We start from the raw sequence: 55,416 nt of genomic DNA on the forward strand, positions 1-55,416 counted from the left end.
CGTTTAAGTTTTTCGGCAATCGCATTCAGAATCATGAAACCGCGCTCCAACAAATCGGAGCGCCGTTTCACCATCCAAATCTCAAATCCGCGTTAACAGAAAACTTTGCGACACGCCCATTTTTATCGAAACAAGGGTCGTTTATCTTGATATCCGGCGGACAGACCATCACAGACACAGGGTGTCTTCCGAGCCGACCTGTCTTGGTCACGCGCTCGCCAGGCTCCGACCTGCAAGAACCATCAGGGTGCCACGCCGCAACTTCTTTATAAAAGGACGCCAGGCAAACGGTTAACGCGTTCAGTGCTCTGTAGCGATCTGGCTCGCGCCAGATTATGGTGACACGATCACCCAGAGTTTGCGCACCGTTTCGATTGTTCGCCACGTTCCGGTGAAGCCGGGACGCAGGATGAACGTATCGCCAGCAACCAGGCGGCGCGGTACCTTGTCGTCTTCGACAAGCTCGATGACGCCTGACAAGATGGTGCAATATTCCCAAGTCTCGCCCTTGATCGAGCGGGTCGCGCCGGGCGTCGCCTCCCAAATGCCGGAACGAATTCGACCGTTTCCCACATTGTCCTTTTCCCAGGTCTTGTAGGACGGGTTGCCCTCGACGAGGCGTTCGGGAAGGGCTTGGCTTTCCCGAGCGATACCGGGATTCTTCAGATCGAAGACGATCATGTTCGACATTTCATTGGTCTCCGATTGTATCACGAAAGCGCGTCCGCGATCGATTTTCCGCAGGCCTGCGTGCTGGCGGATCCGCCAAGATCGCGGGTGCGCAGCGCGGGTTGCTTCAGCACCGTCTCAACCGCCGTCATGATGCCGGCTGCGGCTTCCGTCTCGCCGAGATATTCGAGCATCATCGCTGCCGACCAGATCTGGCCAATCGGGTTGGCGACGTTTTTGCCGGCGATATCAGGCGCAGAGCCGTGCACAGGCTCGAACAGCGAAGGGTGCTCACCGCCAGGATTGATGTTGCCCGATGGGGCAATGCCAATCGTGCCGGTGCAGGCAGGGCCAAGGTCGGAAAGTATATCCCCGAACAGGTTGGAGCCGACAACGACGTCGAAAATCTGAGGCTTCAGCACGAAATTGGCGGTCAGAATATCGATGTGGAACTTGTTCCAGCCGACATCCGGATAGGCTTTCGCCATCGCTTCGACGCGCTCGTCCCAGTAGGGCATGGTAATTGCGATGCCGTTGGATTTAGTCGCCGAGGTCAGCAGCTTGCGCGGCCGCTTCTGCGCCAGCTCGAAAGCGAATTTCAGGATGCGATCGACGCCCTTACGGGTCATGATCGTTTCCTGCAGCACCATTTCGCGGTCTGTGCCCTCGAACATACGCCCGCCGACCGAGGAATATTCCCCTTCGGTATTCTCCCGCACCACCCAGAAGTCGATGTCGCCCGGCTTGCGGCCAGCGAGCGGGCAGGGCACGCCTTCCATAAGGCGCACGGGCCTAAGGTTGACATATTGGTCGTATTCACGACGTAACTGCAGCAATGAGCCCCAGAGGGAGATGTGGTCGGGTACGATGTCCGGCCAGCCGACGGCGCCGAAGAAGATCGCCGCGGGCCTGCCTATTTCTTCCTTCCAGTTTTCAGGCATCATGCGGCCATGCCGGGCGTAGTAGTCGCAATTGGCGAACTCATGCCATTTCTGCTTGAGCGTGAAGCCGTAGCGGCGGGTCGCCGCCTCCAGCACGCGGATACCTTCGGGCATCACTTCCTTGCCGATGCCGTCGCCGGCGATCACGGCAATATCGTAGGTTCTCTCGGCCAATGGTTTTCTCCCTCTCGGCAATCGCAGACTTATTGCGCGCGTGTTTTCAAGCCGCCCATATGGAAGGCCTTGGTTTCGAGATATTCCTCGATTCCGGTCGGACCGCCTTCGCGGCCAAGGCCGGATTGCTTGATGCCGCCGAACGGGGCGATCTCCATCGACACGCTGCCGGTATTGAGACCAACCATGCCGAACTCCAACGCCTCGCCCACGCGCCACGAACGGTGCAGGTTCTCGGTGAAGAAATAGGCGGCCAATCCGAATGGCGTGGCATTGGCGATGGCGATCGCTTCGGCCTCATCGTGAAACCGGAACAGCGGCGCCACCGGCCCGAATGTTTCCTCGCTGGCGAGGCGCATGGCGGTGGTGGCGCCTTTCAACACCATCGGCGCAACATAGCGGCTACCTTCAGGCAGGGTTTCTCGAGGGGTAATATTTTCGGCTCCGAGTGCCAGGGCATCGGCGACATGGGCGCGAATCTTGGCGACGGCGGCATCGTTGATCATCGGCCCGATATCGGTGCCAGTCGTGGTGCCCGGGCCGATTTGCATGGCGTTGACCCGCGCCGCCAGCCTTTCGGCGAAGGCATCATAAATGCCGTCCTGCACCAGCAGACGGTTGGCGCAGACGCAGGTCTGGCCGCCATTGCGGAATTTCGAGGCGATCGCCGCCTCGACAGCGACATCGAGATCGGCATCGTCGAACACGATAAAAGGGGCGTTGCCACCCAGTTCCAGGCTGAGGCGTTTGACGGTCGGCGCGCTTTGCGCCATCAGCATCGAACCAACGCCTGTGGAACCGGTGAAGGACACCTTTCGCACATCCGGGCTCGCCATCAGCGTGGCGCCGATCGCCTTGGGCAGGCCGGTGACGATGTTGATGACGCCGGCCGGAATGCCGGCTCGCTGCGCCAGCACGCCGAGCGCCAGGGCGGAATAGGGGGTAAATTCCGAAGGCTTGATGATGACGGTGCAGCCGGCCGCCAATGCCGGGCCGCATTTGCGGGTGATCATGGCATTGGGGAAATTCCAGGGGGTGATGATGGCGGCGACACCGACCGGCTCTTTGGTCAGCAGAATACGGCGATCGGCCGACGGAGCTGGCAATGTCATACCGTAGGTGCGGCGCGCTTCCTCGGCGAACCATTTGATAAAGGACGCACCGTAGAGAACCTCGCCACGCGCTTCAGCCAGCGGCTTGCCCTGCTCCGCCGTCATGATTGCCGCCAAATCGTCGGCATGTTCCAGCATCAAAGCGTGCCAGCGTTCCAGAAGGCGGGACCGTTCGGTAGGCGTGGTCTGACGCCATGTCCGCAGGGACTCCGCCGCAGCGGCGATGGCGGCCTGTGTGTCGGTGGCATCGCAATCGGGAATCTGGCCGATGACGTCTCCGCTGGCAGGATTATCGACGGCGACGGTGGCGCCGGACCCTGCCGATAGCCATGCGCCACCGATCAGCGCCTTTTCGACGAACAGGGTGGGATCTTTCAAATTCAGCATATCGTCTTCCTCAATGGTCCAGTCTTCCGTCGACCAAGCGGATGCCGTTTTGCACGCTGCCTCGTCTCTCGGCTGCTCATGTTAAGAAATCGCTTCATTGTCGGCGTAGCCGACAACACCCTTGATTTCGGTGAATTCGTGCAGGCCGAACTTGCCGTATTCGCGGCCGTTGCCCGATTGCTTGTAGCCGCCGAAAGGCGCGGCACCATCCCAAGCGGAGTTGTTGATCCGCACGATGCCGGCGCGCAACTTGCGCGACAGGGCGCGCGCCTCGGCGAGATCGCCTTGGATGTAGGCGGCGAGCCCATAGGGTGTGTCGTTTGCGATGGCAATGGCGTCGTCCTCGCTCTCGTAGCCGAGAATGGCCAGTACAGGCCCGAAGATTTCTTCGCGCGCGATGGTCATGTCGCTGGTGACGCGCGCAAACACGGTCGGGCGGACGTAATAGCCGGCATTCAGATGAGCCGGACGACCCGGGCCGCCGGCAACGAGTTCGGCGCCTTCCACGATTCCCTTGCCGATCAATTCCTGTATCTTTTCGAATTGCGGCTGGTTGACCACCGGGCCGATATCGGTAGCGGGATCGGCAGGCGCGCCGACGGTGATGGCATCGGCAGTCCTGCGGGCGATGCCAATGGCCTCGTCCATCCGTTCCATCGGCACCAGCAAACGGGTAGGGGCATTGCAGGACTGGCCGGAATTGTCGACGCATCGACGCACGCCGGCACTGACGGCAGTCTCCATATCGGCGCTACGGAGCACGATATTGGGGGATTTACCGCCGAGTTCCTGGTGCACCCGCTTGACGGTAGGCGCTGCGGCTTGCGCCACGGAGATCCCGGCCCGGGTGGAGCCGGTGAACGAGACCATGTCAATGTCCGGATGGCTTGCAAGGACAGTGCCGACGGTCGGCCCGTCGCCGTTGACGAGGTTGAAGACGCCCTTGGGGACGCCTGCCTCATGCAGGATCTCTGCGAAGAGAATGGCGTTTAGCGGCGCGATTTCCGACGGTTTCAGCACCATGGTGCAACCGGTGGCAAGGGCGGGGGCAACCTTGCAGGCGATCTGGTTGATCGGCCAGTTCCAGGGCGTGATCATGCCGACGACGCCGACGGGTTCGTGAACGATCTGTGTCGTGCCTTGCATATAGTCGAATTCGAACGCCTCCATCGCCTTGATCGTTTCGGCGAAATGCGAAAGTCCTATGCCGGCCTGTTGGCTGCGGGCCATGCAAACAGGCGCGCCCATTTCCTTTGAGATGATATCGCCGATCTCGTCGTTGCGGCGTTTGAGAATGACGAGGATGCGATTGAGCAGTTCAAGGCGCTCGGTTTTCGAGGTTTCGGAGAAAGAGGCAAAGGCTGATCTGGCGGCGGCAACCGCCCTCTCCGCATCGGCGACGGTTCCCATGGCAATTGTTGCAAAAGGCTGTTCGGTGGCCGGATCGATGACATCCAGCGTCCGTCGGCCGATCGGCTCGACCCATTCGCCATTGATGTAGAATTTCTGTGCATTGTTCATTGCTGTCTCCATCGCCGCTTACTGCCCGTTGCGGATGAAATCGGCGATCCGCTCGGCGATCATGATTGTCGGTATGTTGGTATTGGCGCAGGGAATGGACGGCATCAGCGATGCGTCGCAGACCCGCAGTCCCTCGACGCCATAGACCCGGCCGGACGGCGAGGTGACGGCCATCGGATCGGCGGGTGCGCCCATGCGGCACGTGCCGGAGGGATGCCACGTGCCGCCGACATCCCGACGAACGAATTCGGTCAACGCCGCATCGTCAGCAAGCAGATCATCGAGAGTGGTTCCGAGCGTGACGGCGGAGTGGACCAGTGCGGCGCGCAGCGGCCCAGCAAGATCGAGCATGGCCGACAGCACACCGCGCTGCAACGCATTCCAGGCGCCGGGGACGGCGACTTTTGCAACGCGGGGGGAGTAGCTGGAAGGAAACACCACGCCCCGATAGGAGTTCATATGCGGGTCGCGCAGGGTTTGCGCGCCCATGCGCAGGGCCATCTTCAGCCGTTCCAGATCCCGCACGTCGCTCAGCATCCGGAAATCCACTTCGGGCTCGACACGCGGGTCAGCGGAGGCAAGTTTGAGGAACCCACGCGAGTAGGACTTGTTGACCCAAAAGAACAAGCTGCCCATCCGCAGACCGACCGAATGCCAGCCGGAGCGCGACAGGATGGCAGCGTGCATGTCGCCCTGGGGTGTGCCCGGCAGGTCCGACGAAAAGCGCCAGATTGCCTGTTCATGGTGTTCTGCCCGGTCGCGCACCCGCATGGATGGCGGCAGGTAAGCGGCGACCGCTATAGAAGGGTGCTCCATCAGGTTGCGGCCGATGCCGGAACGCGAAGAAATGACAGGAATGCCGAGTGCCGCCAGATCGGCGCCGGGGCCGATGCCGGAGCGCAGCAGCAAAGCCGGCGAATGGATAGCGCCCGATGCGACGATGACCTCCTGCGCCATGATCGTTTGGGACACGGTGCCGGCGATCTCGGCTCCAATCGCCGTCACGCCGTCGAAGAGAATGCGGGTCGCCGTACTATCGGTGATAACGCGAAGATTTGGACGGCGGCGGACGTCCGGCGTCAGGTAGGCTATCGAGGTCGGCAGGCGTTCGCCGGCATCACTGACGGCAACCGCGCCGCGAAAAGTGCCGTCCTGCCAGGGGCCGTTCTGATCGGGACGGATCGGGTGACCGCGCGCCTCCAACGTCTGCATGACGCGATCGACAAACGGCGATATCTTCTCGCCTGTGATCCGCCGTATCGTCAGCGGCCCGTCGGTTCCGTGAAGCGGACCGCTGAAATCGCGGTCGGTCTCGATCTTGCGGAAATAGGGCAGGCAATCTTCCCAGCTCCAGCCGTCGGCGCCTAACGCTTGCCATTCGGCATAGTCGGAGGGCGCGCCGCGATTGGCCATCAGCGCGTTGATGGCCGAGCCACCGCCGAGGATTTTTGCCTGCTCGTAGCGGCGGGCTGTCCGGGGCGCGCTGTTCGATCCTGAATAGCCCATTAGCGAGGTCAGGGAAGCCCAGATGTTACGTGTGTCGAGATAGGCGCGGCCGGGATAGCGGCTGCGCACCGCGTCGGGAATGTCGCCGGCGGCGATGTTACGGCCGGCCTCGACCAGCACAACAGTCCGGTTCTGATCTTCCGACAGCCGCGCCGCCAGCACGCAGCCTGCAGAGCCGCCGCCGAGGATCAGATGATCGGCGATCATGCCACCTTGCCTTGCTTGCGATCGGCGCTGCGAGCGTTGAGCGCCACCAGCATCACCAGAATGAAGGAAATCGCCGTCAGCAGCGAACTGATTGCGGCGATCGTGGGATCGATCTCGTCGCGCAGTGCAGTGAACATGCGCTTGGTAAGGGTCTGGTATTCGCCGCCAGAAATGAACAGCGATACGACGGTTTCGTCGATGGCCGAGATGAAGGCAAACAGCATGCCGGAAATCACGCTCGGGCGGATCTGCGGCAGGGTGACCACGAAGAAGGTGCGCAGCCGGTTCATGCCAAGGCTGCGTGACACCATCTCTTGCGTCGCATCGAACTTCCTTAGGCCTACCAGAACGGAGATAACCACATAGGGAAGGCCAAGCATCATGTTGGCGAGAATCAGCCCGGTCATGCTGGCGAGGAGACCGACCTGGGCATAGACGAGGAAGACGCCGACGGCGGTGATGACGATCGGCACGACCAGCGGCAGCAGCAACAGCATCTGCAGGCTGCGCACCAGCTGGGAGGATGTCATGTTCAGCGCATAGGCCGCCGCCGTGCCGAGAACAGTTGCCAGGATCGCACTCGAAACCGAAACGATCAGGCTGACCCGCGTGGCCTGCATCCACGCGGCGTTGCCGAGATAGGCCTCATACCAGCGCAGCGACCAGGATGGCGGCGGAAATGTCAGGAAGCGGGCGCTCGAAAACGACATCGGCACGATAATGATGATCGGGATGATCAGCCACGCGAGAACGAGAGCGACGAAGCCGTAAAGAAGAAGGTTGGATGTGCGCATATGTCACCTCGTTCCCATGATGCGTTCAAACGGAATAAGCAAGCTTGCCAGTCGGAAGATCAGGAAGACGCAGAGCATCAGCACTACGCTGATCGATGATGCCGCACCCCATTCGTTGTAAACCTGGATATTGCGGGACACGAGCATCGAAACCATGTAGGTCCGCCCGCCGCCCAGTAGTTCTGGCGTGATGTAGAAGCCGAGGGTGAGCACGAAGACCAGCACCATTCCTGCGATCATTCCTGGCAGCGACAACGGGAGAAAGATGCGGGTAAAGACATGACTTGGCGAGCCGCCAAGGCTGGCGCCGGCCATGGTCAGTTCGGGTGGAATCTTCTTCATCGTGGCGTAGAGCGGCAACACCATGAATGGCAGTAGGATATGGATCGTCGCCATGACCGTACCGAACTCGTTGTTGATGAGCAGCAATGGCGTATCGATCAGGCCGGCATTTTTAAGGGCGGAATTAACGATGCCGGTTCTCTGCAACAAAATGAGCCAGGCATAGGCCCGGACAAGGACGCTGGTCCAGAAGGGCAGCAGCACCATTGCCAGAACAAGCACGCTCCAGCGTTGGGGCAGAGCCGCCGCCACATAGGCGACGGGATAGCCGAGCAGTAGCGTCACCAGGGTCACGACGACTGCGATGCGGAAGGTCTGCAGGAATGTCATCCAGTAGACGGAATCGGTCAGGAACCTTTGGTAGTTGATGACCGTAAACCCGCCATCCTGCCAGATCGATTGCCAGGCGAGCCAGACAAGCGGCACGATCAGCAATGAGACGATGACGAGGAGCGCCGGCGCCAGAAGCAACAGCATCAGCCTCTGCTCCCTGCGATCATGCTGCATCGATGGATTGCTTGTCGATGTGGTCATCAATGACGCTCCTCAATTCACTGGCCTCGGTTGGCCGGTGGTTACTGCTGGATGAAGGACGCCCAGCGCTTCTGTGCTTCCTCGCCAGCTGGCGAGCTCCACCATTCGTCCGACACCAGCACCTGCTTGGCGGCGTTTTCGGGCGAGCTTGGCATTTCTGCTGCGCGTTCCGCCGAGATCTTGCCGGTCTTATAGGCTTCGGGGTTGCCCGGACCGTAATCGATATAGGCAGGGAAGTTTGCCTGGATCTCCGGTGTCATGGCCGCATTGACGAACTTGACCGCCGTTTCGAGATTGGGCGCGCCCTTGAGGATACAGAGCGAGGTATATTGCAGGAAGCCCTGGTTGAAGGTGTAGCTGATCGGAGCGCCTTCCTTGGCGACGGCGGTCACACGACCGTTCCAGGCCATTTCCATATCGACCTCGCCATCGGCGAGAAGCTGCGCCGACTGGGCGCCCGACGTCCACCAGACGGTAACGTAGGGCTTGATTTCTTCGAGCTTCTTGAAGGCGCGGTCGACATCCAGCGGATAGAGCTTGTCGGCCGGGACGCCGTCGGCGAGAAGCGCTGCCTCAAGCGTTGCCAGCGGGTGGTTGCGCAAGGCGCGTGTACCCGGAAACTTCTTGACGTCCCAGAAATCCGCCCAGGTCTGGGGCGGCTTTTCGCCGAACTTGTCCTTGTTATAGGCAAGCACGCTGGAATAGAACTCATAGGCAACGGAATAGGCACTCTTATACTCGGCGGGCATTTTCTCGGCATTGGGGATCTTGGAGAAATCAAGAGGCTCGATCATACCCTGCTGGCCGCCGCGAATGCAGTCTTGCGTCGGCGTATCGATGACATCCCAGATTGGTTTTCCCGTCGCGGTCTGGGTCTTGATGACAGGCCAGGCGTCGGGCGCGCTGTCCTGATTGACGGTGATGCCGAGCAGTTTGGCGACCGGATCGAGAATGGCCTTGGTCTGGGCCTCCTGGTAGGCGCCACCCTGCGAAACGAAAGTTATCTGTTCAGCCGAGGCGATACCGGCGCAAAAAGCGATGGCTGAAGCGGAAAGCACGAGTGTGGAAAATTTCAGTATCATATCCGTTCTCCTCTTGTGGCGGGGCTTCGAACCCCGTTTTGATGGTTGAATGCCGGGTCTTATCGCCCGATTGCATCGAGGAACTGGTACCAGCCGGCGACAAGCCGGACAGCGGGTTCCCGGATGGGATAGAAAGGAACGGGTTTGAGCCGTTCCGAAGTCAGAAGTCCGAGATCGGGGCTTTCGCCGACGACGATTGCCGCTATGTGCTTGCCCATGTTGGAGGCCAGCGCCACGCCGGTACCGTTGTAGCCAACCGCATAGACGATGCGGTCATCCAGCCGGCCGGCATGCGGAATGCTGTCCATCGTCATGGCGACGAGGCCGGACCAGCGATGGGTGACGGCAACGCCCGCAAGCTCGGGAAACTGGCGCACCATCGCTCGATGCAGTACCGCGAAGGCGCTCTCGGAATCGGTCCTGCCGAAGGCGCCGCGACCGCCATAGAGCAGGCGGTCGCCCGCCTTGCGGAACCAGCGCATCATCCGTCGGGTTTCGGTGTAGCTGCGGTCCTGCGCGAGCAGACCGGCGCCCGGCGTGCCGGAAAGCGGCGCCGTGGCGATCATCGCCGAACGGAAGGGGATGATGGCCTTGCGCACCGCTGATGTGGCGGACGTCAGGTCCGAATAGGAGTTGCTGGCAATCACGGCCTGTCCGGCGGTGATTGTTCCGCCCGGTGTTTCAAGGAGGACACCGGGCCCTTCTCGGCGGAGACCCGTCACCGGCGTGTTTTCGAAGATGTCGATGCCCGATTTTTTCAGGCCGGCAGCGATACCGAATACGAAATTGAGCGGATGGATGATGCCGCCATGGGTGTTGAGCATGCCGCCTAGAAAATCTCGCGAGCCGGTCTCCGCCTCCATTTCGGCCGCCGACAAAATGGAGCAGGCGCGATCACCGAGCGCCTGATGCAGCCATTCGACTTCCTTCTTCAGCGAAGTGAGCGAGACTGCATTATGCGCGCAGCGCAACGACCCGGTCGGCTGATAATCGGCCGCGGCAATGCCGTAATCCTCGACAAGCTCTCCGACATGATCGATGGCCTCGATGCCGAGATCATGCATACGTCGGGCCGTGTCGGTGCCGTAACGTGCGGCAATCTCGGAAAAGGCAAGCCGGAACTTGCCCGAGACCACGCCGCCGTTGCGTCCGCTTGCGCCCCAGCCGATGCGGCTTGCTTCAAGTACAACGGCCGACAGGCCGCGGCGAGCAAGGTAGCGTGCCGTCGACAACCCAGTGTAACCGCCGCCGATAATGGCAACGTCGTAGTGACGACCGCCCGACAGCGCATCGAAGACCGGGCGGTCGGCAGCTGTCTCCTGCCAGAGCGAGGCAATGTCAGGAAAGGGAGGATGGGCGGTCATCATTTCTGGGTTCCGTGATCAGGCTGCGCTTGCGGTCTGGATGCCTACGGCCAATTCGGCATCGACCGCGTCAGCAAGCTCCTTTAGCGAAGAAAAATGGAAATCCGGCTTGGTCAGCACCTTGGGTTCTGGCGTGCCGCCAAAGCCCTGCTGGCCTTGGCGCCGTTCGATCCAGCAAGTCGTGTAGCCCAGTTCTTTTGCAACGCCGATATCGTGATGCTGGCTCTGGGCAACATGCAGGATTTCCGACTGTTTGTAGCCGGAGGCCGATTGGCGGCCCTTGTTGAAAGCGAAGAACTGCGGGTTGGGTTTAGCGCATCCGGCCTCATCGCAGGTAACGCTGTCATGGAAGGGATTGCCAAGCGTCGCCGAATAGGCCGAGAAGGCAGTACGGTCTGCATTGGTCATCGCAACCAGCCGGAAGTTCTTGCGCAGACGGGCCAGGGCCTCGACCGAGTCGGAAAACGCCGGCCAGCGCAAAACGGCGAGTTGGAAGGCCTCAGCCGTCGCATCGTCCCGCGTCAGGTCGAGTTCTGTTGCCAGCGACAGGTAAACATCCTTCATGGCGAAGGAGGAACGACCGTAGAACTTGTCGCGGCCGCGCTTGTAAGGTTCGAAGATAGCATCGTCAGAAGCGCTGGCGGCCTTTTCGCCGCCCAGTGCCCGAACGGCATTCAGCACGCCCGTTTCGAAATCGATCAAAGTACCGACGACATCGAAGGTCATGACCTTGAAGTGGGTGAGGTTCATAGTCTTCTTTCCTTGTTGACTGTAAGGTTGGAACGGCAAGTTTTAGGATGCTTCCGGCACCACGATCGTGTCTTCGGGATGCAACGCCACGGTTATGGCTTCGCCGGGCTTTTTAAGTTGCAATCGGCCGGCATGGTTGCTGGCAAGCCTGAGGCTGAGGTCGTCACCGGACGAGAGCTTCAGAAAAACCCGGATGCTTTCGCCCTGATAGAGTGTCTCAGTCACGGTTCCGGTCAGTCGATTGACGCCGGCCACTTCGCTGCCATCGGCGACGACGAGCTTTTCGGAGTGGACCGCAAGATGCAGACGGTTGTTCTGGGGGACGGCGTGCGACGTGCGCAGGACGATATCGCCGAGCCGCACGGTGTGGTCGCTGGCGCGCTCGACCGACAACAGTGTTGCTTCGCCGATGAAACGGGCAACAAAGGAATCGGCGGGGTGGTCGTGAAGTTGCTCCGGCGTATCGACTTGGACAAAGCGGCCTTTGTTCATTATGGCGACGCGGTCGCTCATCGTCAAAGCCTCTCGCTGGTCGTGGGTGACGTAGATGATGGTCGCGCCGAGCTTCCGGTGAAGCCGCTTGAGTTCGATCTGCATGGATTCACGCAGTTGTTTATCGAGCGCCGAAAGCGGCTCGTCCATCAGGATCAGTCCCGGCTCGAAGATCATGGCACGGGCAAGCGCAACACGCTGGCGCTGGCCGCCAGAAAGTTCGTGGATGCGCCGCTGCTCGTATCCGGCGAGCTCGACCATATCCAGGGCTTCGCGCAGCATTTGGGGCCAGCTCGATTTCGGTAGGCGGCGTGCCCGCAGCGGAAATGTGATATTCTCCGCGACGCTCATATGTGGGAACAGCGCGTAGTTCTGAAAGACAATTCCGATATCGCGTTTATGGGGAGGCTCAAATGTAATATCCCGTTCGCCGAGCCATATGGAGCCCGATGTCGGCTGCACGAAACCTCCGAGGATTCCCAAAAAGGTCGTTTTTCCCGAACCCGATGGTCCAAGAATCGAGACGAACTCGCCCGCCGCGACTTCCAGGCTGACATCGTTTAAAGCCTGGAAAGCACCATAGCTCTTGGTCGCCGACCGGATTGAAACGCCAACGCGTTCCGATTTATTTGAGACAAACATTTGATTCCACTGCACAATTTGAGCGCGCCGGTGTTTAGTCGGAGGTGGCTACATTCGTTGCTAAGCGGAAACCTGAACACACGTACCGTACTTGGCCGGCATCCTCACGTTTCCTGTTCCCCGATTTTCATTGAAGGTCTGTCGCCTTCTGTGACACATAGAAGACCAAAGAAAAGCCTAAGGAGCAATTGAAAAAAAGTTCAGATTAATGTTACATAGTGTAATGACAAATTTGCGCCGCATGCTGCCATCCATGAATGGCTTGTTTACCTTCGAGGCCGCAGGACGGTGTGGCAATTTCTCCAAGGCAGCCAGCGAACTCAATGTGACACCCGCTGCCGTGAGCCGGATGATCGCGCGCCTTGAGGAGAATCTCGACACAACGCTATTTGTTCGTCAAGCTGGGGGCGTCGAGTTGACGGAATCCGGAGGATTACTGTTCGATGCTATCGCCCGGGGCTTTTCCGGGATCGAAAATGCGCTGCGGGAGATTGAGGATCGCCGCATCGGTATCCAGACGGTCTCCCTGTCAGTTTCCACCGGTTTCACGACCCATTGGATGATGCCGCGGATGCCGGAGTTCAAAAAGCAATTTCCGACGGTCGATCTGCGCTTCCAATTGGTGATGGGTGCGCTGGCGGGGCCGGTCAACGACGTCGATCTCGGCATGCGCTTCGTGAATGGTTCGGACGAGCGGCACGAGGCTGCTTTTATCATGCCGGAAATCCTCATCCCGATCTGCAGCCCGTCCTATCGGGAAAGTCATGGACAGGATGGCGGCGAAGTCAAGCGAACCCCCGACACCACGATCAATCTCAGCGACGCCCAGCCGAACTGGTCCACCCTCTTTTCTCCGGCAAACGAGGGCGATGCGGTCAATTCGATGATCTTTTCCGACTATGCCATTGTGGTGCAGGCAGCGCTTCTGGGGCAGGGCGTGGCACTCGGCTGGCTGAACGTGGTTGCGCATTGGCTGCGAACCCAGACACTCGTGCCGGCGCGCGAGCATCTGATGACAACAGGCCGCCAATGCCATCTCGTCCGTCTTCGGGACAAGCCGGCGCGCGACATCGTCATACAGGTTCGTGACTGGATGATCGCAGAGCTCAATGACGACATTGTCGCCGTGGACAGGCTCTATCCGGATCTCGGCCTCATGCCGGAGAGTTGGTCTAAGATTTGACTGCGCGTGATGCTTAGAAGGAAAGCAGAGATGCGCTCACCTCCTGAAATCTGATTATTAAAGAACAGCGTCGTTATGCGCTACGGTAAAATCGACCGGCACACGGGTTGAAGGTTCGTTTCCTTTCAAGGCGTGCAATTCGTTGCTCTCGAAAGCCAGAGACCGACAAGCTCTCATCTATTCATGCTGCGCGGGTGATGTCCAGTTAATGATAGCTCAAGGTCTTGGTTGATAATCGCATTCATGATCCAAGCCCCTGTCAGTTACAAACGTTATCGTTTTCCGCCTGCTGTGATTGCCCATGCAGTCTGGTTGTACGTGCGTTTTCCGTTGAGCCTGCGCCTGGTGGAAGAAATGCTGCTGGAACGCGGCATCGTCGTTTCTTATGAAACGATTCGATGCTGGGCGAGAAAGTTCGGCCCGGACTATGCCGGCCGTTTCCGGCGGAAATCGCCGCGCACCAGCGATGTGTGGCATCTCGACGAAGTGGTCGTGACGATTGGCGGGAAGAAGCACTGGCTATGGCGCGCCGTCGATCAGGATGGCTACGTTCTCGACGAGATCGTCCAGAGCCGGCGCAATACCAAGGCGGACAAGCGTCTCCTGATCCGGTTGATGAAGAAGCAGGGATGTCTACCGAAGCGCATCGTTACGGACAAGCTTCGCTCCTGTGGAGCGGCACGACGCCAGGTCATGCCGGTTGTCGAGCACCGATCTCATAAGGGCCTGAACAATCGCGCCGAGAACTCGCATCTGCCTTTGCGAAAGAGAGAGCGGGTCATGCAAGGATTTCGATCGCCAGGCGGATTGCAACGCTTCGTGTCCGTCTTCTCGGCGGTCAGAAATCTCTTCGTTCCGCCTCACTCAAAACGCTCAGCTATCGCCATCCATTTACATCGCCTCAGGGCCATATCGCATTGGAAGGCCGTTGCAGGCGTGGCCATCTGATCCAAGCGCATCTGTCCAAAACAATCTCCGCAGAATTAACCTGACATCACCCGAGCAACTTCTGACATGGCCCATGTACGCACATCTTCATCAGCCGTCGGTTAACTTTACGGTGCCCCTGGAGCCTGCGTCGGGGCGTCGAACCCCAGCGCCGCCTTGCTGTGCAAGACAGCCCATCGCTGTTGTTCTTGACAACAACGATGGGTGATGTTATTAAAAACAACATTGAAGCCGTGCCGATCGAAAAATCCAGAATCGCCGTCAGCGATACGGCGTTTTTTGAAACGGTTCTGTGGCATGTGCCGATACCCGTGCCCGGCAGCAACCACCATTTCAAATATCGTCTGGCGCTGATCGTCAACGGCGAGTGCGTCATGCGCTATGACAATAAGCGCGGCAAAGGCGATCATCCCCATCTCGGTGATATCGAGGAACCGATAGAATTCACAACGCTGGAAGCATTGTTCGATGCGTTTCAGGCGGACATGGAAAGGATACTCGCATGAGGACGCTCGTCATCAGACTAAGCTCGATTGCCGATGCCAAGGCGCGCTTCGTGAATGCGGGGCAGAAGGCATTGGAAGGCGTCATCGTTCCCGCCACGCCGTCGGTGAATTTTCCAAGCTACGACGAAATGCACAGGGTTCTTGCGCCGCCGCGGCTTGCGATCGTGAAGGCGATGGCAGGGCAGGGGCCGCTGGCGATACGGGAAGTCGCCCGACGTGTCGGCCGGGACGTGCAGGCCGTCCATAAGGACGTGACGACGCTTGTCAACGCCGGTGTCCTGGACCGGACTGACGCCGGCGTCGAATTCCCCTATGACCAGCTTCATTTCGAGTTCGATGTGAAGGCGGCCGCCTGATCCGGTCGCCAATCAGGCCATCGGTTTCTGGCCGCACTGGGGTTTCGGTTTGTATGCGTGCGACCGCCTCTTTCTCAGCAGTTTGAGGAAGAGCTTCACCGCCGGCGTTGTCACGTTGTTTGAATGTGGCCAGGTGAGGCCGAGCCTGCGCTTTTCAGGCAGGCCGTGCACTCACGGCTTCCCCCGCGGCCATTGCCTGGCGTCGATGGGTTCGAATTTGTGCTGCGGAGCGGTTGGTCTGGGATGGGACGAAGAGGTTTCGCACGGCGGAGAAGATCGACGATATGTTGCAATGAGCCAACCGACCGGGAACCCTGTCGCTGTGATCGTAGCCCAAACTCAAAGCGCGACATTTTGACAATCAGAAGACTGAAGCAAAAGGTTGCGCGGCATCTGTCCGCGCGGCACCGTAAAGTTAACCGACGGCTGATGAAGATGTGCGTACATGGGCCATGTCAGAAGTTGCTCGTGATCCGCTTTATCGTCGCCACCGCTTTCCCGCGGAGATCATTGCGCACGCGCGGTATGGCTCTTCTTCGCTTTCCGCTCAGCCTGCGCATGGTTGAGGACATGCTGGCGGCCCGCGGCATCATCGTCACGCATCAGACCATTCGAAGCTGGGCGGAGAAATTCGGACGGCATTTCGCCCCGGAGATCAAGCGACGGTCAGCCGGCTGCCTGGGGCGACAAATGGCATCTCGACGAATGTGTGGTGGCCATCAATGGCAAGCTCAACATCGAGACCTGCGTAACGCCGCCATGCAAATCTGGAACAAAATCGCGTGTGTCGCCGCAGCCTGAAGCCGTCCCGGCCAGCTATCGCTGCATCAATCCGCTGATAACTTTACAGTGCCGCGCCAGGCGGTCTTTCAGCCTGAAGACGCTGATCTTTTGGGTGGAGGATCCGGCGTTGAAAGTGACGGAACCCTCTCCATGGCCCGCCCTGGAGCCTGCACTCCCGGCAGACTTTGCAGCGCCCTTTGTTGCCGCCTCCTGCTTTGCCCAAAGGCGCAAAGGCGGAGGGCAAAACCACCCCACGGCAGAGACGTCTGCTGCTCATTGAATGCCTATGCGATAAGATTCGAGCGGCGCGCGTTGGTCGTGTAGCAATATTATATAAATGATAGGTTGCATTAACAGCGAAACCGTTGCATACTCTGCGAGACAGTATGTAGGGTTGCATAACTCGACATGTTGTTATTTTTCCATCAGCAAACGGGAGGATGTCATGAGGGACATCGCAGAAGGTGTAGAAAAGTACATTGCCGATCTCGGGCTTAAGATCCCCGAGGCGGAACAGAAAAAATTCGCGCTCGAACTGACGTCGGAAATCGCCAGCGAAGCTCAATCCGAAGCCAATTCGGAAGTTGCCGGCGAAGCAAATAGCGAGTCCGCGAGCGAAGCCCATCAGGAAGCTGCGGCGGAAGCCGCGATGGAAGCGGCCCACGAAGCGGCCGGGGAAGCCGCCGTGGTGGGGGTCCGCCGGCCCTACTAACAGGCCGGCCCGACGTCAAATTTAACTTCAGGTCATACAAGCAAAGTTTGGCAAGGTGCGAAGCCGGGTGCATCGCGCTTGATGGGTGGGGTATGCTCAATTCTCTCGAAATCGAACCTCGTGATCACACCGACCTTCGCACCTTCGCCGAAGAACTGACCGGACGATTGAACGCGGTCGCGGAAATCGATCCTGCGGCCCTAATGGATCTGTTTCGCGCATCCGAAGGGTTTCACGACGCTAATCGTCTGATTCTTTTTGCCCTTCAAAAATTCCTGCTGAAATGGACCTTGGGCCACGCCTACAAGCACACGAAATTTTACGGCAAAAATCCAGCCTATGCAGCGCTTCCATCGAACGAAGTCGACGCTGCGCCCGACCTGTCGGCATGGCCAATTATATCCCGAACAGTGATTTCCGAAAATTTCGAAGAGTTCATAGCCGACGACGTTCAATTGCGCTCGACCTGCCATACATCGGGCACAACGGGCCAACCAATGGACGTTTATAAGTCATTCGAGGAAGTGCGTTTCATCAATGACTATTTCTCCCACATGTTCCGCTCGTTTTTGAAGTCGGGACGACCCAAACCGCTCAGCCTGTCTTTCCCTAATTTTTATCATGGAGTCGCAGTGCCGATGCCGAGCATCGGCATGAGTTTCGTCAGCGGCGTCACGGACGACACTTTGATCCAGGATGCCCGTCGGGTTCTGGATACGACCTATCATTTCAAGGGATACGACAGCCGCATTCGCATATTAGGTGGTCTTGGGCACCATATCCTATTTTTCACCAGCTACCTACTGGAGCAGGGCGTGGACCTTAGCACGTATCGTATGGAATGCATCAACCTGACCGGTGGGTTCCTGTCCATGCAGATGTTCGAGTTCCTACGCAACGCGTGGAAATGCCCTATCAACATCCGCTTTTCGATGACCGAAACCATTGGTGGTGCCACCTGCATCGAACCCACAAGCCGATTTGTTCTGGATCCCCACCTGATTGGCGAGGTTGTTGATGTCGACACCGGGGGCTCACTCCAAGAGGGGGTCGGCGCATTGGTGTTGACCAATCTTTACCCGTTCGTGCAGATGCAACCGTTGATCCGCTATCAAAATGGCGATCTGGTGCGACGTATTCCCTCGGCTAATGGCCGGGTCGTTTTTGACTTCCTGGGGCGCGTCAAGAATGCCTTGACCCGCATGAAGGATGGCAAGCGGGAATGGCTGCTGTTTTCGGCACCGCTCAATAATACGCTCGCCGCCATCCCCGATATTCGTGTTTATGACTGGTTCGCCAATGTTCGGACCGCCAAGGATCGCACTGTAGGATCACTTCCGATCATGTCCGTCCGAGCCGAAGAGAGCGGCGGCGTAGTGACCATCAAGCTTTCGCTGGAACTTCGCTACGCGCCGCATCTCCATCGGAAGCGCTGCGATCAACTCCGCGGAGATATTATCGCCGCCATGCGCGCCGTTCCTGACACGGTGTTGAGTACGGCTATGGATGCAAACGAAGTCGTTTTCGACATCCTCTTTTGCGGACCCGAACAACTCAACGAGCCGATCGTGATAAAGATATGAGCGACGAACGCACCACCCGAAATGGACAGTCGCGGTCAAACCATTCGGCTTTTCGCGTGACGGCGGAGGTTGTTATCTCCCCTCCCGAGCGTTCACTCTTGGCGACGGGCGATGCTCGCGAATTGCGGGAGTTTCCGAAACCAGCGGCTGCCGAACGAACTGGTCGGGTGAGCGGACTTCTGGAAACGAATGGTTTCAACATACATCACGTCGGTCCCTTTTCGATCACCATCGAAGGGACGCCGCAGCAATTTATACAAGCGTTCGGGTGTCGATTCGCGGATGCGCCGCATAGCCGCGCACGTCTTGCATTTGCCAATGCGGATCCCTACTTGCACGTGCCCATCGACAAACGGTGGCAAGAGATCGAAGGCGTCGTCCTGATGCCCATCGAGAGCTACAGCGCCTCCTCGGATAGTGGCCCCTCGGACAGCGACGAAAATCATCCCCATCACCTGCCAAAACCCCAGGTCGACTACTATCACTTGAACGCCCCGAGGGACCTCGTTACCAATCTATGTGCCAACGAAGCGCACGCCAAAAACATCTGCGGGCAAGATATCGACGTAGTCGTCGTCGACAGCGGCTGGTGGAACCATCCCTGGTTTCAAGACCGTGGCTTGCATGTGGATGTTGTTCTCGCGCCCGGCGCCTCAGCGGCGGAATTGGACGAAGTCGGCCACGGGACAATGGTGTGCGCAAGCCTGATGTCCTTGGCGCCGAACGCCAAGGTCACGATGATAAAGCAATCTGGCGAGGACGCGTTCACCGCATTCAAAATGGCGATTGATCGAGCTCCTGCCATTATCCAAAACACCTGGGGTATGCCCGCCTCTCATGGTCCCCTGCATGCAGCGCAGAAACTTGTGGCCCTTACCGTGCTTTACGCCATCAATAATGGAATAATTGTCGTGTTTGCCGGGGGAAACGAAAAGAAGCTATTTCCTCAGCAGATGCATGAAACAATCGCCGTGGGCGGTTCATTCGTTCATCGCGACGGGTCACTGGAGGCCGCCAGCTACGCCAGCGGCTACGAGAGCCGCCTCTTCCCCGGCCGCATCGTGCCTGATTTTTGCGGGCTCGTCGGTATGAAGCCGGAAGGCGTCTATCTCATGATGCCGACCATGCCTGGATCGGAAATCGACGTTGCCTTCGCCGAGAAACCCTATGCTTACGGTGACGGTACGGACCGACCCGATGACGGCTGGGTCGTCATCAGCGGGACTTCCTCCGGATCTGCGCAGGTTTCCGGCGTCATCTCTATGTTGAAACAAGTTCAACCGAGCCTAGATCAGAGAGCGGCGAAGGAACTCATCGCCCGATGCACGAGACCCGTGCTTTATGGCGTTTCGGCTGAAGGCAACCCCGCCGGACTGCCGCTACCGAACCTGGCGACGGGATACGGGTTGGTCGATGCGGAAAAGGCGCTGCGGGAGCTTGGTGCAGCGCTTTGATTTTTCTCCGTACAAATGAAGGTGATATCATGGACACCATTGCCCCTAAGATAGACATATTTGAACGCGACGTAACCCGAGAACAGGTGGAGGACGCCATCAGAACCCTGTTGGTATGGGTTGGCGAAAACCCGGCTCGCGAAGGATTATCGGATACGCCGAAACGCGTCGCTACCGCATTTAAGGAGTATTGTGCCGGTTATGAGGAAGACCCGCACGATGTTCTGGATCGCACCTTCGAGGAAATCACCGGCTACCGCGATATGGTCGTCTTGCGGCACGTTCCGTTCGAGTCCATGTGCGAACATCATCTGGCTCCTATCATCGGCAATGCGCATGTCGCCTATCTGCCGGTTGGGCGGGTGGTCGGCATCAGCAAACTTGCTCGTGTGGTTGACGGCTATTCGCGCCGCCTCCAAATCCAGGAACGCCTCACCGTCGAGATAGCGGAAGCGGTTGACAACGTCTTGAAACCGCGAGGCGCGGCCTGTGTCATCGACGCCGAGCATTTTTGCATGAAATGCCGCGGCGTCCGGAAGAAGGGCAGCTGGATGACGACAAGCCATCTCACCGGCGCGTTCCTGACGGACGATCGCACGCGGCAAGAATTTTATCAGCGCATTCGCTGCGACGGGTTCGGCTCGAGGGGACTATAATGACCTGCTCCATCGTGGTCGGCGGACAGTGGGGTGACGAGGCGAAAGGCAAGATTTGCAGCTATCTGGCGGTTACCGATAAAATCTCGGTCGCCTGCCGGGCCGGTTTGGGCCCTGGCGCCGGCCACACTGTGGTTTACGAGGGGCGCGACTACAAACTGCGCCAATCGCCCAGCGCCTTTATCAACCCGAATACGCGCCTTTTGCTGGGCGCGGGGGTCCTGATCAATAGCGACATTCTGATCGAAGAGATCACGCGGCTGGGTATCGAAAAACGTGTCGGTATTGACCCGCGCGCGACCTTGGTCGAGCCACATCACCGCGCAGCTGAAGTCAGAGACGCCAATTTGACGAAGACGATCGGTTCCACCGGCAGCGGCCATGGCCCCAGCCTTGCCGATCGCGCCATGCGTCGGGCGAGACGTTCGGCCGATGAGCCTCAACTGCAAGATTTCCTGGTTGATGTTTCGAAAGAGACAAATGCATGTCTTGACCGTGGCGAACACGTCTTGATCGAAGGGACCAACGGATATCTTTTGTCTGTCTTATACGGCACCTATCCGTATGCCGTCGGAAAGGACTCCAGCGCCAGCACCGCTGCCGCCGATATCGGGATTGGGCCGACCCGCGTTGACCATGTCATCGTGACCTTCAAGGCCTTTCCAACCCGCGTGGGTGCCGGCCCATTCCCGACCGAAATGTCGGCGGATGAGGCAAAAAGGCGGGGGTTTATCCAGTGCGGGACTGTCACCGGAAGACCCCGCCGTGTCGGCCAGTTCGATTTTGAGCTGGCGGCCGATGCCGCCCGCGTCAATGGTGCAACGCAATTGGCCGTGACACATCTGGATTGGCTGGATCCTGGCTGCAGCCACCTTCCGATGGATCGCTGGAATTCGGATCTGCGCCGCTTCGTCGATCGCCTGGAGCAAGCGTGCAACGTCCCCGCCACGCTCCTCGGGACAGGGCCGGATACCCATCACATCGTCGACCGCCGGCATACCCTATGATCCCGCGCTACAGCCGTATGGAAATGAGGCAGCTTTGGTCGCGGGAGCATAGCTATTCCTTGTGGTTAAAAGTCGAATTGCTGGCCTTGGAGGGGATGGAGGCGATCGGCAAGATCCCATCAGGCACCACCGAAATCGTTCGCTCCCGCGCGACGGTCGACGTGGAGCGGATTGCGGTGCTTGAGGCGCAAGTCCATCATGAGGTTATTGCATTCCTGACATCCGTCTCCGAACAGGTCGGCATAGAGGGGCGCTTTATTCACTACGGGATGACGTCTTCGGATATGCTCGATACGGCGCTTGCCGTGCAGACGTGCGAAGCGATAGATCTCCTTCTTGCCGAGATCGACGATCTCACGAACACGCTCCGCCAACTGGCGGAAGAACATCGTGGGACCCTATGCCTTGCCCGCACCCATGGAAGGGGCGCCGAGCCGACGACTTTTGGGCTAAAACTAGCCGGTTTTTTTGCCGAATTCCGACGCAGTGCGCGTCGCCTTGCCGAAGCCAGACGGGAAATGGCGGTCTGCAAACTGGCGGGCGCCGTCGGCACCTATGCCACCATCGACCCTCGCGTCGAAAACTTCGTCGCCGCCGCGTTGAGCCTTACGCCGGAAACCGTGGCAACCCAGGCAGTCGCGCGCGACAGGCATGCCTCGGTAATGACCGGCCTGGCGATCCTGGCGGGCGCGATAGAACGTCTTGCGACCGAATTGCGCCATCTGCAGCGGCAGGAAGTCGAAGAGGTTGCGGAAGGCTTTTCGGCGACGCAAAAGGGCTCCTCGGCCATGCCCCATAAACGCAACCCGATTTTCTCTGAAAATCTGACCGGCCTCGCGAGACTTATCCGCGCGTCGGCGATGCCCGTCTTGGAGAATATCGCGCTGTGGCACGAACGGGATATGTCCCACTCGTCAGTTGAGCGCGTGGCCCTGCCCGATGCATTCAGCCTGTGCGATTTCGCACTTGCGCGCCTGAGCGGGATTATGCGCGGCCTAGAGGTTCGACCCGACAGAATGCGCGCAAACCTGGACGCCATGCGGGGTGGTTTCGCCTCGCAGCGAGTTTTGCTGTCCCTGATCGATGCAGGCCTCAGCCGCGAACGCGCCTATGCAATGGTTCAACAGGCCGCGGCCCGCGCGGTAGATCAGGGCATGACTTTCAGGGACGCGGCTCTCCTGGAGCCAGAATTGACGACCCACATATCCGTGGAGGAGATTGACGTGGCCACCGATCCCGCCTGTTATTTGGCGAATGTCGATTTCATTTTTGCGCGCGCTTTTGCCGAGCTGTGAGGCTCATCTCCGAGGTCTTTCAGCAACTCAAGGAACCGAGCGAAAGCCATGGTTCCTACCGTAAAGCTAACATTTTATGTGTCTGAAGGCACAGCGTATAGCCGTGGCGCATCGCGATATCAGCACAAAGGGCGCGATTGCGTTCATTCAAATTCTCGTCGCCATCGTCGCGCGGCATGACATAGATCGGCGCCACCGCTTTTTTCTGGCGAAATAGCCGCATGACATAGTTTTCCTTTTGCGTGGATCGTGCCGGCAATCCATCCTCCGCATCGACCTCGTCGACAGACAGAACGTATTTATAAGCGGAGATGCGGGGCACGATATCCGGATGCAACCCAGGGGTTTTCGGGCTGCACACAATGGTCAAGCGTTCGCTTTCCGGCAGTTCGATCCATAAGGTTCCATTGGTCTCGATTTGAACACGCAACCCTCGCCCTAACAAGGTTTCGACCAGCGGAGCGATATTTTGCCGGAAAGGTTCACCGCCCGTGATGACGATCAAATCGCAAAACGACGGACGAATGTTCTCGATTGTCTCAAGCAACTCGTCCAGGCTCGGTCGCCATGTGGAGGATTCGAAATCGGTATCGCACCAGAAACACTTGAGATTGCAGCCGCAGGTGCGCACGAAAACGCTGGGCTGTCCGCTGAACGGCCCCTCGCCTTGCAGCGTATAAAATACCTCCTGGATCCAAAGTTCGCGACCGTCTGTCAATTCCTGACGTCTGAGTTTATTCTTGCCCTTCATGGCGAAAACTCCACCGTTTGCGTCGATTTTATTGCCCGGGCCGCCGCAGCCTCCCGAAGAAATTGCTCGCGATAATTGGGCTGAATTTGCTGAACCAGGCCGATTGCATGCGGTTTACTTTCAGCAATGCCGGCTCCGGTGATCTGGACGAAACGCGCCTTTTCATGCATTTCGGCGATATCCATGCTGCCGCAGTATGAAATCCCGGATCGCAGACCATTGGAAAGCGACCGCAGCACCTGCATAAGCGGGCCGCGGTATTCAAACGTCGCTTCGACACCTTCTGGTTCGTAATCGGCAATTTCATCGTCGAGAAGAAAGTCACCTTCTGTTCTGCGTATGGTCAGGTTCACGCCGAGGGAAACAAAGCCGGTCGAAATCTTGTAGCGTCGGCCGTCGCGCTCAACCGTGAAGGCCGCGCTTTCCTCTGCGCCGGCCAGGATGCTTCCCAGCATTACCGTTGACGCGCCGGCCGCCAAGGCCTTCGTTATTTCCCCGGATCCCCGTATACCCCCGTCGGCGATCACCGGAACATCGTGTGCGCGCGCCACCGCCACGCAATCGCGCACCGCTGTCAGCTGAGGCACACCTGCCCCTGCCACCAATCGCGTCGTGCATATGCCGCCAGGCCCGATACCGACTTTGATGGCATCGGCACCCGCTTCAATCAAATCATGGGTTCCCTCCGCCGTCGCGACATTCCCGGCGATCACTTCGACGGCGGGATACCGATCCTTGAGGCGCGCAACCGTTTCTATCGCGTAATCTGCGTGTCCATGAGCGATATCCAGGACGAGGATTTCGGCCCCTGCCTCGACCAGAACGGCAGCACGCTCCAACGCTTCCGGCTTTGCGCCGATAGCCGCGGCCGCCAACAAGCGACCATCGACCGACTGCGTTGCCGTGTGTGCCGTCGCCGGGTCGATCATGGCGCTTTTGACATTCAGTATCGCGGTCACCTGGTCTTTGATCGGCATCATTCTATGGACAATGCCAAGCCCTCCAAGCCGCCCCATGGCAATGGCCATCCGGGCATCCGTGCACCAGGGCACATTGGCGGATAAAATCGGCACCGCAAGTCTTCTTCGGCGCGTTACCCGACTGGAAATATCGATATCCTTGCGGCTCCAGGCGCGCGTACGTTGCGGGACCAGCAAAACATCGTCGAAAGACAGTCCTAGGGGAATGATGTCTGACGTCATGATCTATTCCGCTCTTCGAGGTTGTGGTCATGGATGTGCTCGCCCTCGTGGGCAGGGGGACATTCATGGAATGGATCCCCTGTCGGAGCGTCTCTCACCAGCATTCTGCCCTCCAGCCGATGATCGGTATGCCATTTGGCGTCGTCGCCGAACGGACGGGAATGCCAGCTGGTTTCTGCCCCTGCGATACCGGTTCCGATCAAACTGTCCAAAGTGACCAAAAGGGCCATTTCCTCCAATCCCAGCTTCTCGAAACCTTCGGGCAAAAGGGGCAGGACCAGGTAACGATGACGGAACGTCGAATCATAAACTCGGATTTCGGTCTCGTCGGGAATATTCAATCCGAACTGCTGGGACAAAAATCCTCGGGGATCCGTTTCCATTCGTCGCCGATATTCGGCGCTGCGATACCAATAAGGTGCCGGACCCAACAAGCTCGTGGGATAACAGGAGCACAATGTGCATACGACGGCATGGTGTACTTGTGGTTCGTTCTTCAGAACCGTCAGGATCGTACCATCCTCCAGCGCAACCCCGTATTCCGTCAGGACATCTTCAGAGTTGGTCAAAAGTCGATGTTCGAACAATGGATCCCGCCAGGCGCGTGCCACCAACATCGCGCCGACCGGTAAAAGCACCTCCGAGGATGGCCCATCTGCGTCTCGCATCAGGCGGCACCGCGTTGGGCGTAACGCGCCGGATCCTTCAAACCAGCCTCGCTGAACCCTTTCAACCGAAGCAGGCAGGAATCGCATTCCCCACAGGACAGCCCCTCTACCGTTGGGTCGTAGCAACTGTGGGTCAGTCCGTACTTAACCCCCAGTTCCGTGCCGCGCCGAATGATCTGCGCCTTCGTCATCTGAATGAGCGGTGTATGAATCTTCAAGGTCGTTTCGCCGGTTACGCCTGTTTTCGTCGCCAGATTGGCCATGCGGACGTAAGCGTCGATATATTCCGGCCGGCAATCCGGATAACCGGAATAGTCCAACGCGTTGACGCCGATGAAGATGTCGGGGGCCTTCAGCACCTCTGCCCAAGCCAATGCGAACGACAGGAAGATCGTGTTGCGTGCGGGCACATAGGTGACCGGAATTCCCTCGCTCATTTCGGAGGTCGCCCGACCCTTGGGAACGTCAATATCCTGCGTCAGTGCCGACCCGCCAAATTGGCGCAAATCGATCGATGCGATCATATGATCCCTGACGCCTGCTTCGGCGGCAACTTGCTTGGCCGCCTCAAGCTCGGCGATATGGCGCTGACCATACCGGAAGCTCAATGCATACAGGTCGAAGCCCTGCTGCTTTGCAATGGCCAAAGTCGTTGCGGAATCCAATCCTCCACTCAACAAAACGACGGCTTTCCATTTTGACATGGCACTACACTCCTCATTTTCCCTCTGAAAATCCCGTTGGCAAACTTGCCGTCCACCAAACCCCGATCGCCAGATCAAGTTAGATGTTCACTCGCCCTCAATTCCGCGACGCTCGCCACGACGTGATCTGGCGCCAGCGCCTCCAAGTGATTGCCCAAGAACCTGAAATTGCCTGTCCGAACAGCAATTGTTCGCATGGCGAGCGCCTTACCTGCCTGTATATCGATCGGCGCGTCGCCTACGATGGCAACTTCCCGCGGATCCATTTCAAGCTCTTTGAGGCTTCGCTGCACAAGCGCGAGTTTCACCTCCAGGCTGCTGGGCGTGCACGCGACCGCTTCCGCCCCAAGGTCGTCACGTGTCAGAACGGATACAAAGCAATCGGCAACCTGCTCCCGCACCAGCAGACATTTCGTCTGGTCGGTGGCGACCCAGGCGCTGGCGATGGCAAGTCGCCTTCCGCCATTGCTCAAGGTGCGGATAACGTCGGTTGTGCCGGGAAAAAACTGTGCCTGCTCCATATATGACCGAGGGATACGATCCAGATGATCCATCACCAGGATGTCGCCGATCGTCCGCCCTTTCTCAATGCTGTGCCAATAGTCCAGACTCAACACATGATCGCGGTCGCTGGGTACGGATAAACCTTGCCGGACATGCAGATCGTCAACGAATGCCAGGAACATCCCCGAGAAATCCAGCAAAGTCCCGTCCCGATCGAAAATCACAGCCCTAATCATCTGCGCACCGGGGCCTCGTCAGCGCTTCGCCGGCCCAAGCTCGACTGCGAGGCGGCAACAAGCGGCTCGACGGGGCCATCCATCACTGCTTTCTGGCTTTCCCACGGGAAAACAACCCAATCGTCGGATTCTATCGCCCAATAATCGGGACGATTTTGACAGTTGACGTTGCAAACAACAGTTGCGGATCGAATGGATTTCGCGCCCAACTCCCGGAGTTGCCCAAGGATTGCGGTCAGGGTACCGCCATCGCCGGCGATGTCGTCGCAAATCAGCAAATGGCGAGCGGACCAGTCGTCTTTCGCCGGCCCCACCCAAGCTATCTTGGGCGCTCCACGCTCGGCATAGCGTTCGTCGCCGGCGTTTCGGGTGACGGAAATCACCCGGATGTCGTGCAGTTCCAGCCTATGCGCCAACGCGGTTGCCAGCGGCAGCCCGCCTCGCGCCAACGCGACAACAGCGTCCGGCTTCACCGCGTCCTGGCATATCCGTTCGTAGAGAATATCGACGGAGTTGCCGAATTCCTCCCAGCTCAATTGCAGAAGCCGCTTTCCCAGCCAAAGATCCATGGGGCTCCTCCTACCTGTGCCAACGCATGAATATAATTGTGCGCTTGCTCCGATAGCGCCTGAAAAAAATACAGGCTAAACGATTATTGTCAATGGTTGCATATTTAAAATTGCAATGCGAGAATGGTCTCGAAGATGTCGTGAATCCTAGCGCAGTGGGGAAACCATGCAGGAATATCATTTGATCACGCGTGAAATCGGTATCGATGCGGCCCACCGTATCCCGCACCACGAGTCGAAATGCCATAACTTGCACGGTCATCGATATAAGATTGCCGCGACTTGCGTGGGCCCCCTGTGTGGCGACGGGGAGCAGACTGGCATGGTCCTCGATTTCGGTTTCTTGAAGGACGAAATGATGGCCGAGATCGATGCCTGCTGCGATCATGGCATGATGATTTGGGTAGACGATCCCTGGATCGGCTCCTTTCTCCCCGAAAACGCACACGAAGCTAAGGCGGCCGCGGTTCTGCGGGAATACCGTGATGAGGTGACCCATGCCGATCAAAAGCTGATCGAAGGTCCATTCGGCAAGACACTTTTGCTGGCGAGCGTGCCAACTGCGGAGAACCTCGCGAAGCATTGGTTCAATAGGCTGGCACCCCGCGTTAGGTTCCGAAGCCATAACCGCGCACATCTCCTGCGAGTCGAGGTTTGGGAAACGCCAAACTGTATGGCGACATACAATACCCAGGATCCAGACTGGTTCGCGTTCGATGCTGTGCCGAAACTGCCCTCCGGCAGATTGAGTCATTTGGCAGGTTACGACTCCGGATTGAGCTGATAACTTTACAGTGTCACGGTCAGAAATGCTGGCTGTGGAGAGCGGTTGATCATCTCCGGGCCGACAACCCGGACCGGTTGGAGAACCTCGAACGACTTGAGCTGATGAGCCACAAGATCAGCAAGCCTAACGCCGGCCCAATCGACCTGCGAGAGCAGATCATGCGAATGAGAAAGTGCCGTGATACGTTCGCGAACGCGCTTCTCGAATTCTTCGATTGATCGAGAACGTGTCGCCGTCTGCCGGATAATGGCCAGCACGATGGCGTACTGATTTTTGACACGATGATTGATTTCTCGCGTCAGAAGGCGAAGCCAGCGGTCGCTCTCGCGCCTCTCCGAGATGTCCCGGGCGATGCTTGATGCACCGACGAGCCTGCCGCCCCGGCTTTTGATGGGAGATATGGTGATCGAGATCGGGACCATCCGGCCGTCTCGGTGGCGGCGCGTCGTTTGGAAAGGTTCGATCCGTTCCCCCAGCTTCAGCCGCCGCAGGATATCCGCCTCTTCATCCCGTTTGTCATCCAGGGAGGGCCGAGAGCATTGGCGCGTCAACCCAGCGGTGTATAGTCACCCGTCTCGGGGGATGAGTGACGCGGAAATCCAAGCGAAATTCTCGGCATTGGTGGTTGTGTGCATGTTGTGCGCGATCTCGACAGGGCAGGTCCACGCCGAAATCAGGCCGGTTCGCGACGTCCAGAAGGCGCTCGCCGATCAGGGTTTCGACGCGGGCACGCCAGACGGGATCTGGGGATCGAAATCCGTCGCCGCACTCAAGGGGTTTCAGCGTGCTCATCGGCTGGCGCCTTCCGGCGTCGTGACCCAGGATTCGCTGAAGGCGCTGTTTCCGAGTTCGAATACCGATGCGCAGCCTGCCGCGCTGCCGGCGGATGTGGTTGCGGTACCCATTGTGCCTTTGGTCGATCCAAAGCCTAAGGTCCTTTCTTCCGAGCCGGTGAGCCTTTCGCCGCAAGTGTCGTAGCCGGCTCCCGCCATCCCCGTCGCAAACCGAAGTGGGAGCGAGAGCGGAGACAGTTCCGGTTACCTCGTTGTCGTATTCCTCATTATGGTGGCCCTCCTTTTCTTCCGGAGAAAATCAAGGAAAAGCAGCGATTAGCCGGTTCGATCCAAGATTGGAGTCAAATCGGGTCGGCCAGTTGATGGCCGCCGCGCCGCGCGTTGAAAAATCGAAGACGGATAGCTGCGAGAATTCGTAGTTTTGGAGGTCTTCCCCTTGGTCCCTCGACGTAATTTTCGCTCTGGAGGGAGAGCGCCGCCATGCTGTCCGCTTGGGCATGCGCTTGGTGCGTGGACTGGCCGCAGTCGATGCGGCACGCATCGTGGCCGCCCGTGCCGATCACCCCTTCGATCGGCTGCGGTCCCGGATCGGAAGGTTACTTGGCGCCCCTGGCAAGCGCACGCCGCTTGAGTTCGGAAGCTTGTTCTCGCAGGAACCCAAGATACCGTTCCCGGACCTCTTGCATTTCAATTTCGCCGGCAATCCATTGTTCGATCCATAAGAGGAAACGCGGATCCTCCTCCGTCGGCAATCCCGCGCGGCGGAGACGATCAAAGGCTTTTTGCGCGGCAAGGCGTCGTTGTTCGCTCTTCATAACCTTTGCTAATATCCGATTCGGCAAAAGAAAACGTTGCCGACATTTCCGGCGAACCGTAAGCGAAAATCCGCCTAGGCCGAACACATTCTGATATGCATCCGTTGCACCCAGTGAAGACCTCGTCTGTTGGTCGAAAAGAGCTGGGATCATTGCGAAGTCAATTCGATCGCCGCCAAAATGAAAACCAGGTATTCCACTTTGGGCAGATCACCAAAACGGCCGCCGGTGTCGTCCGTTCAGTATCGGAGCTTGATCGAACCCGGGCCTGCTACCATAACTAATATCTCCGATTCAGAACACGATCATGCTTTTTGGATCACGCTTTCGCTGCGGGCATGTCGCAGACTTCCAGAGCTACCGCAGGTCGCATCGCCGCGTGTCTTCTAAGCAAAAACGCGTCGCGCGTCCGTGAAGACGTCTCATAATATGACCTCTGGATTTGGCGCTTATGCGCCGCCAAAACAGCGAAGCATGGAATTGAGCCTATCGTTCTCCTCACGGAACTTCACGAGCATGAGCCGTTTCGGATGGCGATTTTCAGCTTCAAGATCAGCCAGCTCTTTCTCCGAGCCGTCCTGATGATGCCGCAGCGTAAACTTAACGCTGTGAAAACAAGATCTGAGAGTGAGGCTTTGGTTCGTTCGGGCGCGAAGGCGCGCGATTTGGCGCCATGTTGCTCGCAATTCTCGATGGTGGGTGGATGGAATATCGTGGCGGGGAACGTTAAAGAGGTTGGCGATCGGTTCGTGTACGGAAACGAAACGCTGAAGGTGTCGCGTTGACTTGAAGCGCTTCATGATCCTCTCCCGCCGTCGGACGGGTTGATGAGAGTTCTCCGCCCGATTGTTCAGGCCCGGGGTTGTCACGTTGTTTGAATGTGGCCATGTGAGGCCGAGCCTGCGCTTTTCAGGCAGGCCGTGCACTCACGGCTTCCCACACGGCCATTGCCTGGCCTTTTTGAGGGAACGAGCGTCTGACGGCTTAGGAAATAGCCCGCGTCCGGGAATTGAAATTCGGCACGCAAAGCGTCGACATTCGCTTTGGCGAGAAGTCCCCTCCGGCGCGCAAAGCGAAGGTCGCGCAACGGCTGGATTTGCAAGCTATGGAGAGAAATCATGTTGGAAAATCCGCATATAGCGCGGATATCTGAACATGAATTACTACGGAAAGGGGAATTCCTATTAAGTCGGCCTGCTTAAGGCTGCCGAACTGCACGGTGCCACGCATCAGGCCGTAATGGAGTTTCAAGTCGTGGCGGCCAAACGGCTCCCCAAGATCAAGGCCGGTCGCAACCGCGTCGTCTTCTACTACCGAAAGGATATGGAGACCGTCGCCGCGGGCGTTGTCGACAAGAAAACCGAGACAGGTTCGATGAGAGTGTCGTCACCAGCTCTCACAGCGCTCGACATTCTGCGGTATTCTCGTGGCGCCGGCGGTCTTGATAACATCTTCACTGTCCTCAGGGATATCGCGCCGCAGATTGATTTCGAGAGCCTGACCAACCTGTCGCGCGTCACCGAACGGCCGGTCGTGCAGCGCCTCGGCTACCTTCTCGACAGGCTGGGTCACGGCCCACGCCTGGCGTCGATGCGTACCGCCTTGGAGGACCGCGGCAACCTGCCCTGGACGGAGCTGGACCGCAAAGAAGCCGGCGATCCCGACTTTTCTACTGAAGTGCTCGAGCGCGACCCGCGTTGGCGGGTCATCGTCCGCCGCTATCCAGAGGCCGATGAATGATACCAGCTCAGAATATTGTCGCGTGGGGCAATGTCGCGCCTTGGGCCGATCAACGTCAGATCGAACAGGATCTGATTATCAGCCGGGCGGTGGTCGCGATATTCACCGACCCCTTCTTGCGCGAAGCCTTGAGGTTTCGGGGCGGCACAGCCCTCAACAAACTGCACTTCCCGGCTCCGCTGCGCTACTCGGAAGACATTGATCTCGTGCGCACAGAGGCCGGGCCGATCGGCCAGGTCCTGGACGCCTTGCGTGTCGTCCTCGAGCCGTGGCTTGGACACGGTCAGTACGAGTCAAGTCCGGTCGCACCCAAGTTGAAATTCCGGATTGAGGCCGAGGACGGCGGTGGCGTGCCCATCCGCCTCAAGGTCGAAACCAACACCAGCGAGATCGAAGCGTATGATCCGCCGATCGACTTGCCGTTCGGTGTGGCCAATCCATGGTTCACCGGGAATGCGTCCGTCCCGACATTCTCCCGTGAGGAAATGTTGGCCACCAAGTTGCGCGCGCTGCTGCAGCGGGAGAGGGGTCGCGATCTCTATGACCTGGCGCATGGCCTGGAGACGTTTGAAGGCCTGAATGTGGAGAAAGTGGCTGATTTTTTTTGGCCGCTACGTCGCACTTTCGGGCCAGATCATCACGCGGGCACAGGCTGAGCGACGGATGTTCGCGAAGCTTGCCCGGCCGCGCTTTCTGACCGACATGCAGCCATTGCTTCCGACACAGCAGGCCGAAGCGCTGACCGACCAAACGACCCTCCCGGCATTTACCAGCGATTTTGCAGCATTCATTGAACGCTTGCCCGGTGACACGTGGTTACGCACCGCTGAAATGCGCAGGCGCTTCGGCGTGGTGTAGAGATATGAATTGGAACGATGACGGCGAGTGTGGCCCGGGGTGAGCGACGGAACGAGAGAAGAGGAGCCGCCGACGCACTATCTTCGCCACTGTCAAGCGACAATCTGCCATGGCTTGGGATCCGGGTTACGCTTAGGCTGTCGTGCGTGGTCGCCGCGCTCAACGAATCCACAAGGGCAATCGCCCGACCGCCACGCTTGCGCATGACAGACGCCTTTGGCGCATGCAGTGGCCGTCGATTTTCTATTCCGAGCAGTTCAGCAAGTGCACTGAAATACCGAAGCGCTATTGAGAAGGAACTGGAAAGTCTAATACTTTGTCCGTGTAGCTTTCGACCAAGGCGCTAAACGGCGTGCCGTCTCGAAGTTTCAGTACGGCACGATGTTCGAGCAGGAACGGCGGCAGGCTAAGGGAACTTGTTTCATGCGCTGTTAAGCCGTCCATGTCCCAGCCTTCGGAGAGAGGGGACCAGAGCAACGTGGCAGACAGGTTTGTGCGAGTGAAATTAAGAGCCTGAACGGCTCTGCCAAACGCGATATCGCTGGTCTTCAAAGCCTGATTCATCTCTGCAGTTAATTTTGCGGGTACATACCAGTTGTCGGCTTCCGACAAGACGCGGTCGCCACAGACCAGGCGGACGCGGCGATATGCGATCAGCTCACCGGGTCCGACGGTCAGAAGTTCACGGATGTGCTCATCGGCCGGCTTGTCTTGCCCGCCCACACGCTGAGCTACAATCTTAGAACCTTCCGGTGCGAGCTTGTGCGCGGCGCACCAGCGATCAAGGGTCAACGTAGCACTGGCGTTACTCAGAAGATTGGCATTCAAGCTCTGAAGGACCGCAAGCGCTTCCACTCGAGATGTCGGCGAGTTCAGCCACTGAGACCCTATAGACAGTTCTTGCGCAATTGCGATCTGGGTGCCCAGCACAATGGTAGTCGCTGCAAGTGCGGCGATGCGAATACGTTTCGATGAACAAAATGACACGGAGAACGAATCCTTTCTGCAGTAAATTTGATGGGCGAACTTCTGCGCGTCAAATTCCCCTGATTTTGGCAGGCGCGCGCGTGTGTTTGCGGCGTATTTGATGCCAGCAGCAAGATTTGAACTGCGCCTTGCGGTACCGTTTAACGGTCGGGTTCCCGATAGACTTTCTTACCATCTTCCGATGTCCTGCCGTGCTGGTTCACACCTGTTGAAGCCCGTATGCCCGAGCCGTCCTTTGCTTGCGTCACATCAAGGTCGTCCATGATACCCTCCATCCGCTCGCCGACCTGTTGTTGGAGTTTGCAACCGTTGGCGACGGAGCCGGCGCTTCCATCCTGGAACATGGATACCCGATAGGCGTGGATTTCAAATGAGGAACATGGCGGCCGTTCCGAATCCTCCTCATCAAATATCGTAACTCTCGCTTAACGGTTTAGCGCCTTTGTCGCCCTCGTTGCGGAATGTTCATATAGCTGGAGCGGATAAAATAGCTCGCAACCGACAGCAAAATCGAGGAGCAATTGTTGGAAAAAGGGTTTCTTCGTCGACGCAGAGATCTCCTTCCGGGCGAGTGGCAATGGTAGACCAGGCAGCGACACGCCGTCGATGGCTGCCAACCGCAGATGCGGGTAGCCAAGACGCTTCTCTGATTTCTTTTGGTGACCCATGTCGTCGTGCTCCTTGTGCAAGCCTCCCGACGACGACGCCGCCGGCAAGATTTCAGCATTCATAGGAAAATAGCTTGCCTGTTACACTATCGTAACTCCTCATAGCAGGACTATTGATGAAAAAGACAAACAACGCAACAGGTTTGGCGGTATATTTTAAAGTATATCCTCTCAGGATTGGCAAGTGTTACGTTAATTTGCGAGAAGCGTGAGTTAGACTATATTATTGTATATATTTCTATATATATCGCACTCCATGTCTTTGGTGGCCGCATGAAATGGCAGCTCTCTAACGGTTACGACAAACGCTCGCTGATCGAAACGGCAATCGGGCGATAAAAGTCCATCATCGCGCGGCGTTTCGGGGCAGGTCGCGGCCTGGTCGGGAGATCGAAGGCGTCATCGGCTGCGCCGCTCTCAATCGCATGCTTGACTGTGCACGCCCGAAATCCCTCCGCCGCAAGGCACCACGGCATGATCAGCCGTTTCAATGATCCCCATCAGTTAAATTCCAGGTCCGTGCACCAACGCCCGGGACGGCTTGAATCCGGTCGTCGCCGATCGCATTCGTAGAGTTTGCTGTCTCAATGCATCACTTCTTTTCGGAGCTTAAAGCGGCCGGGGAGAGGAACGCGCGGAATTCAACCGTCATTCAAGAAGTCCGAGGCTGACGCTGAAAAAGTCGTCGTGGCAGGTGCACGGCCATCAGCTTTCGGTCGAGAATTCGGACCACGATCAATTTTATGCCTTGTGTATTTGCACAATCTCTCGCCAGTGATTGGACGTGGTCATGAAATAAAATTGCATCGACAAATGCAGATTACATGTCAACGCCAACGACATATCCAGAGAGGTCTGCGCCGGAGCCAAGAGCACTGCGAGAGCGTAGACTTGCCGCCTTGACCGGCCCAATTCAGCGACTGCCCGCTCCATTGCGGCAGCGCCGCTCTTGTTAATGTCTCCTGCCATCGCATTCGATATTCCTGAAAATCTCGCGGGACTGATGGGGTTCTCTCATTCACGGCGACGATTCTTTCAAGAATGAGAGACTTCACAGACAACGATGAATGGACCTCAAAACGAAATAGATAGAAGCTTCCCAAACTTCGTCACGTTGACTCGCGATCACGCGAAACTGACGGAGAGATTGGACAATATGGCATGTGTCGGCTTTGCATCATTGTGGTGTCTTCGAAGAAAGACCCTCGACATTGGCGCTGTAGGAGACTGCGCACTTAAATCATTAAATCAGGTAACAAAAAATTTGGGGTTCGCGCGAGTCAACGTAGCGGCGAAGGAGAGGCTAGTCCTCAGCATCGAGATTGTCTTGATATCTTATGAAGATGTTCGGCCTTTTTCTGGCGCCCCTGGTAATTGTTTTCGGCCAGCGTGCTGAAAACCCGGCGTGAGGAGGGTGCAGCCGGGCGCCGCTTTGTGGAGGAAGTAAAATGAAAAAGTTTATCCTGGGCACCGCGATGGCGCTCGTCCTGTCGACGGCCGCTCACGCGGAAACTGTCGGCGTCTCGATGGCGAAATTCGACGACAATTTCCTGACGGTTCTGCGCAACGGCATGACCGATTATGCAAAGACACTGAGCGGCGTGACGCTGCAGGTCGAAGACGCACAGAACGACGTTTCCAAGCAGCAGAGCCAGATCCAGAATTTCATCGCCTCCAAGGTCGATGCAATCATCGTCAACCCTGTCGATACCGACGCGACCACGGCGATGTCGAAGCTCGCGGCCGATGCCGGCATTCCGCTGGTTTACGTCAACCGCCAGCCGGTCAACGTCGACACGCTGCCGGACAATCAGGCCTTCGTCGCTTCCAACGAGCAGGAATCCGGCACGCTGGAAACCAAGGAAGTCTGCCGCATTCTCGGCGGCAAGGGCAAGGCCGTCGTCATCATGGGCGAGCTCTCCAACCAGGCTGCGCGCATGCGGACCCAGGACGTTCATGACGTCATCAAGACGGATGAATGCAAGGGCCTGGAGATCGTCGAAGAGCAGACCGCCAACTGGGACCGCACCCAGGGCGCCGACCTGATGACCAACTGGCTCTCCAGCGGCATTGAATTCGACGCCGTGATCTCCAACAACGACGAAATGGCGATCGGCGCCATCCAGGCGCTGAAGGCGGCCGGCAAGGATATGACCAAGGTCGTCGTCGGCGGTGTCGATGCCACGCAGGACGCGCTTGCCGCCATGCAGGCGGGCGATCTCGACGTCACGGTGTTCCAGGATGCCGCCGGCCAGGGCAAGGGCTCTCTCGATGCAGCGCTCAAGCTCGCCAAGGGCGAGAAGATCGACAAGAAGGTCTACATTCCCTTCCAGCTCGTCACGCCTGCCAACGTCAAGGACTTCGTCACCAAGAACTAAGGCGGATGCCACACAGGATGCGGGCTCTTTGCCCGCATCCTGTGTTCGGGCGCTCGAAGTTCCACAAATCCTCAAAGATGAAGGATCCTTGAGCTCAGGCTGCTTGAGCATGAGACTGGCATTCACAATCTCGTCGGCTGGTGAAGACCGAGAAACATCGCCCGATCGCGTTCCGCGCTGGTATGTTGGGTGTCTATGTGACCGCTTTTCTCCGCTTCGGCACGAACGCGGTGTCGAGCTTCACCATGGATCGCCGGCACCCGATCGGTGTGACTGCCGAGAAGGCGCGGCACGTCGTCAAAGCCTTTGGCGACGTGTGAGACCTATCTTGCGTGCGAAGCTGGGAACGGCTTGCTGTCAGGCCGTTCGGGATGTCTGGGTGGCTGTCGGTGACGCAGGCGGCGGCAGCTCCAGATTGGAGCGAAAATCATCCGATATAATCGGTATCGATCAGTTGACGGCGCCGGAGCTCGGGCAGCAGACCGTTCACCAGGAGGTCCTCCTGGTCGGGACTGCCGAAGGCTGATTGCCTGCCAGATCTCGGATAGCGTGAGAGATCGGAGAGGCATACGGCTTGTCCGCCACCCGGTCCTGCGGCCCGAGCACCGAATAGTCGAGCGTGGTCATGATGGTGCTCAGGGAGGCGGAAGACGCCTGATGGCCGCCGACCTTCACCTCGCCGCCTTGGCGAATGTGGTTGGCATGGTGGATGGTCCACGAAGCGATCCAGGAGACGCATCGCTCGATCTCGTTCAAGTACGTTATTTCAGTTCTCATCCGTTCTCCCCTTGTCACCTCCGTTCCGCCAGTGCCAGACTTTACAGATCTAGCCGCAGCACACCCTTTGCGCGCGATACGCAGGGGATGAACCGGTGGCTGCGGGCGTCTTTCGACAGGACCGCATCCCTGTGGATCGGCTGGCCTTCCAGGAAGCCGCACTCGCAGGTCCCGCATACGCCGTTTTCGCAAGATGGCATCAATAACACCCCAGCCGCGCGAATTGCAGACAGCGCTGACGTGTCGGCCGGAACCGGAACCTCCGTCCCATTGCGCAGGATGATCGTGAAGGGCTCCGATGGACTGTCGTCGTTCGCGGAGGGGTGGAACGCTCGAAATGCACCAAATCCTCCGGCCAATTTACGGTGGCTCGCGCGATTGCCGCCATGAAGCCCGGCGGACCGCAGTAATAAACCTGCGCATCGCTTTGACGGGCCGAGAGCAAGGCTTCGATATCCTGTCTTGTCTCGGGCTCGTCGTCGAAGTGAAGTCGCAGTTTGCTACCGTCGATAGCCTGCTCGATCACTGCCAAGAGGGGCGCGACCGCGCGACTGCGGGTGAAGTAGTGCAACTCGAACGGTTTGCCCTGCCGGTTCAAAACGCTTGACATCGCCAGGAGAGGCGTGATGCCGATCCCGCCTGCCAACAGCAGGACCGGCCCATGACCTTCGTTCAGCGGAAAATGGTTGCGCGGCGCAGAAACCGGCAAAACGGTACCAACGCAAACGCCATCATGAAGCCACGCCGAGCCGCCACGACCGTCCGCCTCCCGCTTCACGGCGATCGTGTAGCGGCAGAGCTCGGCTGCGTCACCGCACAATGAATATTGGCGAACCCGCCCGTCGGGCAGGTGGACATCAACGTGAGAGCCCGGTTCGAAGGCTGGCAGTAGGGGTTTGCGCGGATGCTCGAGTTCGACGACGAGCACGCCCCCCGGTTCTTTGCGGGTGGCGACAACCTTCAGCTTCATGATGATACGTGGTGATGCCATGTCGTTCACTCGTCCAACGGAAGAATGGGATCGCCGGGGCGGATGATGCCACCAACCTCGATCGCGCAATTCAGGCCGGAGCGGTTCAGAAGACCGTCGTAAAGCCCGGGAATGCCGAGCAACTCTTCGATATACTTGCAGGGAAAGTTCATCCGCGCTGCCCGAAGAATTGTTTCGCCTACCCGAAAGCGTTTGCCGACAAGATGACTGAGCGGGACGCCGCGGGTGGTAAGATTGCGTCTATGATCATCAGGCGTAAGTGCGGCTTTAAACCCCGGGATCTGTGGCTCACCTTTGGCCATTGCCTCGAGAACCTCGACCTCGATCAGCGTGACGTCGCGAACATCGGGTTTCGGTGAATAGGTTCCAGTGCCAAGATAGTAGCGGTCGCCAACAATTCCACGCCCTGCAATGAGCTGCGCTTCCGCCAGTTCTTCCATTTCGTAGGACGCTGCCGGCGCAATATGGATATGGAGCAGCTTACCCTGCCAAGTCATGCATCTGCCCTATCAAGCCTCGGTCCGGACCGTCAAGCGAAGACCATCTCAGCTTTGTTTACCGGATATTGGTGCTCGGCTGTGGAATGACAAATCCCACCAGTCATTGCACCCGTCGCCGCTCTTCCTCAACTTTGGCGGAGAACTGGTCTTCTCAACAGTGCCAGTTTGATGACTTGTTTCTGGTCCAGTTTCAATTTTCATGCGACTGGCGGTCGTCGGGGAAGGGCCTGTCGTGATTGTCTGGGTTTGGATATGCCGAATGCGACTTCAGAATTCTTCTGTCACTGTCTCAATCGCTATCAGAAGCAGTTGGATCCCCCGGTCAATCTGCCTCGGGCTCAAGGCTGAATAACCCATGACAAGTCCGAGCCTGTCCGCCGTCACAGTGCCTGGTTGCGGGTCATAAAGAGGTGAGATGCAATAGACGCCAATACCGGCGCGTCGCGCGATTTGCAGCAAGTGTGTCTCGGACGATCTCGGCAATTCGTTGAACCAGACCACGACATGCAATCCGGCATCGGCACCCTCCACCGTAATCCGTTCGCCGAACGCGCGCTGCAGCGCGTTCAACAAAGTCTCCCGGCGATCTCTGTTTAGCCGCCGTACGCGCCGCACATGGCTTTCATAGCCTCCGCTTTCGATCAAGGATGCCAGGGCTTCCTGCTCGGTTACCGGTGAATGCCTGTCGAACAGTTGCTTGGCGGTTGCGCATACGTCTTGCAGTTCCTGCGGGACAACGAGATATCCGATGCGCATCATCGGCGATAGCGTTTTTGAAATCGTCCCGAGATAAACGACGTTGCGTCCAGCTTCCAGACTATGGAGTGGAGGCACCGGACTGATATCGTAGCGGTACTCGCTGTCGTAGTCGTCCTCGATCACATAGGCGTCGTTTTCCCGCGCCCATTCAAGAAGCTGATGACGGCGAGAAATTGGCATGACCCCGCCGAGCGGAAATTGATGGGAAGGGGTGACATAGGCCAGCCGGGCTCGCACAGCCTTCAGAAGTTCGGTCTGCAAACCCTCGCCATCGACAGCTATGGAGACCGGAGAGGCGCCGGTGCTGGCGAAGATCTGGCGCGCCATGCGATAGCCGGGGTTTTCCATAACGAAGTCGCTGCCAGGGTCGAGCAGAAGCCGTGCACAAAGATCTAACCCTTGCTGAGAGCCATTCACGATGATGATTTGCTCCAGCTCGCACCGCAATGTGCGGGCGCGCCATAGATACCCCTGCAATGCTTGCCGCAACCGCAAAGATCCCCGCGGGTCGTCGTAGGCCAATCGGCCCGGTCGCTGAGCGATGACCGCGTTGACGGCTTTCCTCCACGCACGCGCCGGGAAATCGGACGGGGCGAGATCTCCATAACGGAAATCAATCATGACGGAGCTCGGCAGATAATCCAGCCACGGCGGTATCGCCTTAAGTCGTTCGCCATAGGCCGACAGGCGCTGAGCACTCTGTTGCTGCCGCATGGCAGCTCTCAGGCGGTGTCCGAAGGGCACGGCAGTGACCCGCGGTCGGGCTCCCTGGCGCAGTTCCACGAAACCCTCCGCCGAAAGCTGCTCGTAGGCGACCGTCACCGTCGTTCGCGAAACGCCAAGCTCGTTCGCCAGATTTCGAGATGACGGCAGTTGACCGCCGGTGTCATAAACGCGGCTCACGATCTGATCCTTGAGCGCCTCGTAGATCTGGCGCGCGCCCATCTTCCTTGCGCGATCCTGACTTGCTAACTGGACCATTTTCTTTCCGCATAACTGGCTATTTCTTGCGGACCAGTATGCTGCCACTGTGGTCGAAAGCAAAGAGGATAGCGCGAAGCAATGACTGGCAGCGGCGAACACGGCGATTTTCAGGACCACTCCGAACCGTCGCAGGGCGTGCAGCTTGGGTTTGATACCCGTGCAATCCATCACGCGTTCGATCCGGTTGGGTTCTCGAGAGCGGTCCAGCCTCCGGTCTTTATGACATCGACCTACGGCTTTGAGAGTGTGGCGGCAAATGACGCGGCGGCAGCGCTGGGCGGCAGGCTCTATGCCCGTGAATATAACCCAACGACCGAAATTCTCGAGCGAAGGCTTGCAAACCTTGAAGGAGCCGAGGCGGGTCTCGTGGTGTCGACCGGAATGGCCGCCTTCGGCGCCCTGGTCCTGTCACTGTTGTCGCAAGGCGATGAGCTTGTGGTGCACAAGACGCTTTACGCCAATACGGTTGCCATGGTCGAGCAAGGTCTGCCTCGCTTCGGCATCAAGGTCGTCTCCGTTGACCTTTCGGATCCGCGCAATCTCGACGCGGCAATCACGGAGAAAACCCGCCTGGTCTATTTCGAGACCCCCGTCAATCCGCTGAGCGCTATTCTCGACATCTCGGCAATCGCAGAGCGAGCCCACAAACGGAATGTCAAAGTCACGGTCGATAGCACATTCGCCTCGCCAGCCTTGCAACGCCCGATCGAGCACGGCGCCGACATCGTGCTGCATTCTCTGACAAAATACATCAACGGTCATGGCGACACACTCGGTGGCGCCCTGCTGGGCGACGCGGAAACGCTGAATACATTGCATGAGACCGGCCTGCGCTACATCACCGGGGCGACGTTGTCGCCGCACTCCGCGTTCCTCATCATGCGCGGCCTGAAGACGCTGTCTCTGCGGATGGCGAGACATAGTGCTTCGGCGCTTTCGATCGCGCGCATGCTCGAGGCGCATCCCGCTGTCGCCTGGGTGAGTTACCCGTTCCTGGACTCCCATCCCGATCAGACGATCGCCCGCAAGCAAATGTCTGATGGGTCCGGCATGCTTGCCTTCGGCCTTCATGCTGGGTTCGACGGTGCCAGGACAATGCTCGACCGGCTACAGTTGCTCACGCGCGCTGTAAGCCTGGGTGACACCGACAGTCTCATCTATCATCCAGCCAGCATATCCCGGGCGCGCCAGTCGATCAGGAAAGACGCACACTTGATCGAAGGGGTCGGGGAAGACCTCCTCCGTCTCTCTGTCGGCCTTGAGGATGTTGGCGATCTGATCGGCGATCTGCGTCAGGCCCTTCAGGTCCTATGATGGAACTATAGCATCGCCATTCAAATATCTCAGCGAGCAAGACGAACGCGCCGGCAACATCTCCAGCGCCGGCACAAGGTCAGTATCGTTGGTGACGAGCACCACCTGGTCGACGTCGCCGCTTAGGGCGTCGTCGTAGAGGTGAAGCGCCAGATTCACATCCGACTGCTTTTCCTCGAGCTTCCAGACCTAATTCTTGTAGCAGTCGCGCGGCCAGCGCTTCGGATCGTCTGCGGGAACGATATGCTGGTTGGCCTTGTAGATCGAATAACGGCCCATCACGAAGGACAGCTTGCCACCGCAATGCGTCGTCAGGACATTATGATACTGGGCCTGCGACGATACGGAATCCTCACCCTTCGCGGCACTTTCGATGATCTTTGCGGTGAAATACTTAATCGCGCAGTCCGGATGCAGCGTCATCGTCGCCGGCGCGGCGTCCGGCGCTGGCCGGTAGAGGATCGACGGCAGAATTTGTGTTTCGAACAGGGTGAGAACCTCCAGCCATTTAAATGCGGTCTTGCGAAGACAACCATAGTACAGATTGTAGCCGTCGATATAAATGCGTGTTCGTAACGCTGACACTCCTTGCTCCTAAGACATAAAAAAACTAGCTTGCGCCGGCGACGCGAAACTGGATGGTGATGTACGACTGGCTCGACGATATTTGTGATGATGTCGTTCTCGCCCATCCGCTGAAGGTCAAGGCGATTGCCGACGCCAAGATCAAGACCGACAAGATCGATGCGACGCACATCTGCTCAGAGCCGATCTGGTACCCGAAGCCTGGGCGCCGAGATCGCGGGACCTTCGCGTCGCGCTGCGCGAGCGGATGTTTTACGTGCGCCTGCGCACGATTACGAAAAACCGGATCGTCACGGTGTTCGACCGCTATCCGGAGCAGACGGCACAGCTGAAGAAGCTTCGGTGACCTGTTCGGCAAGGCCGGCCGCGTCCAGCTGGCTCAAGTTAACGTCTCGGAGATCGACCGCATCCAGATCGATCGTGGTCTTGCCTTCATCGGCGACATCGACATGCGGATCAAACAGTCGGAAGCAACGATCTGGGCGATGACCAAGGCCAATGCCAACGTCAAGCTGTTGAGGACGATCCCCGGCATCGGCGAGCTCTTCGCAAGGCTGATCGATGCGGAGATCGACGACATATCGCGGTTCCGCCACTCGAAGAAGCTTGCCGCCTATGCCGAAGTTTAATCTTGCTTCTGTCAAACAAAAACCACCTCGTACGAACTTCTCCAGCCTTTCGATCCGTTCGGCCTCGCGAACTTCGCGCTGCTCGACCTCATAAACGGCCGCATTTCTCCCGCAATCTTTCATGGACCCCTATAAGAGCATTCGAAGCTGCTCGTCTTCTGTCCAAGCCCTGTACTTGATTTCGGCGATCAATGTCGATTGCAGCCAGACGTCATTCTGCTAGCGGGCGCCAATGACGATCGCAGGGAACGGAGGCAAGGGTCGTCCAATCCTTCACCACCTCGGACCTGTACTCCATCGCACAAACTGCTAGAAAGAGCGCCCGCGGAAATTGGAGAAATCGTCCGCTACCGGACGCGGACGGTAGCTGTGGAACTAAAAAACCATTTGTTTTCCGGCCGCCAGAAGGAAGCTCAAAGATATGAACATGGCCTCGAAGATTGCGAAATCCCCTGTTTTCCCGTCCATTGGCGCCCTGCTTGCAGAGGCTCGTCAGGCTCGCGGCTATTCTTTGGACGACGTCGCAGAGACCACTGGTCTCACTGTGGCCGAGGTGACAGCTCTTGAGAGCGACGAGGATTTTGACGCGTCAAGGATCCGAAGGACCGCCGCCGCCCTGGGAGTTTTAGACAAAATTTGAAACACGCGTCGCGCTGAAGTCGTTACGCAGCTGCCATAAGGAGGGTGCCTGCAGCAGCTCGCCGGGATACGGGACGCGCTTAATGGGAAGCCCTTCAACGCTCCTCAGACTATAGGGCCATCCAGGCTTCAGGCTCAGCCAGGCTGGACGCTTCCGCCTATTCGGCTGGCGCGAATAAATTGGCTAGCGCCTGAAGTCATTCGTCCCACCCTTGCTCTGAAGAGACGCGTGCGCGTCAGCTTGCCGACCCCGATGGTGGAAACCCGGCCAGCGATCATCGCAGCACGGTGATCAACGAGCGATCTCACCGCATTTATCCTCCACCAATCGCAACACTGGCGACGCGCCATATGCGCGGTACGTCTTGAGGTCGACTTGAACCATCGGGCCACGCGGCGTGTGCATGGTGACGGTGCTGATATCGACGTCAATACCGGATTTGTGTACGTCGCGGATTGCGTCATTCATTTGTTGAAGCGCTGTACCGAGTCTTTCCTCAGCATGCTTCTGTCTCGTGAGGTAAGGTGTCATGGTTGACCTGATTTTTTGCTGCTTGTGTCGCTTATGCGTTTATTCGGGATAGCGCTACATATAGATAGGCGTTTCGGGCAAACCATCGAGCATACTCCTCTTTAGTCTAGGAATGGTGGCCGGTCGCCAAGTAGCTGCTATGGCATTTCGGCCTTTTTGACTTTCGGATTATTCCGTCCAAAGGGCGGGAGGCGGGGCGAAAATATGCCTCCCGATCGTTGGGAGAGCTCCGGTATCGCTCCAGCACCAGCGCATCCCATTTGGCATTGACAGTTCTTCGCTCTCGACATGGCCTTAAGCTCGTTGCGCCACATAGAACGCCATGCCGAAGTTTTTATTTCGTCCAGTTGGCGCCATTTCAAAATCAGATTCCACGATTGAAAGAAATATTGGCATCATGTCGTTATCATAAGTGCATTAAATCGATAGACTATAACAACAAACAAAGGTGTCGCCGACATGAAAATTTTGGGTCTTGTGGGAAATGTAAAACGACCATCGCGAACGGCCTCCCTAGTGGAAGCAACCGTGTCGGCAGCCACATCGAAGCTGGGTCTGGACGGGCGAACCATAGAACTGGTCGACGCTGCCCCCATGCTCTTCAAGGCGCTTCGATCCGATCAGCTGGATGCGGAGGGGCGGGCGATCATCGACGCAGTCGAGGAGGCTGATGTGCTGGTTGTCGGGTCGCCGGTCTACCGGGCGTCGTATACAGGCGCCCTCAAGCATCTTTTCGATCTTGTCGACTACCGCGCACTTACCGGAAAGCGGGTCATTCTCGCTGCCACAGGCGGCACACCGTTGCACGGTTTGATGACTGAACATCAGCTGCGCCCGCTGTTCGGTTTCTTCAACGCCCTGACGCTCGCGACGTCGATCTACGCCACCGAAACCGATTTTGCGGATTATGAGATCACCAGTCCAGTGGTTCGCGAGCGCATCGAGCGCGCCGTTTCAGAACTGGCGCAGGTCCTGCCGGCCTCCAATCAAACCGCTGCCGCTCGCGCTCATGGAAACCGTCCAACGCTCGTCGCCGCGTCAGCCTAGCCGTTCCAAGAGGGAGTGTATGATGTCCTATGCCAGCAGAGAGCCGGTCAAATTCGCTTACTGGGTCCCGAATGTTTCGGGGGGCCTTGTCATTTCCAACATCGAGCAGCGTACGAGCTGGACAATCGACTACAACAGAAAACTGGCGCAGATCGCGGAAGCCAGCGGTTTCGATTATGCGCTGAGCCAGATCCGATTCACGGCCGGCTATGGCGCCGAATTCCAGCATGAATCTGTTTCCTTCAGTCATGCGCTGCTGGAATCGACGACGACACTGATGGTGATCGCCGCAATCCTGCCCGGTCCATGGAACCCGACACTGGCGGCCAAGCAGATTGCGACGATCAATCAACTCACCAATGGCCGTGTCGCCGTCAATGTCGTCAGCGGCTGGTTCCGCGGCGAGTTCCACGCGATCGGCGAACACTGGCTGGACCATGACGAGCGCTACCGCCGATCGGAGGAATTCATCCGCGCACTGCGCGGTATCTGGAACGAAGACAATTTTACGTTCCACGGCGATTTCTATCGCTTCAACAATTATTCGCTGAAGCCCAAGCCGATCGATCCGCAGCCGGAAATCTTCCAGGGCGGCTCCTCGCGCGCGGCGCGCGACATGGCATCACGTGTTTCCGACTGGTACTTCACCAACGGCAACACGCCAGAGGAAATCAGCAAGCAGGTCGCCGATATTCAAGGTAAGGCAAAAGCCAACGGCCACTCGGTGCGCGTCGGCGTCAATGCCTTCGCAATCGTGCGTGAGACTGAAGAGGAGGCCCGCGCCGTTCTGGCCGAAATCATAGAAAAGGCCAATCCCGAGGCTGTCAACGCCTTCGGCCATGAAGTGAAAAATGCCGGAAAATCCTCGCCGGAAGGTGAGGGGAACTGGGCGAAATCCTCTTTCGAGGATCTGGTTCAGTACAATGATGGTTTCCGCTCCAATCTCATCGGCACACCCCGCCAGGTCGCCGAGCGAGTTGTGGGCCTGAAGCGCGCCGGCGCCGACCTCATCCTTCTCGGCTTCCTGCATTTCCAGGAAGAGGTCGAGTATTTCGGCAAGCACGTCATCCCGTTGATCCGCGAATTGGAAGAAGCCGAAACGGCGACGGCAGTCGCCGCCGAGTAATCGCAACATGTTGTCGGCCGGCCGGAAAGCCGGCGGCCTCAAACAATGACAGGCCAAGAACCGGGTGGTTCGTGGAGGGATAGCGTGCGCCTATGAGTCCAGCTGGGTTCCTGGCGCGCCATCGAAGCAGGGGCGTACACACTATGACATTTGCCTTCGGAGGCTTGGGAGCGGAGCCGGTTCCGCCGGACGTTCAGGAGCACTTGGCAGGCTTGGACAGAGGAACGGGCGCGGCCTGGACGTCGCCCATTGAAGCCGGCGCAACGGACGGCATCGTCCTGGCGCTGGCCGGCATCGATCTGTCCTTCGGTGGCGTCGTCGCCTTGAAGGATATCGATCTGTCCGTACGGCGCGGCGAAATCCTCGCCATTATCGGGCCTAACGGTGCTGGCAAGAGCTCGATCATCAATGTGATCAGCGGCGTATACCGACCCGATCGCGGTTATGTGTGGCTCTCCGGGCGGCGCCATGCCCAGGTCCCGACGCAGAAACTTGCCCGTCTCGGCATTGCTCGCACGTTTCAAAACCTGGCCTTGTTCAAGGGTTTGAGCGTTCTCGACAATGTCGTGGTTGGACGAGCGCACAAGACGCGGTCTGGCTTGGTCGAACAGATCGTCGGCCTCGGTCGAGCCCGCACGGAACAGAGGGATGCCCGCAGTCGGGCTTTGGAGGTGCTCGAGTTCCTCCACCTTTCGCATGTTAGCGATCGTCTGGTCGGTACACTGCCTTATGGTCTGCAAAAACGGGTGGAATTGGCGCGCGCGCTGGTGGCCGAGCCCGATATCCTGCTGCTCGACGAGCCGATGGCCGGCATGACGGCAACGGAAAAGAACGAGATGGCCGATTTCGTGCGCGCCGCACGCGATCGTTTCGGTACGACAGTCGTGTTGATCGAGCACGATATCGGGGTCGTCATGCACCTCTCCGACCGCGTCGCCGTGCTCGACTACGGTCGCAAGATCGCCGATGGAACACCCGACGAGGTCCAGCGCGACCAGCGCGTGATCGATGCCTATCTCGGTGTCGCCCCTGAGAACGAAAACGGCGAGGGCATCTGATGACCGATTTCGACTGGTTGTTCTTCACCGAGGTCCGCGTCGGCGGCCTTCTCTCCGGCGTGATGTATTCACTGGTCGCGATCGGTTTCGTGCTGATCTACAAGACATCCGGCGTCCTCAATTTCGCGCAAGGCGCGATGCTCCTGTTCGCGGCGCTCACCTTCGTGAGCCTGACGGAACGCGGAATTTCCTTCCCGCTCGCATTCGCGATCACCTTCGCGATCATGATCGTCATCGGAATTGCCGTCGAGCGCGCGGTATTGCGGCCGCTGACCAACAAGCCACCGATCACGCTCTTCATGGCGACGCTCGGCCTCTCCTACGTCATCGAGGGGGCTGCCCAACTGATTTGGGGCACGCAGGTGCATGGCCTTGATCTCGGTATCGAGGATGTGCCGTTCGACGTCGGTGGTGTCTACATCAGTCAATTTGACATTTTCGCAGCGATCGTTGCCGCCTCGATGGTGCTGCTGCTCTCTGTCTTCTTCCGTTACACCCGCATCGGGCTTGGTTTTCGCGCCGTCGCCGACGATCAGTTCGCGGCGCTCGCCGTCGGGTTGAGGCTGCGTTGGATATGGGCGACGGTCTGGGCCGCTGCCGGTCTGGTCGCGCTGGTCGCCGGTCTGTTGTGGGGAGCCCGCGTCGGGGTGCAATTCTCTCTGTCGCTGATCGTCCTAAAGGCCCTGCCGGTTCTCGTGCTCGGCGGGTTCGACTCGATCCTCGGTGCGATCGTCGGCGGATTGTTGATCGGTGCGTCCGAAAAGCTGGCCGAAGTCTATATCGGCGAATATTTTGGCGGCGGCATCGAGGGCTGGTTTGCCTACGTCATCGCGCTCGCCTTCCTCCTCGTGCGCCCTTCCGGCCTGTTCGGCCAGAAGCTTGTGGAAAGGGTCTGACCGATGTCCACGAGCACCCATGATCTTCCGACATACAGTTTCCCCGCCCGCTGGGCGACGCCATTGGCCTGGCTTGCTATTGTCTATGTTGTTGTGCCGCTTCTCGGGTCCGACTATCTGTTCGAGGCTATCCTGCTACCGTTCCTGGCGCTCAGCCTCGCCGGCCTTGGTCTCAACATCCTGACGGGTTATGCGGGGCAGGTGTCGCTGGGAAGTGCTGCCTTCATGGCTATCGGTGCCTTCGCCGCGTTCAATTTCAATCTTCGCGTCGACGCTCTGCCCTTGATCGTCAGCATGGTTCTTGCTGGTCTCGCAGCGGCCAGCATCGGTCTGGTATTTGGCCTTCCAAGCTTGCGCCTCAAGGGCTTTTACCTTGCGGTATCGACGCTTGCAGCGCAGTTTTTCGTGCAGTGGGCGCTGACCAAATTCAGCTGGTTCTCCAATGAGTCCGCATCCGGCGTGATCGATGCGCCGCAGCTTTCGGTCTCCGGCTTTGTTTTCGACGGACCGATTGGGCGATACTATTTCGCACTGACGGTGGTCGCCGTCCTCACGTTGCTGGCCTATCGGTTGGTGAATTCGCAGACCGGCCGCAATTTCATCGCCGTGCGCGACAATGAGACAGCGGCACGGATCATTGGCGTGCCAGTGCTGAAAACCAAGCTTCTGGCCTTCGCAATCTCCTCCTTCATCATCGGCATCGCCGGAGTCTTGTGGGCGTTCGCCTATTTGCGCACGGTCGAGCCGGCCGGTTTCAATCTCGACCGATCGTTCCAGGTCCTGTTCATCGTCATCATCGGCGGACTTGCCTCGATCCGCGGCGCCTTTTTCGGGGCGGCGCTGATCGTCGTGTTTCCGTTGGTCCTGTCACGGCTTGGCTCCTTCCTGCTCGGCGATATCTTCAATTCGGGCGTGCTGGATATGAGCCAGCGCATCGTGCTCGGCGCGCTCATCATCCTCTTTCTGATTCTCGAACCGGATGGGCTCGTCGCCCTTTGGGGTCGAGTCCGAAAACGAATCGGCGCCGCCATCGTGCGGTCCTGATCGAAACGGAGCCATCAAGGCTCTCGAATGCCAACAGCCTTCATCAGATCAACCCGGACCGGCGCCTTGCCCCGGTCGATACCCGGAGTAAGTCCAAAAATGACGATCCTCGCCAAATCAAAGATCGCGGCTCTTGCCGCCGGCCTCGCCTTTTCGGTGGCCGTGCCTATGGCCCATGCTGACGAACAATATTTTCCGCTCCAGAGCTATCGCGTCGGCCCCTATGCTGCCGGCGGCACCGGCTTCTTCGGTGGCTTCATCGATTATCTGAACCTGATCAACACGCGCGACGGCGGCGTCAACGGCGTTAAGCTGACATGGTCGGAAGCTGAAACGCAGTATGAGGTCGAACGTGGCGTCGAAGCGTACGAGCGCCTGAAAAGCAACCCGAACGTTGCCGCCTGGAACCCGCTTTCCGTTGGCATTGCCTATGCGATGATCGATCGCATCACCGCGGACAAGGTGCCGTTGATCACCATCAACCATGGCCGCACGGATTCTACCGATGGCCGCGTTTTCCCCTATGTCTTCCCGCTGCTGCTTAATCCCTACAGCGAAACTTCCGGCATCGTGAACTATATCGCTTCCAAGGAAGGCGGGCTTGAAAGCCTGAAGGGCAAGAAGATCGCCGTGCTCTACCACGGCTCGCCCTATGGTAAAGAGACAATCCCCATCTACGATCTGCTGGCGAAGAGATACGGATTCGAGCTGCAGCAGATCGAGGTGCCGCATCCAGGCAACGAACAGCAGTCGCAGTGGCTGACGATCCGGCGCGCCAAGCCAGACTACGTCGTCCTGCGCGGTTGGGGCGTGATGAACCCGGTTGCGCTGAAGACCGCAGCCAAGGTTGGCTTCCCAGCGGATCACATTATCGGAAACGTCTGGTCCAATTCAGAAGAAGACGTCATCCCCGCGGGTGATGCAGCCAAGGGCTATACGGCGATCACCACACAGGCTTCGGGAGCCGAATACCCGGTCGTTCAGGAGATCGTCAAAACGATCTACGACGCCGGCAAGGGGAACCTGGAAGACAAGAAGCGTATTGGCTCGGTCTACCACAACCTCGGTATCGTCAACGGCATCCTTAATGTCGAGGCGATCCGCATCGCACAGGAGAAGTTCGGCAAGCGGACGCTCACCGGCGACGAGGTCCGCTGGGGCTTCGAACACCTTCAGCTCGATCCGGCGCGTGTCGAGGCGCTCGGAGCCAAGGGCCTGTTCCACTCGATCAATGTCACCTGGGATAACCATGAGGGCAACGGCTACGTGACTTTCCAACAGTGGGACGGGAAGAAGTGGAACGTTGTCTCTGACTGGATCGCGCCGGACTGGGCACTGTTGCGGCCCATCATCGAGAAGTCTTCCGAAGCCTATGCGGCCGAGAAGGGCATCAAACTGCGCACGGCGGCGGACGCCGAGGCGGCGACCAACTGATCCCTTCAAGCCGCGCCTGATAACAGGCGGGCTTGAAGAGCCGGGCGCGAGGGTGGTGCCTCCCTCTCCAACCTCGCGCCCTCACTCAATCCGGCCTTTTAAGGCAAGAGGAACACGATCATGGCTCTGGAAACCACCCTGCTTGCGGTCGATGGTCTGAAGGCGACGTACAATAACGCCATCTCCGCGCTCGACGGCGTCGGTTTCCACCTGGCGCGCGGTGAAATCCTGGCGCTCCTTGGCGCCAACGGTGCGGGGAAGACGACGACACTCAAGGCGTTGTCCAATCTGCTTCCCGCCGAACGTGGGCAGGTCGTTTCCGGCAGCATCTGCTTCGACGGGCTCGATGTCCTGCGCACAAGCCCTGCTGCACTGGTGCGTGCCGGTCTCGTGCAGGTGCTTGAAGGTCGCCATTGCTTTCGCAGCCTGACAGTCGAGGAAAACCTTGTCTCCGGTGGGCTTGGCCGCGGCAGCACGCGCGCTAAGATCGCCGAAGATATCGAGAAGGTCTACACACGTTTTCCCAGGTTGAAGGAAAAGCGACGTGCACTTTCCGGCCTGACCTCTGGCGGCGAGCAGCAGATGACGGCGATCGGCCGGGCGCTGATGTCGCGGCCGCGCCTTCTAGTTCTCGACGAGCCATCCATGGGATTGGCGCCGCTCGTAGTCCAGGACATTTTCCGGACGCTGCGCCACCTCAATCGCGAAGAGGGTCTTTCCATCCTTTTCGCGGAGCAGAACTCCGCTATCGCAATGAAATATGCCGTTCGCGCCATCATTCTCGAAAACGGCGCCACGGTGCTGACCGGTGACGCACAGGATCTGCGCGGGCGCGACGATATCAAGTCTTTCTACCTCGGCAAGAGAGCCGTGGCTCCCTCCATCCCGGCCGTTGTCGGCTAACCACAATTCAAGAGGAGACACCACCATGACCCTTTCCACTAATAATACCGAGTATGCCGCAAAGGCTGTACCCCCTGTTCCGCGCCCGTCGGAACCAGCCCACATCGTCAAGACTGATGCCGAAGCGATTGCCATTGCCAAGACACTTGCGGCAGAGTTCATCAAGGATTCGGCCGTGCGCGACCGGGACCGTATCTGGCCGGTGAAGGAACTGGACGCCTTTTCGCAAAGCGGTCTCTGGGCGATCAACGTGCCGAAGGCGTTCGGCGGTCCCGAAGTCTCCTATGCGACGCTTGCAAGGGTGATCGAGATCATCTCGGCGGCCGATTCATCGATCGGGCAAGTTGCGCAAAACCACCTGGGCGTCGTGGCCGCGATTCGGACGGTTTCGGACCCAGCCCAGCAAAAGCTGTTGTTCGCCGAAGTGCTGAGGGGCACGCGCTTCGGCAATGCCTTCTCCGAATTCGGATCCAAACGCGCGGTGGATTTCGAAACCAAGTTCATCGATGCCGGCGATCATGTCGTTGTCAACGGCCACAAATTCTACTCATCAGGCGCGTTGCTCGCGCATCTGGTGCCGATCGTTGCACTCGATAGCGAGGGCAGAGCCTGGTATGCGATTGCCGAGCGCGATGCGCCAGGTTTGACTGTCATCGACGACTGGTCCTCCTTCGGCCAGCGTACCACGCTGTCGGGGACGGTCCTGCTTGACAATGTCAAAGTGCCGAAGACGCACGTGGTGCCCGGCTACAAGGGGTATGAGGTGCCAACTGCGGACGGAGCGATCTTCCAGATTATCCAAGTGGCGGTCGATACCGGTATCGCGCAGGCCGCGATAGACGAGACCGTTAGCTTTGTGCGCACCAAGAGCCGCGCCTGGGTGGATTCCGGTGTCGACAACGCCTGGGATGATCCCTACACGATCCAGGCGATCGGAGACTTGACGCTACGACTGCATGCGGCGCAGGCGTTGCTTGAAAAGGCAGGTTATGCCATTGACCGGGCGATCCTGGATCCGAATGCGGAGACCGTTGCGGAAGCCCAGATTGTTACCGCCGAAGCGAAGATCCTCTCCACTGAAATTGCGATTGCGGCCACCAACAAGTTGTTCGAGCTGGCGGGAACGCGCTCTACCCTTGCGGAGCACGGGCTTGATCGCCATTGGCGCAACGCCCGCACCCATACCCTCCACGACCCAGTCCGCTGGAAGTATGCTATCTTGGGAAAGTATTTTTTGAATGGCGAGAAGCCACCTCTGCATGCCTGGAGCTGAGGTTTCCGATCTGCAAAGCACCCTGTGGTCAGGGCTTTGTGGAGTATGCCTTGCAGCGCTTAGAAGATAGTAGGCGGCTTTCGCCTTCGTCTACGCTTCAGAACGCCTCGCGATCTCGCCGCCAAGGCAATATTTCACTGCCTTTAGACACGCAGGCCAATTATTCCAATCTAGGTCGCGGCCAGAGCTACTTGTGGAAGCGTCTGGACGAATCGGTCTGCGTGCCGCCTTCACCGATGAGCGATCAACATTGTCTGCCGGTCATTTTGAAGACGGCTTCCTGTCCCCAACAAAGGACATCCGAACGACAAGCTGCCCTCCGACGTTGGTCGTCTTGGCCCTGGATTGCGATAGACAATTCATAGAATGTGAGCTTCTACGTCTGCGGTTTGCTCTGGAACTGGTAACCTTCCTATATCGTTAGTGAAGTAGGGGAATGGGGGCGACGACCGCCCCCAAATTGCGCGCAAGGACTGTCCGAGTTACAAGGCTATTTGCTTCCGATGTTGAGTGCGGCGCGCCTGTCCATCTGGCAGGACAAGGGCGCGCCGTTACTTCTCATCAGGTTGCTTCGAGAACCATGTTGAGCGGGGTCTTGGCCGTCAGCCGGACGTGCTTGAACCCGCCTGACTGGATCACCTCTGTCAATCGTTTCTCTCCCGCCTGAGCGCCAAGTGCTAATCCCGTCTCCTGCGCCAGCGAGGTGGGAACGCAGATCATCGTCGAGGCGGAGTAGTAGAGCCGTCCAACCGGATTGATATTCTCCTCCAGTGTATCTGCGGCCATTGGTTCGACGACCATCCATGTGCCGCCCTCATTCAATGCTTTCCGAATATGAGCCGCAGCGGCTTTTGGGTCGCCCATGTCGTGCAAGCAGTCGAAGCAGGTGATCAAATCGAAATCTCGGCCGTCGAAGTCCTGCGCCCGGCCGATCTCAAAGCACACGTTCGTCAGGCCATCTGCCCGTGCGTGGGCGGTCGCGGCCGCAATCGAATCCGCATGGAAGTCGTAACCGATGAACCGAGAATTCGGGAAAGCGTGTGCCATCAGGATCGTCGACAGCCCATGTCCGCAGCCGACGTCGGCCACAGTCGCGCCCGCCTTCAACTTGTCGACGACGCCATCGAGCGCTGGCAGCCAGTCCTGCACGAGGGCATTGACATATCCTGGGCGGAATAGTCGCGCGACGGCGCAGAACATGCAGCCAGCCTGATCCCCCCAAGCGACGCCTCGACCGGTTTTGAAGGCGGACTGCACCTTCGGCTGGTTTTCGACCATAGCGGCAGCCGTATCGAATCCTCCGATCAGATTGACCGGACTGTTAGGTTCAGCAAACACGAGAGCCTGCTCGGGTGTGAGCGAGAACAATCCTTGCTCATGGTGCACATAGCCTGAGGCGGCCTGTGCCGCCAGCCACTCGCGCACATAGCGAGGTGCGCAGCCCGAGGCATCGGCAAGTTCGTCGGCCTTCACCGGCCCAATCTCCTTAAGTTTCCTGTATAGCCCTAGAGCATCTCCGATCCGTACCAGCGGCACGCTGACCGCTCCGCCAATGTCGCCAAGGACGCAGCCCACAAGTTCATTGAGTCTGGTTTCGTTGACGTTCGTCATGTCGGATTCCTCCTGGTTTGTGGCGCCCTCTCGCCTTGCTGTTCAAGGGTTGGCAACAGGGTTCTGCGAGCACCTTTCGTACCAATCGAATTTCGCCGGGAACCGTTGAATTATTCAAGTTTCATTGTCACCAAAGGCGGGGCGGCGCGTAGGGTCGCCGACATGTCGTGTCTCCGCCCCCGATCTACTAGCGCGATGAAATGGAAGTTCATGGGCTGGGCGACACGGAACGGTCGAATGGCCTGCTGCCGGTTTATCGGACACGAGGTTAAGCTAATCCCACCTTTGTTTCAAAGTCATTGGGGCTGAGATAGCCCAGTGTCGAGTGGCGACGCTTCGGGTTGTAGAAGCGCTCGATGTAATCGAACACATCGGCTCTGGCGTCATTCCTCGTGCGATAAACCTTCCGTGCCGTTCTCTCCGTTTTCAGTGAGGAGAAGAAGCTCTCCATTGCAGCGTTGTCCCAGACATTTCCAGAGCGGCTCATCGAGCAGGTGATGCCGTGATCTCCCATGAGGCGCTGGAACTGCTCGCTGGTATATTGGCTGCCCTGGTCGGAGTGATGCAGCAGAGCATCTGGTTTTCCTCGACGCCATATCGCCATGATCAGCGCATCTGTGACGAGTTGGGCTGTCATGTTGGCATTCATCGAC

General features: G+C 58.4%; 58 protein-coding genes and 6 pseudogenes (1 of these 64 only partly in view). 31 read left to right on the forward strand and 33 right to left on the reverse strand.

Features of this window, described 5'->3' with window-relative positions; all coding sequences use genetic code 11:
- The coding region (locus OS035_RS29265; protein ID WP_331814485.1) for a hypothetical protein at nt 1–272 on the forward strand (272 nt) is incomplete at its 5' end.
- Nucleotides 273–333: 61 nt separating this feature from the next.
- On the opposite strand, the gene OS035_RS29270 is transcribed toward OS035_RS29265, so the two are convergent.
- The 11 genes from OS035_RS29270 to OS035_RS29320 all read right to left on the reverse strand — a co-directional run bounded on the left by OS035_RS29270 (nt 334) and on the right by OS035_RS29320 (nt 12,517).
- Nucleotides 334–690, reverse strand: coding sequence for a cupin domain-containing protein (locus tag OS035_RS29270; protein WP_331814487.1), 357 nt, complete (start codon nt 688–690; stop codon nt 334–336).
- Between the two features lie 20 nt (nt 691–710).
- Nucleotides 711–1,784 carry a tartrate dehydrogenase gene (locus OS035_RS29275; RefSeq protein ID WP_130694758.1) on the reverse strand — a complete coding sequence of 358 codons (1,074 nt, stop codon included), beginning with the start codon at nt 1,782–1,784 and terminating at the stop codon, nt 711–713.
- A gap of 29 nt (nt 1,785–1,813) precedes the next feature.
- Nucleotides 1,814–3,283, reverse strand: coding sequence for an NAD-dependent succinate-semialdehyde dehydrogenase (locus tag OS035_RS29280; protein WP_064653357.1), 1,470 nt, complete (start codon nt 3,281–3,283; stop codon nt 1,814–1,816).
- A gap of 81 nt (nt 3,284–3,364) precedes the next feature.
- Nucleotides 3,365–4,804: an aldehyde dehydrogenase family protein gene (locus tag OS035_RS29285; protein WP_064653355.1), complete on the reverse strand. Its 1,440-nt coding sequence runs from the start codon at nt 4,802–4,804 to the stop codon at nt 3,365–3,367.
- An 18-nt stretch (nt 4,805–4,822) separates the two neighbouring features.
- The gene (locus OS035_RS29290; protein WP_331814492.1) at nt 4,823–6,517 is read right to left on the reverse strand and encodes a GMC family oxidoreductase; all 1,695 of its coding nucleotides are present in this window, start codon (nt 6,515–6,517) and stop codon (nt 4,823–4,825) included.
- Nucleotides 6,514–7,311: an ABC transporter permease gene (locus tag OS035_RS29295; protein WP_331814494.1), complete on the reverse strand. Its 798-nt coding sequence runs from the start codon at nt 7,309–7,311 to the stop codon at nt 6,514–6,516. Before OS035_RS29295 ends, OS035_RS29290 begins: the two co-directional genes overlap by 4 nt.
- 3 nt (nt 7,312–7,314) lie before the next feature.
- Nucleotides 7,315–8,187: an ABC transporter permease gene (locus OS035_RS29300; RefSeq protein ID WP_027686904.1), complete on the reverse strand. Its 873-nt coding sequence runs from the start codon at nt 8,185–8,187 to the stop codon at nt 7,315–7,317.
- Nucleotides 8,188–8,228: 41 nt separating this feature from the next.
- Complete coding sequence (locus OS035_RS29305; RefSeq protein WP_331814496.1) at nt 8,229–9,269, reverse strand: ABC transporter substrate-binding protein; 1,041 nt, start codon at nt 9,267–9,269, stop codon at nt 8,229–8,231.
- Between the two features lie 59 nt (nt 9,270–9,328).
- Entirely contained in the window at nt 9,329–10,636 is a 1,308-nt protein-coding gene (locus OS035_RS29310) for an NAD(P)/FAD-dependent oxidoreductase (protein WP_130713730.1), read from the reverse strand.
- A 15-nt stretch (nt 10,637–10,651) separates the two neighbouring features.
- Nucleotides 10,652–11,383 (reverse strand): HAD-IA family hydrolase, encoded by a 732-nt coding sequence (locus OS035_RS29315; protein ID WP_130784857.1) that lies wholly within the window; start codon nt 11,381–11,383, stop codon nt 10,652–10,654.
- Nucleotides 11,384–11,425: 42 nt separating this feature from the next.
- The gene (locus OS035_RS29320) at nt 11,426–12,517 is read right to left on the reverse strand and encodes an ABC transporter ATP-binding protein (RefSeq protein WP_130784919.1); all 1,092 of its coding nucleotides are present in this window, start codon (nt 12,515–12,517) and stop codon (nt 11,426–11,428) included.
- A gap of 223 nt (nt 12,518–12,740) precedes the next feature.
- On the opposite strand from OS035_RS29320, the gene OS035_RS29325 reads away from it, so the two are divergent.
- The 11 genes and pseudogenes from OS035_RS29325 to purB all read left to right on the forward strand — a co-directional run bounded on the left by OS035_RS29325 (nt 12,741) and on the right by purB (nt 23,000).
- A complete protein-coding gene (locus tag OS035_RS29325; RefSeq protein ID WP_130713727.1) occupies nt 12,741–13,700 on the forward strand; it encodes a LysR family transcriptional regulator in 960 nt (319 codons plus the stop codon).
- Between the two features lie 243 nt (nt 13,701–13,943).
- Nucleotides 13,944–14,648 (forward strand): IS6 family transposase, encoded by a 705-nt coding sequence (locus OS035_RS29330; RefSeq protein WP_331814499.1) that lies wholly within the window; start codon nt 13,944–13,946, stop codon nt 14,646–14,648.
- Nucleotides 14,649–14,872: 224 nt separating this feature from the next.
- The gene (locus OS035_RS29335) at nt 14,873–15,154 is read left to right on the forward strand and encodes a toxin-antitoxin system TumE family protein (protein WP_331814556.1); all 282 of its coding nucleotides are present in this window, start codon (nt 14,873–14,875) and stop codon (nt 15,152–15,154) included.
- Entirely contained in the window at nt 15,151–15,510 is a 360-nt protein-coding gene (locus tag OS035_RS29340) for an HVO_A0114 family putative DNA-binding protein (protein WP_128408993.1), read from the forward strand. Before OS035_RS29335 ends, OS035_RS29340 begins: the two co-directional genes overlap by 4 nt.
- Nucleotides 15,511–15,962: 452 nt before the next feature.
- Nucleotides 15,963–16,240 (forward strand): annotated as a pseudogene (locus tag OS035_RS29345) (IS6 family transposase); the annotation flags it as partial.
- A 498-nt stretch (nt 16,241–16,738) separates the two neighbouring features.
- Nucleotides 16,739–17,005 (forward strand): hypothetical protein, encoded by a 267-nt coding sequence (locus tag OS035_RS29350; protein ID WP_027690734.1) that lies wholly within the window; start codon nt 16,739–16,741, stop codon nt 17,003–17,005.
- Between the two features lie 92 nt (nt 17,006–17,097).
- The gene (locus OS035_RS29355; protein ID WP_128409158.1) at nt 17,098–18,588 is read left to right on the forward strand and encodes a CoF synthetase; all 1,491 of its coding nucleotides are present in this window, start codon (nt 17,098–17,100) and stop codon (nt 18,586–18,588) included.
- A complete protein-coding gene (locus OS035_RS29360; RefSeq protein WP_331814505.1) occupies nt 18,585–20,042 on the forward strand; it encodes a S8 family serine peptidase in 1,458 nt (485 codons plus the stop codon). Before OS035_RS29355 ends, OS035_RS29360 begins: the two co-directional genes overlap by 4 nt.
- Before the next feature lie 29 nt (nt 20,043–20,071).
- Nucleotides 20,072–20,698, forward strand: coding sequence for a GTP cyclohydrolase I FolE (gene folE, locus OS035_RS29365; RefSeq protein WP_128409156.1), 627 nt, complete (start codon nt 20,072–20,074; stop codon nt 20,696–20,698).
- Nucleotides 20,698–21,705 carry an adenylosuccinate synthetase gene (locus OS035_RS29370; RefSeq protein ID WP_128409155.1) on the forward strand — a complete coding sequence of 336 codons (1,008 nt, stop codon included), beginning with the start codon at nt 20,698–20,700 and terminating at the stop codon, nt 21,703–21,705. The genes folE and OS035_RS29370 overlap by 1 nt, the downstream gene beginning before the upstream one ends.
- Nucleotides 21,702–23,000, forward strand: a complete 1,299-nt coding sequence (gene purB / locus OS035_RS29375) for an adenylosuccinate lyase (RefSeq protein ID WP_128409154.1) — start codon at nt 21,702–21,704, stop codon at nt 22,998–23,000. The genes OS035_RS29370 and purB overlap by 4 nt, the downstream gene beginning before the upstream one ends.
- Nucleotides 23,001–23,055: 55 nt before the next feature.
- Here purB and OS035_RS29380 read toward each other — a convergent pair whose 3' ends face one another.
- The 6 genes from OS035_RS29380 to OS035_RS29405 all read right to left on the reverse strand — a co-directional run bounded on the left by OS035_RS29380 (nt 23,056) and on the right by OS035_RS29405 (nt 27,601).
- Nucleotides 23,056–23,751 (reverse strand): 7-carboxy-7-deazaguanine synthase QueE, encoded by a 696-nt coding sequence (locus OS035_RS29380; RefSeq protein ID WP_128409153.1) that lies wholly within the window; start codon nt 23,749–23,751, stop codon nt 23,056–23,058.
- On the reverse strand, nt 23,748–24,953 hold the full coding sequence (guaB, locus tag OS035_RS29385; protein ID WP_128409152.1) for an IMP dehydrogenase: 1,206 nt from the start codon (nt 24,951–24,953) through the stop codon (nt 23,748–23,750). The genes OS035_RS29380 and guaB overlap by 4 nt, the downstream gene beginning before the upstream one ends.
- The gene (locus OS035_RS29390; protein WP_164903204.1) at nt 24,950–25,621 is read right to left on the reverse strand and encodes a nitrile hydratase subunit alpha; all 672 of its coding nucleotides are present in this window, start codon (nt 25,619–25,621) and stop codon (nt 24,950–24,952) included. The genes guaB and OS035_RS29390 overlap by 4 nt, the downstream gene beginning before the upstream one ends.
- Nucleotides 25,621–26,325, reverse strand: coding sequence for a 7-cyano-7-deazaguanine synthase QueC (queC, locus tag OS035_RS29395; protein WP_128409160.1), 705 nt, complete (start codon nt 26,323–26,325; stop codon nt 25,621–25,623). The genes OS035_RS29390 and queC overlap by 1 nt, the downstream gene beginning before the upstream one ends.
- Before the next feature lie 74 nt (nt 26,326–26,399).
- Nucleotides 26,400–27,065: an HAD family hydrolase gene (locus OS035_RS29400; RefSeq protein ID WP_128409150.1), complete on the reverse strand. Its 666-nt coding sequence runs from the start codon at nt 27,063–27,065 to the stop codon at nt 26,400–26,402.
- Nucleotides 27,062–27,601 (reverse strand): phosphoribosyltransferase, encoded by a 540-nt coding sequence (locus OS035_RS29405; RefSeq protein WP_331814511.1) that lies wholly within the window; start codon nt 27,599–27,601, stop codon nt 27,062–27,064. The genes OS035_RS29400 and OS035_RS29405 overlap by 4 nt, the downstream gene beginning before the upstream one ends.
- A 199-nt stretch (nt 27,602–27,800) precedes the next feature.
- Here OS035_RS29405 and OS035_RS29410 point away from each other — a divergent pair, with 199 nt between their 5' ends.
- Entirely contained in the window at nt 27,801–28,418 is a 618-nt protein-coding gene (locus OS035_RS29410; protein WP_128409148.1) for a 6-carboxytetrahydropterin synthase, read from the forward strand.
- A 5-nt stretch (nt 28,419–28,423) separates the two neighbouring features.
- Here OS035_RS29410 and OS035_RS29415 read toward each other — a convergent pair whose 3' ends face one another.
- Nucleotides 28,424–28,972, reverse strand: coding sequence for an HWE histidine kinase domain-containing protein (locus OS035_RS29415; RefSeq protein ID WP_245458312.1), 549 nt, complete (start codon nt 28,970–28,972; stop codon nt 28,424–28,426).
- Between the two features lie 31 nt (nt 28,973–29,003).
- Between OS035_RS29415 and OS035_RS29420 the strand changes: the two genes are divergently transcribed.
- Entirely contained in the window at nt 29,004–29,399 is a 396-nt protein-coding gene (locus OS035_RS29420; protein WP_331814514.1) for a peptidoglycan-binding domain-containing protein, read from the forward strand.
- 412 nt (nt 29,400–29,811) lie between these two features.
- Here the strand turns inward: OS035_RS29420 and OS035_RS29425 are convergent, their stop codons facing one another.
- Both OS035_RS29425 and OS035_RS29430 read right to left on the reverse strand, forming a co-directional pair.
- Nucleotides 29,812–30,030: a hypothetical protein gene (locus OS035_RS29425; protein ID WP_064694812.1), complete on the reverse strand. Its 219-nt coding sequence runs from the start codon at nt 30,028–30,030 to the stop codon at nt 29,812–29,814.
- A gap of 751 nt (nt 30,031–30,781) precedes the next feature.
- A pseudogene (locus tag OS035_RS29430) lies at nt 30,782–30,890 on the reverse strand (DDE-type integrase/transposase/recombinase); the annotation flags it as partial.
- Nucleotides 30,891–31,224: 334 nt separating this feature from the next.
- Between OS035_RS29430 and OS035_RS29435 the strand changes: the two are divergent.
- Genes OS035_RS29435 through OS035_RS29445 form a run of 3 tightly spaced genes read left to right on the forward strand, consistent with a single transcriptional unit; the run spans nt 31,225 to nt 32,628 of the window.
- The gene (locus OS035_RS29435) at nt 31,225–31,770 is read left to right on the forward strand and encodes a type IV toxin-antitoxin system AbiEi family antitoxin domain-containing protein (protein ID WP_331814558.1); all 546 of its coding nucleotides are present in this window, start codon (nt 31,225–31,227) and stop codon (nt 31,768–31,770) included.
- The gene (locus OS035_RS29440; RefSeq protein ID WP_331814519.1) at nt 31,767–32,426 is read left to right on the forward strand and encodes a nucleotidyl transferase AbiEii/AbiGii toxin family protein; all 660 of its coding nucleotides are present in this window, start codon (nt 31,767–31,769) and stop codon (nt 32,424–32,426) included. The genes OS035_RS29435 and OS035_RS29440 overlap by 4 nt, the downstream gene beginning before the upstream one ends.
- A gap of 7 nt (nt 32,427–32,433) precedes the next feature.
- On the forward strand, nt 32,434–32,628 hold the full coding sequence (locus OS035_RS29445; protein ID WP_331814521.1) for a hypothetical protein: 195 nt from the start codon (nt 32,434–32,436) through the stop codon (nt 32,626–32,628).
- A 285-nt stretch (nt 32,629–32,913) separates the two neighbouring features.
- Here the strand turns inward: OS035_RS29445 and OS035_RS29450 are convergent, their stop codons facing one another.
- The 3 genes from OS035_RS29450 to OS035_RS29460 all read right to left on the reverse strand — a co-directional run bounded on the left by OS035_RS29450 (nt 32,914) and on the right by OS035_RS29460 (nt 34,346).
- Nucleotides 32,914–33,615 carry a hypothetical protein gene (locus OS035_RS29450; protein ID WP_128409243.1) on the reverse strand — a complete coding sequence of 234 codons (702 nt, stop codon included), beginning with the start codon at nt 33,613–33,615 and terminating at the stop codon, nt 32,914–32,916.
- A 140-nt stretch (nt 33,616–33,755) separates the two neighbouring features.
- Nucleotides 33,756–33,878, reverse strand: a complete 123-nt coding sequence (locus OS035_RS29455) for a hypothetical protein (protein ID WP_267970730.1) — start codon at nt 33,876–33,878, stop codon at nt 33,756–33,758.
- 162 nt (nt 33,879–34,040) lie between these two features.
- A complete protein-coding gene (locus OS035_RS29460) occupies nt 34,041–34,346 on the reverse strand; it encodes a hypothetical protein (RefSeq protein WP_331814523.1) in 306 nt (101 codons plus the stop codon).
- Between the two features lie 204 nt (nt 34,347–34,550).
- Here OS035_RS29460 and OS035_RS29465 point away from each other — a divergent pair.
- The 3 genes and pseudogenes from OS035_RS29465 to OS035_RS29475 all read left to right on the forward strand — a co-directional run.
- A pseudogene (locus OS035_RS29465) lies at nt 34,551–34,777 on the forward strand (IS5/IS1182 family transposase); the annotation flags it as partial.
- Nucleotides 34,778–35,731: 954 nt separating this feature from the next.
- Nucleotides 35,732–36,661, forward strand: coding sequence for a sugar ABC transporter substrate-binding protein (locus OS035_RS29470; RefSeq protein WP_331814525.1), 930 nt, complete (start codon nt 35,732–35,734; stop codon nt 36,659–36,661).
- Between the two features lie 140 nt (nt 36,662–36,801).
- Complete coding sequence (locus OS035_RS29475; protein ID WP_128409258.1) at nt 36,802–36,981, forward strand: hypothetical protein; 180 nt, start codon at nt 36,802–36,804, stop codon at nt 36,979–36,981.
- 202 nt (nt 36,982–37,183) lie between these two features.
- Here OS035_RS29475 and OS035_RS29480 read toward each other — a convergent pair.
- The 5 genes and pseudogenes from OS035_RS29480 to pdxR form a co-directional block, all read right to left on the reverse strand.
- A pseudogene (locus tag OS035_RS29480) lies at nt 37,184–37,438 on the reverse strand (transketolase); the annotation flags it as partial.
- 41 nt (nt 37,439–37,479) lie between these two features.
- Complete coding sequence (locus tag OS035_RS29485) at nt 37,480–37,722, reverse strand: 2Fe-2S iron-sulfur cluster-binding protein (protein ID WP_245488051.1); 243 nt, start codon at nt 37,720–37,722, stop codon at nt 37,480–37,482.
- Nucleotides 37,638–38,429 carry a ferredoxin reductase gene (locus OS035_RS29490; protein ID WP_245458338.1) on the reverse strand — a complete coding sequence of 264 codons (792 nt, stop codon included), beginning with the start codon at nt 38,427–38,429 and terminating at the stop codon, nt 37,638–37,640. Before OS035_RS29490 ends, OS035_RS29485 begins: the two co-directional genes overlap by 85 nt.
- Before the next feature lie 5 nt (nt 38,430–38,434).
- Complete coding sequence (locus OS035_RS29495; protein WP_063474948.1) at nt 38,435–38,926, reverse strand: MOSC domain-containing protein; 492 nt, start codon at nt 38,924–38,926, stop codon at nt 38,435–38,437.
- Nucleotides 38,927–39,196: 270 nt separating this feature from the next.
- Complete coding sequence (gene pdxR, locus OS035_RS29500) at nt 39,197–40,669, reverse strand: MocR-like pyridoxine biosynthesis transcription factor PdxR (protein WP_128409257.1); 1,473 nt, start codon at nt 40,667–40,669, stop codon at nt 39,197–39,199.
- Between the two features lie 81 nt (nt 40,670–40,750).
- Here pdxR and OS035_RS29505 point away from each other — a divergent pair, with 81 nt between their 5' ends.
- A complete protein-coding gene (locus OS035_RS29505; RefSeq protein WP_063474950.1) occupies nt 40,751–41,986 on the forward strand; it encodes a trans-sulfuration enzyme family protein in 1,236 nt (411 codons plus the stop codon).
- On the opposite strand, the pseudogene OS035_RS33625 reads toward OS035_RS29505, so the two are convergent.
- Both OS035_RS33625 and OS035_RS29510 read right to left on the reverse strand, forming a co-directional pair.
- Nucleotides 41,981–42,148: pseudogene (locus OS035_RS33625) on the reverse strand (NYN domain-containing protein); the annotation flags it as partial. The gene OS035_RS29505 and the pseudogene OS035_RS33625 sit on opposite strands and share 6 nt — an antisense overlap.
- Before the next feature lie 27 nt (nt 42,149–42,175).
- Nucleotides 42,176–42,571 carry a hypothetical protein gene (locus OS035_RS29510; protein WP_331814528.1) on the reverse strand — a complete coding sequence of 132 codons (396 nt, stop codon included), beginning with the start codon at nt 42,569–42,571 and terminating at the stop codon, nt 42,176–42,178.
- Between the two features lie 38 nt (nt 42,572–42,609).
- Here OS035_RS29510 and OS035_RS29515 point away from each other — a divergent pair.
- Together OS035_RS29515 and OS035_RS29520 are read left to right on the forward strand one after the other, a co-directional pair.
- Nucleotides 42,610–43,191: pseudogene (locus OS035_RS29515) on the forward strand (transposase); the annotation flags it as partial.
- Between the two features lie 430 nt (nt 43,192–43,621).
- Nucleotides 43,622–43,840 carry a helix-turn-helix domain-containing protein gene (locus OS035_RS29520; RefSeq protein WP_063474951.1) on the forward strand — a complete coding sequence of 73 codons (219 nt, stop codon included), beginning with the start codon at nt 43,622–43,624 and terminating at the stop codon, nt 43,838–43,840.
- 291 nt (nt 43,841–44,131) lie between these two features.
- Here OS035_RS29520 and OS035_RS29525 read toward each other — a convergent pair whose 3' ends face one another.
- Nucleotides 44,132–44,371 carry a hypothetical protein gene (locus tag OS035_RS29525; protein WP_063474952.1) on the reverse strand — a complete coding sequence of 80 codons (240 nt, stop codon included), beginning with the start codon at nt 44,369–44,371 and terminating at the stop codon, nt 44,132–44,134.
- A gap of 459 nt (nt 44,372–44,830) precedes the next feature.
- Between OS035_RS29525 and msuE the strand changes: the two genes are divergently transcribed.
- The 8 genes from msuE to OS035_RS29565 all read left to right on the forward strand — a co-directional run bounded on the left by msuE (nt 44,831) and on the right by OS035_RS29565 (nt 53,152).
- A complete protein-coding gene (gene msuE, locus OS035_RS29530; RefSeq protein ID WP_331814531.1) occupies nt 44,831–45,418 on the forward strand; it encodes an FMN reductase in 588 nt (195 codons plus the stop codon).
- A 22-nt stretch (nt 45,419–45,440) separates the two neighbouring features.
- The gene (sfnG, locus tag OS035_RS29535; protein WP_331814533.1) at nt 45,441–46,544 is read left to right on the forward strand and encodes a dimethylsulfone monooxygenase SfnG; all 1,104 of its coding nucleotides are present in this window, start codon (nt 45,441–45,443) and stop codon (nt 46,542–46,544) included.
- Nucleotides 46,545–46,687: 143 nt separating this feature from the next.
- Nucleotides 46,688–47,602, forward strand: coding sequence for an ABC transporter ATP-binding protein (locus OS035_RS29540; RefSeq protein WP_331814535.1), 915 nt, complete (start codon nt 46,688–46,690; stop codon nt 47,600–47,602).
- Nucleotides 47,602–48,498, forward strand: coding sequence for a branched-chain amino acid ABC transporter permease (locus OS035_RS29545; RefSeq protein WP_331814537.1), 897 nt, complete (start codon nt 47,602–47,604; stop codon nt 48,496–48,498). The genes OS035_RS29540 and OS035_RS29545 overlap by 1 nt, the downstream gene beginning before the upstream one ends.
- Before the next feature lie 3 nt (nt 48,499–48,501).
- A complete protein-coding gene (locus OS035_RS29550) occupies nt 48,502–49,542 on the forward strand; it encodes a branched-chain amino acid ABC transporter permease (RefSeq protein WP_063474957.1) in 1,041 nt (346 codons plus the stop codon).
- A 99-nt stretch (nt 49,543–49,641) separates the two neighbouring features.
- Complete coding sequence (locus OS035_RS29555; protein ID WP_331814538.1) at nt 49,642–50,976, forward strand: ABC transporter substrate-binding protein; 1,335 nt, start codon at nt 49,642–49,644, stop codon at nt 50,974–50,976.
- 120 nt (nt 50,977–51,096) lie between these two features.
- Nucleotides 51,097–51,879, forward strand: a complete 783-nt coding sequence (locus OS035_RS29560) for an ABC transporter ATP-binding protein (RefSeq protein ID WP_331814540.1) — start codon at nt 51,097–51,099, stop codon at nt 51,877–51,879.
- 25 nt (nt 51,880–51,904) lie between these two features.
- Nucleotides 51,905–53,152 (forward strand): SfnB family sulfur acquisition oxidoreductase, encoded by a 1,248-nt coding sequence (locus OS035_RS29565; RefSeq protein WP_331814542.1) that lies wholly within the window; start codon nt 51,905–51,907, stop codon nt 53,150–53,152.
- A 561-nt stretch (nt 53,153–53,713) separates the two neighbouring features.
- On the opposite strand, the gene OS035_RS29570 is transcribed toward OS035_RS29565, so the two are convergent.
- Together OS035_RS29570 and OS035_RS29575 are read right to left on the reverse strand one after the other, a co-directional pair.
- Nucleotides 53,714–54,763: a class I SAM-dependent methyltransferase gene (locus OS035_RS29570; protein ID WP_128409190.1), complete on the reverse strand. Its 1,050-nt coding sequence runs from the start codon at nt 54,761–54,763 to the stop codon at nt 53,714–53,716.
- A 268-nt stretch (nt 54,764–55,031) separates the two neighbouring features.
- Nucleotides 55,032–55,416, reverse strand: a protein-coding gene (locus OS035_RS29575; protein WP_130784467.1) for an IS3 family transposase (it continues 763 nt past the right edge of the window). Within the gene, nt 55,032–55,416 belong to an annotated coding region that runs on past the window's edge; the region does not span the whole gene.

The sequence above is a fragment of the Rhizobium sp. 268 genome (assembly GCF_036571585.1).
Lineage (GTDB): Bacteria > Pseudomonadota > Alphaproteobacteria > Rhizobiales > Rhizobiaceae > Rhizobium > Rhizobium redzepovicii.

What these genes read in the sequence shown, in the direction of transcription:
- OS035_RS29280 (WP_064653357.1), bottom strand. Translation starts at nt 3,283, where the DNA reads ATGCTGAATTTGAAAGATCCCACCCTGTTCGTCGAAAAGGCGCTGATC.
- folE (WP_128409156.1), top strand. Translation starts at nt 20,072, where the DNA reads ATGGACACCATTGCCCCTAAGATAGACATATTTGAACGCGACGTAACC.
- OS035_RS29380 (WP_128409153.1), bottom strand. Translation starts at nt 23,751, where the DNA reads ATGAAGGGCAAGAATAAACTCAGACGTCAGGAATTGACAGACGGTCGC.
- OS035_RS29420 (WP_331814514.1), top strand. Translation starts at nt 29,004, where the DNA reads ATGAGTGACGCGGAAATCCAAGCGAAATTCTCGGCATTGGTGGTTGTG.
- OS035_RS29545 (WP_331814537.1), top strand. Translation starts at nt 47,602, where the DNA reads ATGACCGATTTCGACTGGTTGTTCTTCACCGAGGTCCGCGTCGGCGGC.
- OS035_RS29305 (WP_331814496.1), bottom strand. Translation starts at nt 9,269, where the DNA reads ATGATACTGAAATTTTCCACACTCGTGCTTTCCGCTTCAGCCATCGCT.
- OS035_RS29440 (WP_331814519.1), top strand. Translation starts at nt 31,767, where the DNA reads ATGATACCAGCTCAGAATATTGTCGCGTGGGGCAATGTCGCGCCTTGG.
- OS035_RS29495 (WP_063474948.1), bottom strand. Translation starts at nt 38,926, where the DNA reads ATGACTTGGCAGGGTAAGCTGCTCCATATCCATATTGCGCCGGCAGCG.
- OS035_RS29355 (WP_128409158.1), top strand. Translation starts at nt 17,098, where the DNA reads ATGCTCAATTCTCTCGAAATCGAACCTCGTGATCACACCGACCTTCGC.
- OS035_RS29295 (WP_331814494.1), bottom strand. Translation starts at nt 7,311, where the DNA reads ATGCGCACATCCAACCTTCTTCTTTACGGCTTCGTCGCTCTCGTTCTC.
- OS035_RS29350 (WP_027690734.1), top strand. Translation starts at nt 16,739, where the DNA reads ATGAGGGACATCGCAGAAGGTGTAGAAAAGTACATTGCCGATCTCGGG.
- OS035_RS29330 (WP_331814499.1), top strand. Translation starts at nt 13,944, where the DNA reads ATGATCCAAGCCCCTGTCAGTTACAAACGTTATCGTTTTCCGCCTGCT.
- OS035_RS29490 (WP_245458338.1), bottom strand. Translation starts at nt 38,429, where the DNA reads ATGGCATCACCACGTATCATCATGAAGCTGAAGGTTGTCGCCACCCGC.
- OS035_RS29315 (WP_130784857.1), bottom strand. Translation starts at nt 11,383, where the DNA reads ATGAACCTCACCCACTTCAAGGTCATGACCTTCGATGTCGTCGGTACT.
- OS035_RS29455 (WP_267970730.1), bottom strand. Translation starts at nt 33,878, where the DNA reads ATGGACGACCTTGATGTGACGCAAGCAAAGGACGGCTCGGGCATACGG.
- OS035_RS29470 (WP_331814525.1), top strand. Translation starts at nt 35,732, where the DNA reads ATGAAAAAGTTTATCCTGGGCACCGCGATGGCGCTCGTCCTGTCGACG.
- OS035_RS29320 (WP_130784919.1), bottom strand. Translation starts at nt 12,517, where the DNA reads ATGTTTGTCTCAAATAAATCGGAACGCGTTGGCGTTTCAATCCGGTCG.
- OS035_RS29505 (WP_063474950.1), top strand. Translation starts at nt 40,751, where the DNA reads ATGACTGGCAGCGGCGAACACGGCGATTTTCAGGACCACTCCGAACCG.
- OS035_RS29560 (WP_331814540.1), top strand. Translation starts at nt 51,097, where the DNA reads ATGGCTCTGGAAACCACCCTGCTTGCGGTCGATGGTCTGAAGGCGACG.
- guaB (WP_128409152.1), bottom strand. Translation starts at nt 24,953, where the DNA reads ATGACGTCAGACATCATTCCCCTAGGACTGTCTTTCGACGATGTTTTG.
- OS035_RS29550 (WP_063474957.1), top strand. Translation starts at nt 48,502, where the DNA reads ATGTCCACGAGCACCCATGATCTTCCGACATACAGTTTCCCCGCCCGC.
- OS035_RS29360 (WP_331814505.1), top strand. Translation starts at nt 18,585, where the DNA reads ATGAGCGACGAACGCACCACCCGAAATGGACAGTCGCGGTCAAACCAT.
- OS035_RS29325 (WP_130713727.1), top strand. Translation starts at nt 12,741, where the DNA reads ATGACAAATTTGCGCCGCATGCTGCCATCCATGAATGGCTTGTTTACC.
- OS035_RS29300 (WP_027686904.1), bottom strand. Translation starts at nt 8,187, where the DNA reads ATGACCACATCGACAAGCAATCCATCGATGCAGCATGATCGCAGGGAG.
- OS035_RS29270 (WP_331814487.1), bottom strand. Translation starts at nt 690, where the DNA reads ATGTCGAACATGATCGTCTTCGATCTGAAGAATCCCGGTATCGCTCGG.
- purB (WP_128409154.1), top strand. Translation starts at nt 21,702, where the DNA reads ATGATCCCGCGCTACAGCCGTATGGAAATGAGGCAGCTTTGGTCGCGG.
- queC (WP_128409160.1), bottom strand. Translation starts at nt 26,325, where the DNA reads ATGTCAAAATGGAAAGCCGTCGTTTTGTTGAGTGGAGGATTGGATTCC.
- pdxR (WP_128409257.1), bottom strand. Translation starts at nt 40,669, where the DNA reads ATGGTCCAGTTAGCAAGTCAGGATCGCGCAAGGAAGATGGGCGCGCGC.
- OS035_RS29390 (WP_164903204.1), bottom strand. Translation starts at nt 25,621, where the DNA reads ATGCGAGACGCAGATGGGCCATCCTCGGAGGTGCTTTTACCGGTCGGC.
- sfnG (WP_331814533.1), top strand. Translation starts at nt 45,441, where the DNA reads ATGTCCTATGCCAGCAGAGAGCCGGTCAAATTCGCTTACTGGGTCCCG.
- OS035_RS29425 (WP_064694812.1), bottom strand. Translation starts at nt 30,030, where the DNA reads ATGAAGAGCGAACAACGACGCCTTGCCGCGCAAAAAGCCTTTGATCGT.
- OS035_RS29570 (WP_128409190.1), bottom strand. Translation starts at nt 54,763, where the DNA reads ATGACGAACGTCAACGAAACCAGACTCAATGAACTTGTGGGCTGCGTC.
- OS035_RS29525 (WP_063474952.1), bottom strand. Translation starts at nt 44,371, where the DNA reads ATGACACCTTACCTCACGAGACAGAAGCATGCTGAGGAAAGACTCGGT.
- OS035_RS29290 (WP_331814492.1), bottom strand. Translation starts at nt 6,517, where the DNA reads ATGATCGCCGATCATCTGATCCTCGGCGGCGGCTCTGCAGGCTGCGTG.
- OS035_RS29400 (WP_128409150.1), bottom strand. Translation starts at nt 27,065, where the DNA reads ATGATTAGGGCTGTGATTTTCGATCGGGACGGGACTTTGCTGGATTTC.
- OS035_RS29565 (WP_331814542.1), top strand. Translation starts at nt 51,905, where the DNA reads ATGACCCTTTCCACTAATAATACCGAGTATGCCGCAAAGGCTGTACCC.
- OS035_RS29445 (WP_331814521.1), top strand. Translation starts at nt 32,434, where the DNA reads ATGTTCGCGAAGCTTGCCCGGCCGCGCTTTCTGACCGACATGCAGCCA.
- OS035_RS29460 (WP_331814523.1), bottom strand. Translation starts at nt 34,346, where the DNA reads ATGAATGCTGAAATCTTGCCGGCGGCGTCGTCGTCGGGAGGCTTGCAC.
- OS035_RS29520 (WP_063474951.1), top strand. Translation starts at nt 43,622, where the DNA reads ATGAACATGGCCTCGAAGATTGCGAAATCCCCTGTTTTCCCGTCCATT.
- OS035_RS29285 (WP_064653355.1), bottom strand. Translation starts at nt 4,804, where the DNA reads ATGAACAATGCACAGAAATTCTACATCAATGGCGAATGGGTCGAGCCG.
- OS035_RS29370 (WP_128409155.1), top strand. Translation starts at nt 20,698, where the DNA reads ATGACCTGCTCCATCGTGGTCGGCGGACAGTGGGGTGACGAGGCGAAA.
- OS035_RS29310 (WP_130713730.1), bottom strand. Translation starts at nt 10,636, where the DNA reads ATGATGACCGCCCATCCTCCCTTTCCTGACATTGCCTCGCTCTGGCAG.
- msuE (WP_331814531.1), top strand. Translation starts at nt 44,831, where the DNA reads ATGAAAATTTTGGGTCTTGTGGGAAATGTAAAACGACCATCGCGAACG.
- OS035_RS29555 (WP_331814538.1), top strand. Translation starts at nt 49,642, where the DNA reads ATGACGATCCTCGCCAAATCAAAGATCGCGGCTCTTGCCGCCGGCCTC.
- OS035_RS29540 (WP_331814535.1), top strand. Translation starts at nt 46,688, where the DNA reads ATGACATTTGCCTTCGGAGGCTTGGGAGCGGAGCCGGTTCCGCCGGAC.
- OS035_RS29340 (WP_128408993.1), top strand. Translation starts at nt 15,151, where the DNA reads ATGAGGACGCTCGTCATCAGACTAAGCTCGATTGCCGATGCCAAGGCG.
- OS035_RS29410 (WP_128409148.1), top strand. Translation starts at nt 27,801, where the DNA reads ATGCAGGAATATCATTTGATCACGCGTGAAATCGGTATCGATGCGGCC.